Annotated in this window: 60 protein-coding genes and 4 tRNA genes (2 of these 64 cut by a window edge); 36 read left to right on the forward strand and 28 right to left on the reverse strand. The window is 68.0% G+C overall.

What is annotated here, in order from left to right:
• Nucleotides 1–4: the end of a CocE/NonD family hydrolase gene (locus tag AC5Y2S_RS01160; protein WP_499953283.1), read on the forward strand. It extends 1,709 nt beyond the left edge of the window; 4 of the gene's 1,713 nt are visible here — the last part of the coding sequence; its start codon lies off the left edge, out of view; it ends in the stop codon at nt 2–4.
• Nucleotides 5–115: 111 nt separating this feature from the next.
• Complete coding sequence (locus tag AC5Y2S_RS01165) at nt 116–1,801, forward strand: PE family protein (protein ID WP_499953284.1); 1,686 nt, start codon at nt 116–118, stop codon at nt 1,799–1,801.
• Between the two features lie 11 nt (nt 1,802–1,812).
• On the opposite strand, the gene AC5Y2S_RS01170 is transcribed toward AC5Y2S_RS01165, so the two are convergent.
• The 3 genes from AC5Y2S_RS01170 to AC5Y2S_RS01180 all read right to left on the reverse strand — a co-directional run bounded on the left by AC5Y2S_RS01170 (nt 1,813) and on the right by AC5Y2S_RS01180 (nt 2,094).
• Nucleotides 1,813–1,889, reverse strand: a tRNA-Phe gene (locus tag AC5Y2S_RS01170).
• 26 nt (nt 1,890–1,915) lie between these two features.
• A tRNA-Asp gene (locus tag AC5Y2S_RS01175) sits at nt 1,916–1,992 on the reverse strand.
• A 29-nt stretch (nt 1,993–2,021) separates the two neighbouring features.
• Nucleotides 2,022–2,094 (reverse strand) — tRNA-Glu (locus AC5Y2S_RS01180).
• 135 nt (nt 2,095–2,229) lie between these two features.
• On the opposite strand from AC5Y2S_RS01180, the gene AC5Y2S_RS01185 reads away from it, so the two are divergent.
• Nucleotides 2,230–2,302 (forward strand) — tRNA-Lys (locus AC5Y2S_RS01185).
• 125 nt (nt 2,303–2,427) lie between these two features.
• Nucleotides 2,428–3,225, forward strand: a complete 798-nt coding sequence (locus tag AC5Y2S_RS01190; RefSeq protein WP_499903642.1) for a TIGR04255 family protein — start codon at nt 2,428–2,430, stop codon at nt 3,223–3,225.
• On the opposite strand, the gene AC5Y2S_RS01195 is transcribed toward AC5Y2S_RS01190, so the two are convergent.
• Nucleotides 3,215–4,114 carry an SAM-dependent methyltransferase gene (locus tag AC5Y2S_RS01195; protein WP_499953285.1) on the reverse strand — a complete coding sequence of 300 codons (900 nt, stop codon included), beginning with the start codon at nt 4,112–4,114 and terminating at the stop codon, nt 3,215–3,217. The genes AC5Y2S_RS01190 and AC5Y2S_RS01195 overlap by 11 nt on opposite strands.
• 90 nt (nt 4,115–4,204) lie before the next feature.
• On the opposite strand from AC5Y2S_RS01195, the gene AC5Y2S_RS01200 reads away from it, so the two are divergent.
• The 3 genes from AC5Y2S_RS01200 to AC5Y2S_RS01210 are packed head-to-tail and all read left to right on the forward strand — an operon-like array spanning nt 4,205 to nt 5,334.
• Nucleotides 4,205–4,705: a nucleoside deaminase gene (locus AC5Y2S_RS01200; RefSeq protein WP_499953286.1), complete on the forward strand. Its 501-nt coding sequence runs from the start codon at nt 4,205–4,207 to the stop codon at nt 4,703–4,705.
• Nucleotides 4,706–4,723: 18 nt separating this feature from the next.
• A complete protein-coding gene (locus AC5Y2S_RS01205) occupies nt 4,724–5,134 on the forward strand; it encodes an ArsR/SmtB family transcription factor (RefSeq protein ID WP_499903645.1) in 411 nt (136 codons plus the stop codon).
• Nucleotides 5,131–5,334 (forward strand): zinc transporter Slc39a7, encoded by a 204-nt coding sequence (locus AC5Y2S_RS01210; protein WP_499953288.1) that lies wholly within the window; start codon nt 5,131–5,133, stop codon nt 5,332–5,334. Before AC5Y2S_RS01205 ends, AC5Y2S_RS01210 begins: the two co-directional genes overlap by 4 nt.
• Before the next feature lie 6 nt (nt 5,335–5,340).
• Here the strand turns inward: AC5Y2S_RS01210 and AC5Y2S_RS01215 are convergent, their stop codons facing one another.
• A complete protein-coding gene (locus AC5Y2S_RS01215) occupies nt 5,341–6,354 on the reverse strand; it encodes an oxygenase MpaB family protein (protein ID WP_499953289.1) in 1,014 nt (337 codons plus the stop codon).
• 68 nt (nt 6,355–6,422) lie between these two features.
• On the opposite strand from AC5Y2S_RS01215, the gene AC5Y2S_RS01220 reads away from it, so the two are divergent.
• From AC5Y2S_RS01220 to phoU, 5 genes are all read left to right on the forward strand, one after another.
• Nucleotides 6,423–7,037 (forward strand): TetR/AcrR family transcriptional regulator, encoded by a 615-nt coding sequence (locus tag AC5Y2S_RS01220; RefSeq protein WP_499953291.1) that lies wholly within the window; start codon nt 6,423–6,425, stop codon nt 7,035–7,037.
• Between the two features lie 167 nt (nt 7,038–7,204).
• Nucleotides 7,205–8,227: an acyl-ACP desaturase gene (locus tag AC5Y2S_RS01225; RefSeq protein ID WP_499953292.1), complete on the forward strand. Its 1,023-nt coding sequence runs from the start codon at nt 7,205–7,207 to the stop codon at nt 8,225–8,227.
• 3 nt (nt 8,228–8,230) lie between these two features.
• On the forward strand, nt 8,231–9,364 hold the full coding sequence (gene dusB / locus AC5Y2S_RS01230) for a tRNA dihydrouridine synthase DusB (protein ID WP_499953293.1): 1,134 nt from the start codon (nt 8,231–8,233) through the stop codon (nt 9,362–9,364).
• 204 nt (nt 9,365–9,568) lie between these two features.
• Nucleotides 9,569–11,674, forward strand: coding sequence for an LCP family protein (locus tag AC5Y2S_RS01235; protein ID WP_499953295.1), 2,106 nt, complete (start codon nt 9,569–9,571; stop codon nt 11,672–11,674).
• A 58-nt stretch (nt 11,675–11,732) separates the two neighbouring features.
• A complete protein-coding gene (gene phoU, locus AC5Y2S_RS01240) occupies nt 11,733–12,401 on the forward strand; it encodes a phosphate signaling complex protein PhoU (protein WP_499903652.1) in 669 nt (222 codons plus the stop codon).
• Between the two features lie 6 nt (nt 12,402–12,407).
• On the opposite strand, the gene pstB is transcribed toward phoU, so the two are convergent.
• From pstB to AC5Y2S_RS01270, 6 genes are all read right to left on the reverse strand, one after another.
• The gene (gene pstB, locus AC5Y2S_RS01245) at nt 12,408–13,184 is read right to left on the reverse strand and encodes a phosphate ABC transporter ATP-binding protein PstB (RefSeq protein WP_499903653.1); all 777 of its coding nucleotides are present in this window, start codon (nt 13,182–13,184) and stop codon (nt 12,408–12,410) included.
• A gap of 12 nt (nt 13,185–13,196) precedes the next feature.
• The gene (gene pstA / locus AC5Y2S_RS01250; RefSeq protein WP_499953297.1) at nt 13,197–14,111 is read right to left on the reverse strand and encodes a phosphate ABC transporter permease PstA; all 915 of its coding nucleotides are present in this window, start codon (nt 14,109–14,111) and stop codon (nt 13,197–13,199) included.
• Nucleotides 14,108–15,145 (reverse strand): phosphate ABC transporter permease subunit PstC, encoded by a 1,038-nt coding sequence (gene pstC / locus AC5Y2S_RS01255; protein WP_499953298.1) that lies wholly within the window; start codon nt 15,143–15,145, stop codon nt 14,108–14,110. Before pstC ends, pstA begins: the two co-directional genes overlap by 4 nt.
• Nucleotides 15,146–15,189: 44 nt before the next feature.
• Nucleotides 15,190–16,314: a phosphate ABC transporter substrate-binding protein PstS gene (pstS, locus tag AC5Y2S_RS01260; protein ID WP_499903656.1), complete on the reverse strand. Its 1,125-nt coding sequence runs from the start codon at nt 16,312–16,314 to the stop codon at nt 15,190–15,192.
• A gap of 159 nt (nt 16,315–16,473) precedes the next feature.
• A complete protein-coding gene (mshD, locus tag AC5Y2S_RS01265) occupies nt 16,474–17,397 on the reverse strand; it encodes a mycothiol synthase (protein ID WP_499953300.1) in 924 nt (307 codons plus the stop codon).
• The gene (locus AC5Y2S_RS01270; protein ID WP_499953301.1) at nt 17,394–18,173 is read right to left on the reverse strand and encodes a winged helix-turn-helix transcriptional regulator; all 780 of its coding nucleotides are present in this window, start codon (nt 18,171–18,173) and stop codon (nt 17,394–17,396) included. Before AC5Y2S_RS01270 ends, mshD begins: the two co-directional genes overlap by 4 nt.
• 174 nt (nt 18,174–18,347) lie before the next feature.
• On the opposite strand from AC5Y2S_RS01270, the gene lmeA reads away from it, so the two are divergent.
• The 7 genes from lmeA (at nt 18,348) to AC5Y2S_RS01305 (ending at nt 22,329) form a co-directional block, all read left to right on the forward strand.
• Nucleotides 18,348–19,160 carry a mannan chain length control protein LmeA gene (lmeA, locus tag AC5Y2S_RS01275; RefSeq protein ID WP_499954308.1) on the forward strand — a complete coding sequence of 271 codons (813 nt, stop codon included), beginning with the start codon at nt 18,348–18,350 and terminating at the stop codon, nt 19,158–19,160.
• 73 nt (nt 19,161–19,233) lie between these two features.
• Nucleotides 19,234–19,650 (forward strand): thioredoxin family protein, encoded by a 417-nt coding sequence (locus AC5Y2S_RS01280; RefSeq protein WP_499953303.1) that lies wholly within the window; start codon nt 19,234–19,236, stop codon nt 19,648–19,650.
• 29 nt (nt 19,651–19,679) lie between these two features.
• The gene (locus AC5Y2S_RS01285) at nt 19,680–19,769 is read left to right on the forward strand and encodes an Ms5788A family Cys-rich leader peptide (protein WP_499953304.1); all 90 of its coding nucleotides are present in this window, start codon (nt 19,680–19,682) and stop codon (nt 19,767–19,769) included.
• Between the two features lie 107 nt (nt 19,770–19,876).
• Nucleotides 19,877–20,341: a DUF4395 domain-containing protein gene (locus AC5Y2S_RS01290; protein WP_499953306.1), complete on the forward strand. Its 465-nt coding sequence runs from the start codon at nt 19,877–19,879 to the stop codon at nt 20,339–20,341.
• Between the two features lie 38 nt (nt 20,342–20,379).
• A complete protein-coding gene (locus AC5Y2S_RS01295) occupies nt 20,380–21,213 on the forward strand; it encodes a sulfurtransferase (protein WP_499953307.1) in 834 nt (277 codons plus the stop codon).
• A gap of 1 nt (nt 21,214) precedes the next feature.
• Entirely contained in the window at nt 21,215–21,517 is a 303-nt protein-coding gene (locus AC5Y2S_RS01300) for a DUF1416 domain-containing protein (protein ID WP_499881751.1), read from the forward strand.
• Between the two features lie 143 nt (nt 21,518–21,660).
• Nucleotides 21,661–22,329 carry a heme-binding beta-barrel domain-containing protein gene (locus AC5Y2S_RS01305; RefSeq protein WP_499903662.1) on the forward strand — a complete coding sequence of 223 codons (669 nt, stop codon included), beginning with the start codon at nt 21,661–21,663 and terminating at the stop codon, nt 22,327–22,329.
• Nucleotides 22,330–22,579: 250 nt separating this feature from the next.
• Here AC5Y2S_RS01305 and AC5Y2S_RS01310 read toward each other — a convergent pair whose 3' ends face one another.
• Nucleotides 22,580–23,446, reverse strand: coding sequence for an aminodeoxychorismate lyase (locus AC5Y2S_RS01310; RefSeq protein WP_499954310.1), 867 nt, complete (start codon nt 23,444–23,446; stop codon nt 22,580–22,582).
• 110 nt (nt 23,447–23,556) lie between these two features.
• Here AC5Y2S_RS01310 and ygfZ point away from each other — a divergent pair, with 110 nt between their 5' ends.
• Nucleotides 23,557–24,651: a CAF17-like 4Fe-4S cluster assembly/insertion protein YgfZ gene (gene ygfZ / locus AC5Y2S_RS01315; protein WP_499953309.1), complete on the forward strand. Its 1,095-nt coding sequence runs from the start codon at nt 23,557–23,559 to the stop codon at nt 24,649–24,651.
• 147 nt (nt 24,652–24,798) lie between these two features.
• Entirely contained in the window at nt 24,799–24,975 is a 177-nt protein-coding gene (locus AC5Y2S_RS01320) for a DUF3073 domain-containing protein (RefSeq protein ID WP_499881748.1), read from the forward strand.
• A gap of 49 nt (nt 24,976–25,024) precedes the next feature.
• Here AC5Y2S_RS01320 and purM read toward each other — a convergent pair whose 3' ends face one another.
• The 6 genes from purM to AC5Y2S_RS01350 all read right to left on the reverse strand — a co-directional run bounded on the left by purM (nt 25,025) and on the right by AC5Y2S_RS01350 (nt 31,951).
• Nucleotides 25,025–26,119, reverse strand: a complete 1,095-nt coding sequence (purM, locus tag AC5Y2S_RS01325) for a phosphoribosylformylglycinamidine cyclo-ligase (RefSeq protein ID WP_499953310.1) — start codon at nt 26,117–26,119, stop codon at nt 25,025–25,027.
• Nucleotides 26,120–26,190: 71 nt separating this feature from the next.
• Nucleotides 26,191–27,726: an amidophosphoribosyltransferase gene (purF, locus tag AC5Y2S_RS01330; RefSeq protein ID WP_499903665.1), complete on the reverse strand. Its 1,536-nt coding sequence runs from the start codon at nt 27,724–27,726 to the stop codon at nt 26,191–26,193.
• A 138-nt stretch (nt 27,727–27,864) separates the two neighbouring features.
• Nucleotides 27,865–28,254 carry a sterol carrier family protein gene (locus AC5Y2S_RS01335; protein WP_499953311.1) on the reverse strand — a complete coding sequence of 130 codons (390 nt, stop codon included), beginning with the start codon at nt 28,252–28,254 and terminating at the stop codon, nt 27,865–27,867.
• A gap of 3 nt (nt 28,255–28,257) precedes the next feature.
• Nucleotides 28,258–28,872, reverse strand: coding sequence for an Rv0804 family intramembrane glutamic endopeptidase (locus AC5Y2S_RS01340; RefSeq protein ID WP_499954312.1), 615 nt, complete (start codon nt 28,870–28,872; stop codon nt 28,258–28,260).
• A complete protein-coding gene (gene purL, locus AC5Y2S_RS01345; protein ID WP_499953313.1) occupies nt 28,860–31,145 on the reverse strand; it encodes a phosphoribosylformylglycinamidine synthase subunit PurL in 2,286 nt (761 codons plus the stop codon). Before purL ends, AC5Y2S_RS01340 begins: the two co-directional genes overlap by 13 nt.
• 17 nt (nt 31,146–31,162) lie before the next feature.
• Nucleotides 31,163–31,951 carry a helix-turn-helix domain-containing protein gene (locus tag AC5Y2S_RS01350; protein ID WP_499953314.1) on the reverse strand — a complete coding sequence of 263 codons (789 nt, stop codon included), beginning with the start codon at nt 31,949–31,951 and terminating at the stop codon, nt 31,163–31,165.
• 125 nt (nt 31,952–32,076) lie between these two features.
• Here AC5Y2S_RS01350 and AC5Y2S_RS01355 point away from each other — a divergent pair, with 125 nt between their 5' ends.
• Nucleotides 32,077–32,472, forward strand: coding sequence for a nuclear transport factor 2 family protein (locus AC5Y2S_RS01355; protein ID WP_499953316.1), 396 nt, complete (start codon nt 32,077–32,079; stop codon nt 32,470–32,472).
• A gap of 103 nt (nt 32,473–32,575) precedes the next feature.
• Here the strand turns inward: AC5Y2S_RS01355 and AC5Y2S_RS01360 are convergent, their stop codons facing one another.
• Both AC5Y2S_RS01360 and AC5Y2S_RS01365 read right to left on the reverse strand, forming a co-directional pair.
• Nucleotides 32,576–32,923 (reverse strand): VOC family protein, encoded by a 348-nt coding sequence (locus AC5Y2S_RS01360; protein WP_499953317.1) that lies wholly within the window; start codon nt 32,921–32,923, stop codon nt 32,576–32,578.
• Nucleotides 32,924–32,937: 14 nt separating this feature from the next.
• Nucleotides 32,938–34,194: a M18 family aminopeptidase gene (locus AC5Y2S_RS01365; RefSeq protein WP_499953318.1), complete on the reverse strand. Its 1,257-nt coding sequence runs from the start codon at nt 34,192–34,194 to the stop codon at nt 32,938–32,940.
• A 51-nt stretch (nt 34,195–34,245) separates the two neighbouring features.
• Between AC5Y2S_RS01365 and AC5Y2S_RS01370 the strand changes: the two genes are divergently transcribed.
• From AC5Y2S_RS01370 to AC5Y2S_RS01380, 3 genes are all read left to right on the forward strand, one after another.
• Nucleotides 34,246–35,265: a Dyp-type peroxidase gene (locus tag AC5Y2S_RS01370; protein ID WP_499953320.1), complete on the forward strand. Its 1,020-nt coding sequence runs from the start codon at nt 34,246–34,248 to the stop codon at nt 35,263–35,265.
• Nucleotides 35,262–36,059: a family 1 encapsulin nanocompartment shell protein gene (locus AC5Y2S_RS01375; RefSeq protein ID WP_499903673.1), complete on the forward strand. Its 798-nt coding sequence runs from the start codon at nt 35,262–35,264 to the stop codon at nt 36,057–36,059. Before AC5Y2S_RS01370 ends, AC5Y2S_RS01375 begins: the two co-directional genes overlap by 4 nt.
• A 69-nt stretch (nt 36,060–36,128) precedes the next feature.
• Nucleotides 36,129–36,869: an SDR family NAD(P)-dependent oxidoreductase gene (locus AC5Y2S_RS01380; protein ID WP_499953321.1), complete on the forward strand. Its 741-nt coding sequence runs from the start codon at nt 36,129–36,131 to the stop codon at nt 36,867–36,869.
• A 3-nt stretch (nt 36,870–36,872) separates the two neighbouring features.
• On the opposite strand, the gene AC5Y2S_RS01385 is transcribed toward AC5Y2S_RS01380, so the two are convergent.
• Both AC5Y2S_RS01385 and AC5Y2S_RS01390 read right to left on the reverse strand, forming a co-directional pair.
• Nucleotides 36,873–38,573: an MOSC domain-containing protein gene (locus tag AC5Y2S_RS01385; RefSeq protein ID WP_499953323.1), complete on the reverse strand. Its 1,701-nt coding sequence runs from the start codon at nt 38,571–38,573 to the stop codon at nt 36,873–36,875.
• A gap of 24 nt (nt 38,574–38,597) precedes the next feature.
• Nucleotides 38,598–39,314 (reverse strand): SDR family oxidoreductase, encoded by a 717-nt coding sequence (locus AC5Y2S_RS01390; RefSeq protein WP_499953324.1) that lies wholly within the window; start codon nt 39,312–39,314, stop codon nt 38,598–38,600.
• Nucleotides 39,315–39,467: 153 nt separating this feature from the next.
• On the opposite strand from AC5Y2S_RS01390, the gene AC5Y2S_RS01395 reads away from it, so the two are divergent.
• The 7 genes from AC5Y2S_RS01395 (at nt 39,468) to AC5Y2S_RS01425 (ending at nt 46,528) form a co-directional block, all read left to right on the forward strand.
• Entirely contained in the window at nt 39,468–40,340 is an 873-nt protein-coding gene (locus tag AC5Y2S_RS01395) for an alpha/beta fold hydrolase (protein ID WP_499953326.1), read from the forward strand.
• A gap of 77 nt (nt 40,341–40,417) precedes the next feature.
• Nucleotides 40,418–41,749 carry a TetR/AcrR family transcriptional regulator gene (locus AC5Y2S_RS01400; protein ID WP_499953327.1) on the forward strand — a complete coding sequence of 444 codons (1,332 nt, stop codon included), beginning with the start codon at nt 40,418–40,420 and terminating at the stop codon, nt 41,747–41,749.
• A gap of 159 nt (nt 41,750–41,908) precedes the next feature.
• Entirely contained in the window at nt 41,909–42,955 is a 1,047-nt protein-coding gene (locus AC5Y2S_RS01405; protein ID WP_499953328.1) for a zinc-binding dehydrogenase, read from the forward strand.
• A gap of 55 nt (nt 42,956–43,010) precedes the next feature.
• Complete coding sequence (locus tag AC5Y2S_RS01410) at nt 43,011–43,907, forward strand: DUF427 domain-containing protein (protein WP_499953330.1); 897 nt, start codon at nt 43,011–43,013, stop codon at nt 43,905–43,907.
• Entirely contained in the window at nt 43,904–44,599 is a 696-nt protein-coding gene (locus tag AC5Y2S_RS01415) for a haloacid dehalogenase type II (protein ID WP_499953331.1), read from the forward strand. The genes AC5Y2S_RS01410 and AC5Y2S_RS01415 overlap by 4 nt, the downstream gene beginning before the upstream one ends.
• A gap of 3 nt (nt 44,600–44,602) precedes the next feature.
• On the forward strand, nt 44,603–46,057 hold the full coding sequence (locus AC5Y2S_RS01420; RefSeq protein ID WP_499953332.1) for a dihydrolipoyl dehydrogenase family protein: 1,455 nt from the start codon (nt 44,603–44,605) through the stop codon (nt 46,055–46,057).
• 3 nt (nt 46,058–46,060) lie between these two features.
• On the forward strand, nt 46,061–46,528 hold the full coding sequence (locus AC5Y2S_RS01425) for a cupin domain-containing protein (protein WP_499953334.1): 468 nt from the start codon (nt 46,061–46,063) through the stop codon (nt 46,526–46,528).
• On the opposite strand, the gene AC5Y2S_RS01430 is transcribed toward AC5Y2S_RS01425, so the two are convergent.
• A complete protein-coding gene (locus tag AC5Y2S_RS01430) occupies nt 46,522–46,923 on the reverse strand; it encodes a VOC family protein (RefSeq protein WP_499953336.1) in 402 nt (133 codons plus the stop codon). The two genes, AC5Y2S_RS01425 and AC5Y2S_RS01430, sit on opposite strands and share 7 nt — an antisense overlap.
• A gap of 107 nt (nt 46,924–47,030) precedes the next feature.
• Between AC5Y2S_RS01430 and AC5Y2S_RS01435 the strand changes: the two genes are divergently transcribed.
• Entirely contained in the window at nt 47,031–47,498 is a 468-nt protein-coding gene (locus AC5Y2S_RS01435; RefSeq protein ID WP_499953337.1) for a YbjN domain-containing protein, read from the forward strand.
• A gap of 110 nt (nt 47,499–47,608) precedes the next feature.
• The gene (locus AC5Y2S_RS01440; protein ID WP_499953338.1) at nt 47,609–48,424 is read left to right on the forward strand and encodes a lysophospholipid acyltransferase family protein; all 816 of its coding nucleotides are present in this window, start codon (nt 47,609–47,611) and stop codon (nt 48,422–48,424) included.
• 27 nt (nt 48,425–48,451) lie between these two features.
• Here AC5Y2S_RS01440 and purQ read toward each other — a convergent pair whose 3' ends face one another.
• The 3 genes from purQ to AC5Y2S_RS01455 are packed head-to-tail and all read right to left on the reverse strand — an operon-like array spanning nt 48,452 to nt 50,142.
• Nucleotides 48,452–49,126, reverse strand: a complete 675-nt coding sequence (gene purQ, locus AC5Y2S_RS01445; protein WP_499903689.1) for a phosphoribosylformylglycinamidine synthase subunit PurQ — start codon at nt 49,124–49,126, stop codon at nt 48,452–48,454.
• Nucleotides 49,123–49,362 (reverse strand): phosphoribosylformylglycinamidine synthase subunit PurS, encoded by a 240-nt coding sequence (gene purS, locus AC5Y2S_RS01450; RefSeq protein ID WP_499903690.1) that lies wholly within the window; start codon nt 49,360–49,362, stop codon nt 49,123–49,125. Before purS ends, purQ begins: the two co-directional genes overlap by 4 nt.
• A 48-nt stretch (nt 49,363–49,410) precedes the next feature.
• Complete coding sequence (locus AC5Y2S_RS01455; protein WP_499953340.1) at nt 49,411–50,142, reverse strand: ATPase; 732 nt, start codon at nt 50,140–50,142, stop codon at nt 49,411–49,413.
• On the opposite strand from AC5Y2S_RS01455, the gene AC5Y2S_RS01460 reads away from it, so the two are divergent.
• Nucleotides 50,119–50,757 carry an MBL fold metallo-hydrolase gene (locus AC5Y2S_RS01460; protein WP_499953341.1) on the forward strand — a complete coding sequence of 213 codons (639 nt, stop codon included), beginning with the start codon at nt 50,119–50,121 and terminating at the stop codon, nt 50,755–50,757. The two genes, AC5Y2S_RS01455 and AC5Y2S_RS01460, sit on opposite strands and share 24 nt — an antisense overlap.
• Before the next feature lie 92 nt (nt 50,758–50,849).
• Here the strand turns inward: AC5Y2S_RS01460 and AC5Y2S_RS01465 are convergent, their stop codons facing one another.
• A complete protein-coding gene (locus AC5Y2S_RS01465) occupies nt 50,850–52,514 on the reverse strand; it encodes an FAD-binding dehydrogenase (protein WP_499953343.1) in 1,665 nt (554 codons plus the stop codon).
• A 48-nt stretch (nt 52,515–52,562) separates the two neighbouring features.
• Entirely contained in the window at nt 52,563–53,267 is a 705-nt protein-coding gene (locus tag AC5Y2S_RS01470) for a DUF2334 domain-containing protein (RefSeq protein ID WP_499953345.1), read from the reverse strand.
• Between the two features lie 183 nt (nt 53,268–53,450).
• Between AC5Y2S_RS01470 and AC5Y2S_RS01475 the strand changes: the two genes are divergently transcribed.
• On the forward strand, nt 53,451–54,882 hold the 5' portion of the coding sequence (locus AC5Y2S_RS01475; protein ID WP_499903695.1) for a DHA2 family efflux MFS transporter permease subunit. It continues 161 nt past the right edge of the window; the window shows 1,432 of its 1,593 coding nt (coding positions 1–1,432); the start codon lies at nt 53,451–53,453; the stop codon falls past the right edge of the window.

The raw sequence follows: 54,882 nt of genomic DNA on the forward strand, positions 1-54,882 counted from the left end.
CTAGCGACCAGCGGACGAAAGGCTCTGTGGCCGAGGGTATGCCCGACGAATTGGTCTGCTGATCGCCCGCCCGGCCCGCCGGACCGCTTTATGCTGGCGTGCGAGGGAGGGACCGATGGCGTACGTGCTGACGCAGCCGCAGGTCTTGGCGACGGCGGCGGCCGACGTGGCGGTGATTCGGACAACGCTCGATGGCGCCTCGGCGGCCGTCGCGGGCAGGACGACCGGCGTGGCGGCGGCGGCCGCCGATGAGGTGTCCGAGGCGGTTGCGGGCCTGTTCAACACGTACGGCCAGGAGTGGCAGGCGCTGATCGGGCGGGCGGCGGCGTTCCACAGTGAGTTCGCCCGGGCGCTGTCTGCGGCGGGCAGCGCGTACGCCAGCGCCGAGACCGCCGGCGCGGCCGCGCTCGCCGCACCCGGCGCCTCCGCGCCCACCGCGTTGGCGGACCCGCCGGTCACTTTCGTGCTGGGCGGCAGCGGAATGCCATTCCCGCCGCCGGATTTCGTGGCCAACGTGGTGAGCAAGTACGTCGCGCCCAATTTTCCCGTGGGCCTGGTGCAGGCACTGTTCATGCCGGCAGGCGAATATCCGGATAGCGGCATCAAGGACTTGATGCAGAACATTTCGATAGCCCGGGGCGTCACGGCCCTGAACAACGCGATCCAACAGCAACTCGCCGCCGGAAACACCGTGAACGTTCTGGGCTATTCGCAGGGCGCCAACATCGCCGCGCTGGAAATGCAATCGTTGGACCCCGCCGGCACGCCGAGCAATCTACCGATAAACTTTGTGCTGCTTGGCAATTCGATGAATCCCAACGGTGGCTGGGACGCGCGCTTCCCGGGTTTGAGCTTACCGACGTTGGGCTTTTCTACCCTTGGCTCAATGCCGACGAATGACTTCGTGACCAAGGTCTACACGCTCGAATACGACGGCTGGGCCGACTTCCCCCAATACCCGATCGACATCTTCGCCGACCTGAATGCCGTGGCGGGAATGGTGGCCGTGCATGGGGGCTATGAGAACCTCACTCCCACGCAGATCAATTCGGCGGTCGTATTGCCGACCCAGGGTCCGACGACCACCACCTTCTACATGATTCCGACCCAGAACCTGCCGCTGCTGGATCCGGTGCGTTACATCCCGTATGTCGGCAACCCGATCGCGGATTTGGTCCAGCCGGTGTTGAGGCCGCTGGTCAACTGGGGCTACGGCGATCCAAATTTCGGCTGGTCCACCGGGCCGGCCGACGTGCCGACCCCGTTCGGATTCTTACCGCCGCTCAGCGACACGGCGGCGCTGGGGCCGGCCCTCGTCAGTGGGCTTCATCAGGGCATCGGCGCCGCGATCGGCGACCTTTCTGCCGAAGGTCCCCCGCAGCTGCCGTCGCTGCAAGACCTATCGCAGGCGCTCACGTCATTCTCATCGGCGCCCGGCACACCGGCCCTGCCCACCGGGCCGCCCTCGATAACCGACCTCATCTCCGGCCTCGAAGCGGCGAACACCCAGATCGTCGGCGGCGCGACGACGGCGTTCTCGACGGCCTACTCGACGCTGCTTCCGACGGCGGATATCGGGACCGCCGTCGTCGTCTCGTTGCCGTCCTATGACTTGAACCTGTTCCTGAACGGGGTAACCGAGATGGTAAACGGTCAGCCCCTCACCGGGCTCGTCAACGCGATCGGCTACCCGATCGCCGCCGATGTCGGATTGTTGCCGATGCTAGGCGGTTTGGAAGTTGCGGTCCTCGGGGAGGCCGCGTATTCGATCGTCACCGGGGCGCCGTACGGAAGCTTCTGATCGAAGCCGCTTGGTGGCCAGGGGCGGGATCGAACCGCCGACCTTCCGCTTTTCAGGCGGACGCTCGTACCGACTGAGCTACCTGGCCGGAAGGCATTGAGTGCCTCGCCGTGTTGGCGACCCTGACGGGACTCGAACCCGCGACCTCCGCCGTGACAGGGCGGCGCGCTAACCAACTGCGCCACAGGGCCTCGCTGTTGCTCCGCGTCTCCGCGTCGCGTACCCCCAACGGGATTCGAACCCGTGCTACCGCCGTGAAAGGGCGGCGTCCTAGGCCACTAGACGATGGGGGCCAGAACCGAATCACTTCGGGGGCACTCGCAACGCAGTTACCGTTGGGAGCCACGTCAGCTTAGGTCACCGCAGGCCCAATCCTCAAACGAGCGGCGTCCGAGCCCCGTCGGCAACCCAGTATCCTGAACGTTCGCGCCCCTATAGCTCAGTTGGTAGAGCTACGGACTTTTAATCCGCAGGTCCTAGGTTCGAGTCCTAGTGGGGGCACTGACCAGCGCTTATTGCCCGACAGATGCCCGACGGCGCCACGGCCGAGTCTGCGAGCTCCTGGCCCCACGGGCGCGCGGCAGGCCCCGGTTTCACCGTCGGACGCCTTGACTATGCTCGGCAAGATGAGTGTCGATGCGGCCTACCCAAACGCGCCAGTAGCCCTGGTAACCATGGAAATCCGTCACCCCGCAACGGATTCCCTCACCGAATCATCGAGCGCGGAGCTGAGGCGCCTGCTCGCGGACCTTTTGCCCATCGAACGCCAGGCGCAAGACGTCGCCTGGGCGATGGGCGCCGGCGGGCAACCGCAACCGGCCGCCGAGCGCTTCGTCCGTTACGTCAACCGCGACAACACGCTCGCCGCCTCGATGAAGACCCAGGCGGTCGTGATCGAAACCACCGCCTACAGCAACTTCGAGACGCTGGTCGACCTGGTGATGCGGGTCATCGACGCCCGCGCGCAGTTCTCGCCGATCGTCGGGGTGGAACGCCTCGGCCTGCGCTACGTCCTCGAGATCCGCGTCCCGCAGGGCGTGGACGGCCGCATCGAATGGAGCAACTGGATCGCCGAGCCGCTGCTCGGACCGCAGCGCATCGCGCCCGCCGGGCTGACCCTGACGGAATGGCAGGGTGCGGCGGTCTACCGGGAGGCGCAGCCAGGCAAGTCCATGATCGTGCGCTACGGCCCGGGAGTGGGTCAGGCGCTGGACGCGAGCTACCACCTGCGCCGGACCATGCCGGCCCAACAGGGACCGTTCTTCCTGATGGACATCGACAGCTTCTGGACTCCGCTCGGCTCGATCCCCGAGTACGACCGCAACACCGTGCTGGCGACCTTCCAGGACCTGTACGACCCGGCCCGCACCGTGTTCCAGGAGATGCTCACCGACCGCCTGAAGGACGACCTGCTCAGCCGGTAAGCGTCGCGCTGGTGTACGTCACGTCGGCGAAGGCTTCGGCGAGCTCGTCGTCGGGATAGACGAAGCCGTTGGCGGCGTGCAACTCCCTGACGGTTTGCGACGACGTCCGCCAGCCGCGCTGCTGCAGATGGTCGAGTATGTGGCTGCGGTGACCGTGATAGACGAGATCGTTGAAGTCGATCTCGAACCCGAGTTCGCTCATCCGGTCGTGGTGTGCGCGCCACCGCTCGTCGGCGAAAATGGCTGTGTCGGGCACGAATTCGAAAGCCAGGCGGCTGTCGGGGGCGCTCAACGCGGTGACGTGGTCGAACAGCGCGTCCTGGGCCTCGTCGGGCAGGTACACCAATAGGCCCTCGGCGCTCCAGGCCGCGGGAGCCTTCGGGTCAAAGCCGGTGTCCCGCAGCGCCGCGGCCCAGTCGTCGCGCAGGTCGATCGCGACGGTGCGCCGCTCGGCGGTCGGCTCGGCGCCGAGGTCGCGCAGCGTCAGCGTCTTGAACTCGATCACCTCCGGCATGTCGACCTCATAGACCACGGTGCCCGCAGGCCACGGCAGTCGGTACGCGCGCGCGTCGAGCCCCGACGCCAGGATGACGACCTGGTTGATGCCGCTTTGCGCGGCGTCGAGGAAGAACCGGTCGTAGAACCTGGTGCGGCAGGCCATCCCGCGCGCCATGCGCTGTGGGTCGAACTCGGATTCGGTGCCGACCGGGATCTCGCCGTTGACCAACCGGACATAGACGTCGATGCCGACCGCGCGCACCAACGGCGCCGCGTACGGGTCGTCGATCAATTTCTGGTCGGTCGACAACGCCCGCTGGGCAGCGACCATGGTCGCCGTGGCCCCGACGCTCGTCGCAAGGTCCCAACGATCACGATCGGTGCGCGCCATGGTGTTTCCTCATCCCGGCCGAAAAACATAGACAATCTAGTTACTATCACAGCGCCGCTCACCCATCCCAGCGGGACTACCCTGCGACCTGTGACGGACTTCGCCCAGCGGACGATCGACCTGGCCCGCCAGAACGTCGCCGAGGGCGGCCGCCCGTTCGCGACGGTGATCGTCAACGACGGCGAGATCCTGGCCGAGAGCGCCAACAGGGTCGCCCAGACCAACGATCCGACCGCGCACGCGGAGATACTGGCCATCCGCGAGGCGTGCATGCGACTCGGCACCGAGCACCTCGTCGACAGCACCATTTATGTGCTGGCCCACCCGTGCCCGATGTGCCTGGGCTCGCTGTATTACTGCTCGCCCAGGGAAGTCGTGTTCCTCACCACGCGCGAGGCTTACAGGCAGTACTACCTGGACGACCGCAAGTACTTCGAGCTCGCCACGTTCTACGACGAGTTCGCCAAGGCCTGGGACCACCGTCGGCTGCCGATGCGCTACCAACCCGAGGAAGCGGCGGTGGACGTCTACCGGTTCTGGAACGAACGCAACGGCGGCCGGAGCCAAGCCACGGTCGTCCCGCCGGGATGAGGCGGCTATTATCTGCGTATGCATGCAGATAGTAGCGAAGGCCGCCTACCCGACGACCAGGCCGGCCTCGTCGTCGAGGTGTTCCGGATGCTCGCCGACGCCACCCGCGTACAAGTGCTGTGGTCGCTGACCAATCGCGAGATGTCGGTCAACGAACTCGCCGAGCACGTGGGCAAGCCCGCGCCGTCGGTGTCCCAGCACCTGGCCAAGCTGCGGATGGCGCGGCTGGTCCAGACGCGCCGCGAGGGAACCACCATCTTTTACAGCCTGGAGAACGACCACGTTCGCCAGCTCGTCATCGACGCGGTGCGCAACGCGGAGCACGCCGGCCCCGGTGTTCCCCTCCATCACCGAGCCGAGGGCGGGCTGAAGGCGGTGTCCAACGGCCCTAAACGACAACCTATTTCACACCCGAAAGGTAAACGATGACCGAACAGCACACCCATGATGCACCGCACGCGCACGAGCACCGCCATGCCGACGGCGCTCACTCACATGCGCACACCACCCACGAACACGACCACGTCACCCACGAGCACGCGCACACCCACGACGACGGAACCGAGCACACTCACGTGCACGTGCACCAGTCCGACCTCGAAGGCGCGCACAGCCACGCGCACGACTAGCGGAAGCTAGGAGACCCTCGGGCAGTAGTGCTTTGGGTTGTCGCGTTCGTCCACCGGCGGCAGGTTGCGCGCCGGCGTCTGCACCAGCGGTGTGTCGTGCGGGATCCGCCCGGTCACGCGATCCCAGCCCGCGCGCGCCCGTGGGTGTTTGCGGTATCGCATTGGCACGCAGGCAAAGACGAGGCGGACGAGATCGCCGAACCGGCGGTGCAGCCATTCGTCGCGGCGCGACCACCGGTAGCCCATCAGCTCGCGCACGGGCGGATCGTAGAGGCCGACGGTGAGCCACACGAAGAACGGGGCCATCAGTTTGCGCTGTGCGGCCCACAGCGCGTCCGGAAGCCATTGGGCGAACGGTGGTTTGGCCAGATCGGTCAGGTCGAGGACCGCGCGCGCGGCGTAGTTGTTCTCTAACACGTTGCGGCACATGTGCTCCCAGTACTCCTGGAACTCTTCCCAGGATGCCGGCACCGGCCGCATGCTCATGCCGTACATGCGATACCACTCGACATGCTCGTCGAAGAGCTGGCGCCGCTGCGCTTCGGTCAGCCCGCCGCAAAACCGCTCTGCCACATGGATGGTGCCGACGAAGAAGGTGGCGTGCGCCCAGTAGAAGACATCCGGGTTCAGCGCGTGGTAGCGCCGGCCCTGTTCGTCGACCCCCTTGATGTCGGTGTGATAGTCGCGCACCTCGGCGCCGGTGCCCGGGGCACGGTCGCCGTCGAACACGACGCCACCAATCGGATACAGCGAGCGCAGCAACCGCGGCCAGCGCTCCCGGAAGAACGTCGAATGGTCGATGACCGCCGCGCCGAGCTGCGGGTGCATGTTCTGCATGGATCCCGCCCACGGACCCTGCAGCATGCCGCGCCAGTCGCCGAAGTACCGCCAGGTCAACGAATCGGGCCCGAGGGGGCTCGGCGGCGTGGCGTAGCCCAGCGGTGACACCGGGCACCCACCGGCGACACCATCGGAGGCGCCGCTGTTCAGCGGGCGGGCCGCGGACGTATGTTGAGTCACTATTGGATCCCCGTAAGTATGTGGCAATTCTGACTACGTGCGTTGTCACTTTAGAGCTTAGGAGCGATGTGCAGACGGGTCAACGACGGGGGCGTTGGACCGGCGTGCCCCTCGAGAGCCGCCTCGCCCTCCGCCGCGACAACCTCATCACCGCGGGCGTGCAGTTGCTCGGCAGCGACCGCGGCCCCGCGCTGACGGTGCGTGCCGTATGCCGGAAGGCCGCGCTCACCGAACGCTACTTCTACGAAAGCTTCGCCGACCGCGACGAATTCGTGCGCGCCGTGTACGACGACGTCTGCACGCGCGCGATGAACACCCTCACCTCGGCGAAGACGCCGCGCGAGGCCGTCGAACAATTCGTCGAGCTCATGGTCGACGACCCCGTGCGGGGCCGGGTGCTGCTCCTGGCGCCCGCGGTGGAGCCGGTGTTGACGCGGTCGGGCGCGGAATGGATGCCCAACTTCATCGACCTGCTGCAGCGCAAGCTGTCGCGCATCGGCGATCCGGTGCTGCAGAAGTTGATCGCCACCAGCCTGGTCGGCGGGCTGACGAGCCTGTTCACCGCCTACCTCAACGGCCGGCTCGGGGCCACCCGCAAGCAGTTCATCGACTACTGCGTCAACATGCTCTTCAACGCCGCGGCGCCCTACGTACCGCCCGCCGAGCAGGAGAAGTCCGAGTAGCGGTTTCGCGCACACCCCGCACTGGCTAGCCGTAAGGAGCCGGGTTCTCCGCGATGCCCGTCCACCGCCGAAAACTCGACCGCGCGGCGCGCTGCGAGGAACTTGATGCTACCGGGGGACACAGATATATTGACTGCTACCCGCAGACACAGATAACTGGAGGGGCCATGTCAGCGGAGCTGACTGATTTACAGCTTTTGCATGAACTCGAACCGGTCGTGGAGAAGTACCTGAACCGGCATCTGAGCGTGCACAAGCCCTGGAACCCGCACGACTACATCCCGTGGTCGGACGGCAAGAACTACTACGCCCTCGGCGGCCAGGACTGGCACCCCGAGGAGAGCAAGCTCTCCGACCTCGCCCAGGTGGCGATGGTGCAGAACCTGATGACAGAAGACAATCTGCCCTCGTATCACCGCGAGATCGCGATGAACTTCGGTATGGACGGCGCGTGGGGGCAGTGGGTCAACCGCTGGACCGCCGAGGAGAACCGGCACGGGATCGCGCTGCGCGACTACCTGGTGGTGACCCGCGCGGTCGACCCGGTCGAACTGGAGAAGCTGCGCATCGAGGTGGTGAACCGCGGCTTCAGCCCGGGCCAGAATCACCAGGTTCGGGAAGACCTGTTCGCCGAGAGCCTGTTCGATTCGGTCATCTATGTCACGTTCCAGGAGCTGGCGACCCGGATTTCGCACCGCAACACCGGTAAGGCCTGCAACGAGCCGATCGCGGACCAGATGCTGGCAAAGATCTCGGCCGACGAGAACCTGCACATGATCTTCTACCGCGACGTCAGTGAGGCCGGGTTCGAGATCGATCCCAACCAGGCTACGAAGTCGCTGCACAAGATCCTGCGTAACTTCCAGATGCCCGGCTTCCAGGTACCCGAATTCCGGCGCAAAGCCGTTTTGATCGCCGTCGGGGGCGTGTACGACCCCCGCATCCACCTCGACGACGTCGTCATGCCGGTGCTGAAGAAATGGCGCTTCTTCGAGCGTGACGACATCACCGGTGAGGCGGCCGAGTTGCGCGAAGACCTCGCCCTGCTGATCAAGGAACTCGAGGCGTCCTGCGACAAGTTCGAGGTTTCCAAGCAGCGTCAACTCGATCGGGAGGCCCGCACGGGCAAGAGGACCACGGCATTCGAGCTGCATGAAACGGCCGGCAAGCTGACGATGAGCCGCCGGTAGTCCGTGCGCATCGGTCCGATCACGCTGGCCAGCCCGGTGGTGCTGGCCCCGATGGCGGGCGTGACCAATGTCGCGTTCCGGACGCTGTGCCGGGAGCTGGAACTTTCCAAGGTCGGCACTGTCAGCGGGCTGTACGTCTGCGAGATGGTGACCGCGCGCGCCCTGGTCGAGCGGCATCCGGTCACGATGCACATGACGACGTTCGCGCCCGACGAGTCGCCCCGCTCGCTGCAGCTCTACACCGTCGACCCGGCGACCACCTATGCCGCGGCCCGGATGATCGCGGACGAGAACCTGGCCGACCACATCGACATGAACTTCGGCTGCCCCGTGCCCAAGGTCACAAAGCGTGGCGGCGGGGCGGCGCTGCCGTTCAAGCGGCGGCTGTTCGGCCAGATCGTCGCCGCGGCCGTGCGGGCCACCGAGGGCACCGACATCCCGGTGACCGTGAAGTTCCGGATCGGCATCGACGACGAGCACCACACCCACCTGGACGCCGGCCGCATCGCCGAGGCCGAGGGCGCGGCCGCGGTCGCGCTGCACGCCCGCACGGCGGCGCAACGCTACTCGGGCACCGCCGACTGGGACCAGATCGCCCTGCTCAAGCAACAGGTGCGGACCATCCCGGTGCTCGGCAACGGCGACATCTACGACGCCAGCGACGCGTTGGCGATGATGGCCAGCACGGGATGCGACGGCGTCGTCATCGGTCGCGGCTGCCTGGGCCGGCCCTGGCTATTCGCCGAGTTGTCGGCCGCGTTCACCGGCAGCCCGGCCCCGAGCCCGCCCACGCTGGGCGAGGTCGCCGACATCGTGCGCCGGCACGGCCGGCTGCTGGCCGCGCATTTCGGCGAGGACAAGGGCATGCGTGACATCCGCAAGCACGTCGCCTGGTACCTGCACGGATTTCCAGCCGGATCCGAGCTGCGGCGAGCGCTGGCAATGGTCACGACGCTGGATGAGCTCGACATTCTGCTCGACAGGCTGGACCGCAGCGTCCCGTTTCCGGACGCGGCGAGCGGCCCTCGTGGCCGGCAGGGCTCACCGGCCCGCGTGGCCCTTCCCGACGGCTGGCTGGCCGACCCGGACGACTGCACGGTGCCCGCGGGCGCGGACGTCATGCACTCTGGTGGCTAAGCGTTAACACGCGCGAAATCGCGTCCGCGCCGATAACTCAGTACGATGTGGACCTTGCTGCATTGCGCTTCGGTGGGGGTCGGTTGCGTGCCGCCTCGGGAGCGCGGGAACACCGTGCGGCCCACGGGTGGCACGGCCCGCGGCGCTGATGGCTAGTCCGGCGTCGCATCGGAATTGCACCAGAGTTTTGGAGGCCGATCGGACATGGGTAATGGCGGCACCGACGCCACTCGTGGCCCTCGGCGCACCCCGCCACCGGCGCTGGGCGCCGCCCCGTGGGAGCGGTTCGCGCAACCGCCGTCCGAGCACGGCGTCCACCGCTGGCTGGCCGAGCCGGCCCCGGACGAGGGTGTCGAGAGCGTCGAGGCCGCCGAGCCGCCGGCCGTCGAGGCCGAAAAGGCGGGGTGCCACACCGACGGCGGGCTCACGGTCGCCGATCTGATCGCCAAAGTCGGGGCCCCCAGCACCGCCCGGCCCAGTCACCACCGTGCCGCGCCGGACGCCGAAATTCCCGAAACCAGGTCCGACCTGCCCGTCTACCTGCAGGAAACGCAGGTGATCGATACCCCGGCCTATCTGTTCGAGCCCGCGCCGGAGCTGCCCGACCCCGAGGCCGCCGACTACGCGGTTTACGCGGATTACGACGTGTTCGAACCCGACGAGACCGAGGCCGGCCCCGCCCCCGAGCGGGAGTCCGAGAACCGCGAGCCGAAGGCCAAGCGACGGCGGCGACGCCCGATCTTGGTGGCGGTGCGTTCCATGGCGGCATTCTCCGCGGTGCTGGCGCTGGCCCTGACCGGCGGGGCGTGGCAGTGGAGCGCGTCGAAGAACAACCGCCTCAACATCGTCAACGCGCTCGACCCGAACTCGAGCGACATCCGCGATCCCGGCGGCCAGTACGGCGACGAAGACTTCCTGATCGTCGGGATGGACTCCCGGTCCGGGGACAACGCCAACATGGGCGCCGGGGACGCCGACGACGCCGGCGGGGCGCGGTCGGACACAGTGATGCTGGTCAACATTCCCGCCAACCGCAAACGCGTGGTGGCGGTGTCGTTCCCCCGCGACCTCGCGATCACTCCGATCCAATGCGAGGCGTGGAACCCCGACACCGGCAAGTACGGACCCCTCTACGACCAGAAGACCAAGACCTGGGGTCCCAAGACGGTCTACACCGAGACGAAGCTGAACTCGACCTTCGCGTTCGGCGGCCCGAAATGTCTGGTCAAGGAAATCCAGAAGCTGTCCGGGTTGAGCATCAACCGATTCATCGCCGTCGACTTCGCCGGCTTCGCGAAGATGGTCGACGCCCTCGGCGGAATCGAAGTCTGCAGCCGCACACCGATACACGACTACGAACTGGGCACCGTCCTCGAACACGGAGGGCGCCAGGTGCTCGACGGGCCGACCGCGCTCAACTACGTGCGGGCCCGCCAGGTCACCACCGAGACCAACGGTGACTACGGCCGCATCAAGCGCCAACAGTTGTTCCTGTCTTCGCTGTTGCGGTCGCTGATCTCCGAGGACACCCTGCTCGACCTCAACAAGCTCAACAACGTCGTCAACATGGTCATCAACGACACCTCCGTCGACAACGTCAAGACCAAGGACCTCGTCCAGCTCGGTCAGTCGCTGCAGGGGATGGCGGCCGGACACATGACGTTTGTCACCGTGCCCACCGGCGTGACGGACCAGAACGGCGACGAGCCCCCACGGATGGCCGACATGCGGGCGCTTTTCGACGCGATCATCAACGACGACCCGCTGCCCGAGGAAAACGACCAGAACGCGCTGAATTTGGGGAACTCGTCCACCCCGACGCCAGGTTCGGGCCCGAGCAAGGCGCCCACCACCAAGAAGGCGCCGAGCCCCACCGCGACCCCGGAGGCCCAGCAGCAGCAGGTGACGACGACGGCGCCGCAGGATGTAACGGTGCGGGTATCCAACGCGACAACGCAGAGCGGGTTGGCGGCCACCGCGACCAGCCAGCTCAAGCGCAACGGCTTCAACGTGATGTCGCCGGATGACTATCCCAGCTCGGTGAGCACGACGACGGTATTGTTCTCGCCCGGCAACGAGCAGGCCGCCGCCACGGTGGCCTCGTCGTTCGCCAACGCGAAGGTCCAGCGGGTGTCTGGCTACGGCCAAGTCATCCAGGTGGTGCTGGGGCCCGACTTCAACTCGGTCGCCACTCCCGCGCCCACCGGCTCGTCGATCAGCATGCAGATCGAACGCGGGTCGGGCAACACTCCGACGAAGCTGCCCGACGACCTGACGGTCACCAACGCGGCCGACACCACCTGCGAGTAAAGATTTTTGGCGCTAGCGCGCCATCCTTTTCCGGCGTCGAGAACGTAGGCTTGGCGGCATGCGGACGGCCTACCATGAGCAGCTCTCGGAATTATCCGAGCGCCTGGGCGAGATGTGCGGGCTGGCGGGGATCGCCATGGAGCGGGCCACCCAGGCCCTGCTGCAGGCGGATCTGGTGCTGGCCGAACAAGTGATCTCCGACCACGAGAAAATCGCGACGCTGAGCGCCGAAGCGGAAGAAAGCGCGTTCGTGCTGCTGGCGCTGCAGGCACCGGTCGCCGGCGACCTGCGGTCCATCGTCAGCGCCATCCAGATGGTGGCAGACATCGACCGGATGGGCGCGCTTGCCTTGCACGTCGCAAAGATCGCACGCCGGCGCCATCCCCAGCACGCGCTGCCCGAGGAGGTCAACGGGTATTTCGCCGAAATGGGCAGGGTCGCAGTCGAATTGGGCAACAACGCGCAAGAGGTGGTGTTGTCGCGCGACCCGGAGAAAGCCGCCCGGATCCGCGAGGAAGACGACGCCATGGACGATCTGCACCGGCACCTGTTCTCGGTGCTGATGGACCGGGAGTGGAAGCACGGTGTGGCGGCGGCCGTCGACGTGACGTTGCTGGGCCGCTTCTACGAGCGCTTCGCCGACCACGCGGTGGAAGTGGCGAGGCGAGTCATTTTCCAGGCGACCGGCAGCCTGCCGGAGGACGAGACCAAACCGCCTGCGCGCTAGCGTTCGCTAGCCGAAGCGGCCCGAGATGTAGTCCTCCGTCGCCTTCTGGGTCGGGTTGGAGAAGATCTTCTCGGTGTCGTCGACTTCGATTAGCCGTCCGGGCTTTCCGGTGGCCTCCAGGTTGAAGAACGCCGTCTGATCGCTCACCCGGGCGGCCTGCTGCATGTTGTGCGTGACGATGACGATGGTGTAGTCCTGCTTCAACTCGCTGATCAGTTCTTCGATGGCCAGCGTCGAAATCGGGTCCAGCGCCGAGCACGGCTCGTCCATCAGCAGCACGTCGGGCTGCACGGCGATCGCGCGCGCGATGCACAGGCGCTGCTGCTGGCCACCGGACAATCCACCGCCGGGCCGGTCCAACCGATCCTTGACCTCTTCCCACAAGTTCGCGCCGCGCAGCGAGTGCTCGGCCGTCTCGTCGAGCAGCTTGCGGTTGCGCACGCCCTGGAGCTTGAGGCCGGCGACCACGTTGTCCCGAATCGACATGGCGGGGAACGGGTTCGGCCGTTGAAACACCATGCCGATCGCCCGGCGCACACCGACCGGGTCGATACCGGGAGCGTAGATGTCTTGGTCGTCCAGCAGCACGCTGCCCTCGACCCGGGCGCCGGGGATCACCTCGTGCATCCGGTTCAGCGTCCGCAGCACGGTCGTCTTGCCGCAGCCCGACGAACCGATGAACGCGGTCACGCTGCGGGGCAGGATTGACATCGTCACATCTGCGACCGCCTTGAACGACCCGTAGTAGATGTTGATGGATTTGAGGTCCAACCGCTTGGCCACTAGTGCTCCTGCCTACGACTTCCTGGGGGCATAGAATTTCGCGATCACCCTGGCCCCGACATTGATGACCGCGATGACCAGAATGAGGGTTAGCGCCGCACCCCACAACCGATCCGTGGGCACCGGGTTGACGCCCGCGCCGGCCGACGTCTGGTCGTACATCATGCCGGGCAGCGATCCCATGAACCCGTGTGCGATGTCGAAGTTTATCGACTGCGAATATCCGACGAGGATGAGCAGGGGCGCCGTCTCACCCAGCACCCTGGCCACCGCCAGCATGATCCCGGTGATGATGCCGGACATCCCGGTGGGAATCACGACGCGGGCAATGGTTTTCCACTTCGGGATGCCCAGCGCGTAACTGGCCTCGCGCAGGTCCACCGGAACGATCCGCAGCATCTCCTCGGTGGCCCGCACGATCACCGGCAACATCAACAGGACCAACGCCAGCGACACCGCGAACTGGGACCGGGGCAGCCCCAGCGTCGCCACCCACAGCGCGTAGATGAACAACGCCGCCACGATCGAGGGCACGCCGGACAACATGTCGACCATGAAGGTGGCCAGCCGGCCCAGTGGTGTGCCGCCTCCGTATTCGACCAAGTAGATCGCCACCATGATGCCGATCGGCACCGAGATGAGGGCGCACACCACTCCCTGCAGCAGGGTTCCGACGATCGCGTGGTAGGCGCCGCCGCCGGCCACGAACGCCGTCATACCGGCTTGGGAATGCGTCCACCACGTGGTGGACCCGACCGCCTTGAGCCCCTTGGCGATTACCGAGTACAGCACCAACAGCAACGGGATGACGGCGATCACCATCGAGATGGTCACCAACGCGGTCGCGGCGTTGTTCGCGACCCGGCGGCGGCGGCCGAGGTCGGACAGGGCCCGCGCCTTGAGCGGGCGGTCGAGCATCGAGGTCATCGACCGCCCCCGCGGTTGCCGGCGCCGGCCACGGCTCCGCGGGCCAGCGTGTCGACGAGGAACGTGAGCAGAAACAGGACCAACCCCGCCGCGATGTAGGCGCCGGCCTTGAACCGGTCGTCGAATTCCCCTGCCGCGCCCGCGATCTTGGTCGCGAAGGTCGAGCCGCCGTCGAACAGCGACCACCCGAACGCGGCCTGGGTACCCCGCAAGATGATCAGCAGCGCGACCGTCTCGCCCAGGGCGCGGCCGAGGCCCAGCATCGCGCCACTGACGTAACCGGATCGCCCGAACGGCAGCACGGTGGTCCTGACCACTTCCCAGCGCGTGGCGCCGAGCGCCAGCGCCGCCTCGATCTCCTCGTGCGGCGTCTGGACGAACACTTCCCGGGTCACGGCGGTGATGATCGGCAAAATCATGACCGCCAACACGATCCCGCCGGTGAAGATGGTGCCGCCGCCCGCCACCGACGCGTTGCCGGTGGCGAACAGGAAACACCAGCCGAGGCTGTGATTCAGCCAGTTGGCGACCGGCCGCAGCTGCGGCGCCAGGACGTACAGGCCCCACACGCCGTAGACGATCGAGGGCACCGCGGCGAGCAGGTCGACCGCGTAGGCCAGCGGCCCGGCGACCCGCCGCGGCGCGTACTGCGTGATGAACAGGGCGACGCCCAGGGCGACCGGCATGGCCAGGACCAAGGCGAACACCGAGACGAACACGGTCACCTGCAGCAGCTCGGGGATTCCGAAGTGCATGGCCGACGTGTCGGTGGTGACCCAGCTATCCCCGTAGCTGAAGAAGTTCTCGCGGTTGCGCCTCAGCGCCGGAATCGCGCGCAACAGCAAGAACCCGCCGATGGCCGCGATCAGGACAACGACGAGAACGCCCGAACCCCTGGCGAGCCAACGGAATATCCTGTCGCCCATCCGCGGCTGGGCACGTCCCCAGGGGCTGATCGGCACCACCGGCGATTCCGGAAAGGGCGCAGCGACAACCGCACCCGAACCCGCTGCGGATGGGTCTGGTGTTGTCACTGTGATCCCGTCACAGTTCTGCTGTCGCTCCTCGCGCCCACCGGTCACTGCATGGCATTGATCGCGGTAACCAATCGCCCCTTGACCTTATCGGTCAGCGGAACGTAACCGGCGGACGCGAGGCCGGCCTGCCCGTTGGTCGCGGCCACGCCGAGGAACGACTTGATCGCCGCGGAGGTATCTGCGTCGTAACCCTTCGAGCACACGATCTCGTAGGTGGCCAGCACCAGCGGATACGAGCCCTCCTGCTGGCCGGCGTACACCGGGTTCAGGTCGAGCACCAGGTCGTTGCCGTCGGCCACGAAGCTGGCCGCCTGGATGGCCTTGTTGGCGGTGTCGGCGGTGAGCGGAACCACGCCGTTGCCGGTGCCGATCAGGGCATACGGCAACCGGGCCTGGTCGGCGAACCCCTTCTCGACGTACCCGATGGCACCCGGTGTGGCCCGCACGGCCTGGATCACGCCGGCCGACTTCGCGGCCCCTTCGCCGACGCCGCCCTGGAACTCCGTGCCCACGCCCCGGGTCCAGCTCTGCGGCGCGGCGGCCGTCAGATATTTCTGGACGTTGTCGGTGGTTCCCGACGAGTCCGCCCGGTAGATCGGCACCACCTTGGTGGCGGGCAGCGCCACCCCGGGATTGAGCGCCGCCAGGATCGGGTCGTTCCAGACCGTGATCCTGCCGCTGAAGACCTTGGCCAGGGCGTCGCTGCTGACGACCAGCTGCTGGACGCCGGGCAGGTTGTACACCAGCGCGACCGGGCCGAAAACCAGCGGCAGATCCCACGCCGGGTTTCCGTCGCAGCGTTTGGCGGCCGGGCCGATCTGGTCGGCGACGAGCGGCGAGTCCGCCCCCGCGAAGTCGACGTGGCCCGCGATGAACTGCTCGCGGCCGGCGCCCGACCCGGTCGGGTTGTACGACACGCCCTTGCCCGGGCAGTACTGCCCCCACACCTGGTTGAACAGCGACATCGCGTTCAGTTGGGCGGTCGAACCCTCCGCCGTCAACCCATTCTTGCCCCCGCAGCCCGCCGTGCCGGTGGGTCCCGAGATCGCGGCCGGCGACGCGCCGCGGCGGTTGTCGTCGCTGCCGCAGGCGGTCAGGGTTGCACCGCAGATGGCCAGCGCCAGCGCGACGACCGTCAGCGCCCTGCCGTGCCTGTCGAGCCTCACCGATCTCGCTTTCTGACGCATTTCGGGACGCATCCGGGCGCCGCTGGCCACTCCCCAAAAGAAGGTTGCCAAGTCACCGCGAAAATATGCGCCGATAGGACCCAGAGAAGTCGGTCGAGGTGAATGCAATGTGAACACTTCGCATCCACACGACGAGGGTCAGCCGGGCGCCGGCGCGAAAGCGGTATCGACGCTGTAGATGGTGAATCCCAGGCGCTCGTAGGTCCGCACCGCGGCGACGTTGTCGGACTCCACGTAGAGCATCACAGTCGGTTCGGCCGAACCGGACAGCCGCCGTGCCAGGTACTGAATCCCGGTGGCCGTCAACGCCTGCCCCAGGCGCCGGCCCTGGGCCGCGGGATCAACGCCGACGACGTAGACCTCGCCCATACCCGGTCGGTCGAGGTGCACCTTGGTCCAGTGGAACCCCAGCAGCCTGCCCGCCTCGTCGCTGTTGCGGGCGCCGAAGGCCAGGAACAAGCCGGCCGGGTCGAACCAGGGTTCACTGCGCCGCTCCGCCAAGTCGGCCTCGGTCCATCCGCCCTGTTCGGGGTGGTAGGCGAATGCCGCGTTGTTCACCCGCAACAGCTCGGCGTCGTCGGACGTGCCGTGGTAGGTGCGGATCTGCACCCCGGGGACCGGCGGCACCGGGTCGCCGGCGTCGCGCAGCGACCGCCGCATTTGGACCAGCTCGCGCACGGCGACGAGGCCGAGCGCGGACGCGGTCGCCCGGGCCGGCTCGAGGGTGCCGTGCGCCCAGAATCGGTTGCGCCCGCCGGTCCTGGTCACCGCCGCGCGTCCCAGCGCGGCGCCGATACCGCGCCGGCGGGCCCGCGGGTGCACCACCAGTTCGGCCATCCCGGCGCCGCCGTCGCGTGGCGGGCTCAGATTGAGATAGCCGGTGACCGACCCCGGTTGGCCGCCGGTGACCAACAGGTGCTCGGTGCGATCGTGCCCCAGTTCGCGCAGCACCTGTTCGCCCACCGGCGCTACCCCATCGAATTCGGTTGCCGCCGAGACGAGTTCGCGCACCCCCTGCTGCTCATCGGCGGTCAGTGTGGAGCGCCACTCGGGCGGGCTCACTGACTGCGTAGCGGGTCGCCCAGCGGGTTGTGCAGATCCTCGGAGTCGGCCTCGGCGTCGTCGACGGCATCGACATCATCGGGTTCGGCGAGCGGCGCGCGGCCGCGCGCCGGGCGGACGGCCTTGTAACCCACGTTGCGCACCGTGCCGATCAACGCCTCGTACTCGGGGCCGAGCTTGGCCCGAAGCCGCCGCACGTGCACGTCGACCGTGCGGGTGCCGCCGAAGAAGTCGTAGCCCCACACTTCGTGCAGCAGTTGCGCGCGGGTGAACACCCGGCCGGCGTGCTGGGCCAGGTACTTCAGCAGCTCGAACTCTTTGTAGGTGAGATCGAGCGGGCGGCCCCGCAGCCGCGCGGTGTAGGTGCCCTCGTCGATCACGAGCTCGCCGAGGCTCACCTTGCCGGCACTCTCCTGGTCCGCCAGCCCGCCGCGGCGACCGACCACCAGCCGCAGCCTCGCGTCGATCTCGGCGGGCCCGGTGCTGGGCAGCAGGATCTCGTCGAGACCCCAATCGGCGCTGACGGCGACCAGGCCGCCTTCGCTCACCACCGCCAGGACGGGGACGGACCGGCCCGCCGTGCTCAGCAGCCGGCAAAGGCCGCGCGCGGACGACAGGTCGGTGCGCGCGTCGACGAGCACGGCGTCCGCGGTTCCGGCCTCCAGCAACGAGGATGGTTCTGGCGGCGCCGTCCGAATGGTGTGGGGAAGCAACGACAACGACGGCAGCACCGGGTCGGGGTGCAGCTCCGAGGTCAGCAGTAAAAGCTCCAACAAGCCCCTCCAAATCGTGGGAAAGGCGTCTCCCAATTTCGATAACGCCACGACGCGTTGGTTGCCAGGTCATCTAACGATAACGTGCCACCTGCCTTTTCGGGGCAGGGTATCTGCCAGTGTGAGGCCCGCCACCGGACGGTGCATGACGCGGCGGCAATGCGATTACGCGACAATGTGCGCATGCGCAAGGTGCTGATCGGGGTCGCGGCGGCGGGTGTTGCCGTGGCCGTGATCGTCATCGGCGCCGTCGGCGTCGACTACGGAACCAGCATCTATGCCGAATACCGGCTATCGACCAGCGTGCGAAAGGTGGCGAACTTGGGGTCCGACCCGTTCGTCGCGATCGTGGCTTTCCCCTTCATCCCGCAGGCGATGCGGCACCGCTACAGCCAGGTGGAGATCAAGGCCAACGCGGTCGATCACACGATGGTCGGCACCGCCACCCTCGAGGCCACCATGTACTCGGTCGATCTGACCCAGGCGTCCTGGCTGATCAGGCCCGAGGCGAAATTGCCGGTGGGCCGGCTGGAGAGCCGCATCATCGTCGATTCGATTCACCTGGGCCGGTATATGGGCATCACCGACCTGATGGTCGAGGCGCCCCCGGCGGTCACCAACACCGCCACCGGCGGCGTCACCGCCTCGGGCATCTCCGACAGCCACGGCCTGGTGTTCAGCGGCACGCCCAAATCGGCCGACTTCGACCACCGGGTCAGCGTCTCGGTCGACCTGTCCATCGCCCCCGACGACCCGACGACGCTGGTGTTCACCCCGACCGGCGTCCTCACCGGCCCCGACACCGCCGACCAACCCGTTCCGGACGCCAAGCGGGACGCGGTGCTGCGCGCCTTCAGCACCAGGCTGCCCAACCAGCGGCTTCCGTTCGGCGTGGCGCCGACCTCCGAGGGCGCCCGTGGGTCCGACATCATCATTGAGGGCGTCACGCAGGGAGTAACCGTCGCCCTCGAGGGGTTCAAGCAGTCATGACCCGCGCCATCGACGATGCAGAGCGCAGCGATGAGGTGGGGGCACCTCCCGCTCGCGGGGGAGAGTGGCGCGCATGACCACAGTCGTCTGCGCGACCGTAGCGGCCGTCTTGGTGGCAACCCTTGCCGGATGGCTGCTGACGCGCCGCTCGGGACACGTCCGCGAGATCGCCGCCGATCGGGGCGCCGACACCGACACCGCGGACCTGGGCCTGTCTCGTACCGGCCCGACCATCGTGCATTTCAGCGCCCCGTGGTGCGGGCCGTGTGATCGGGTCCGTCGGGTGGTGGACCAGGTTTGCGAGGACATGGGCGACGTCGCCCACCTCGAGATCGACCTGGACGCCGATCCGGCGACGGCCCGACGGTTTTCGGTGCTCTCCCTGCCCACCACGCTGATCTTCGACGTCGACGGGCGACAGCGGTACCGCGCGTCCGGCGTGCCGAAGGCCGCCGACCTGCGCTCGGTGCTGCAGCCGCTGTTGGCTTGACGACGGCGTCATTGGGTAAGCTTGCCGACGTGTCAGCCCGCCTCGAGCCCATGCTCACCAAGCGTCGCGCAGTCGAACTGTGCCGCATCGCGGGTTGTTGTTGTTGCTGTAGCTGCTGAGTAGCGGCGCCGCCGCGCGCACTCGGAGCAGCTTCGGAGCCCCCACCGAGGCTTTCCAAGTCGTGCCTCCCCCATTTCCGCGCAACAAGATTTCTAGGAGCAACACCGTGCCGAGCAGCAACACCGCCGTCGAGCCGGACCGCGTCGACGTCCGCGGCCCCAGGTTCGCCGCCTGGGTCACGACCGCGGTGCTGGTCGCCGCGCTTGTCGTTTCGGCCCTCAGCCCGCCGGTCGCCGCAATCATTCTCGGGGCGCAGGCCGTCGTCTTTGCGATCGGCGCCGTCGGCGGTCCGCGCCGGCATCCCTATGGGCGCATCTTCGCCACCGCCGTGGCGCCCCGGCTGGGGCCGGTCACGGAGCGCGAGCCGGTCGCGCCGCTGAAGTTCGCCCAACTCGTCGGCTTGATCTTCGCGGTCGTCGGCGCGGCGGGATTCGCCGCCGGCGCCTTCCTGGTCGGCGTCATCGCCACCGCATTCGCGCTGGTCGCCGCCTTCCTGAACGCGGCCTTCGGCATCTGCCTGGGCTGCCAGATCTACCCGCTGGTCGCACGCTTGCGCCCCTCTCCCTCCTAGCCCCCTGTTCATCAGCAGCAATCGAAAGGAACCCATCCATGGCACGCTCCGACGTCCTGGTCTCCGCGGACTGGGCCCAGAGCAATCTCGACGCCGAGAACGTCGTCTTCGTGGAAGTTGACGAGGACACCAGCGCTTACGACACCGGTCACATCCCCGGCGCGGTCAGGCTGGACTGGCGCACCGATTTGCAGGACCCGGTCAAGCGCGACTTCGTCGACGCACAGCAATTCTCCAAGCTGCTGTCCGACCGCGGCATCGCCAACGACGACACCGTGATCCTCTACGGCGGCAACAACAACTGGTTCGCCGCCTACGCCTACTGGTACTTCAAGCTGTACGGCCACGAGAAGGTCAAGCTGCTCGACGGCGGCCGCAAGAAGTGGGAGCTCGACAGGCGCCCGCTTTCCACCGACACGGTCAGCAGGCCCGCCACGTCCTACACCGCGGCCGCGCCCGACAACAGCATCCGGGCCTTCCGCGACGAGGTCATCGCGGCCATCAACGTCAAAAACCTGGTCGACGTGCGCTCCCCCGACGAGTTCTCGGGCAAGATCCTCGCCCCGGCCCACCTGCCGCAGGAACAAAGCCAGCGGCCGGGCCACGTCCCGGGCGCGATCAACGTCCCGTGGAGCAAGGCCGCCAACGAGGACGGCACCTTCAAGTCCGACGAGGAGCTGGCCAAGCTGTACGCCGACGCCGGCCTGGACGGCACCAAGGAGACCATCGCGTACTGCCGAATCGGCGAGCGCTCGTCGCACACCTGGTTCGTGCTGCAGGAATTACTCGGCCATCGGAATGTCAAGAACTACGACGGCAGTTGGACGGAATACGGCTCCCTGGTGGGTGCCCCGATCGAGTTGGGAAGCTGATATGTGCTCTGGACCGAAGCAAGGACTGACGTTGCCCGCCAGCGTCGATCTGGAGAAGGAAACGGTCATCACCGGACGGGTTGTGGACGGCGACGGTCAGGCGGTGGGTGGCGCGTTCGTCCGCCTGCTGGACTCGTCGGACGAATTCACCGCCGAGGTGGTCGCGTCGGCCACCGGTGACTTCCGGTTCTTCGCCGCACCGGGATCCTGGACGCTGCGCGCGCTGTCCCCCGTCGGCAACGGCGACGCCGTGGTGGCCCCGTCCGGTGCCGGCGTTCACGAGGTCGACGTCAAGATCGCCTGACGGGCCGGCCGGTCCCCGGGGACTCCCGGGACGAATAGACTCGTTCCCGTGGTGCTCTTCTTCGAGATCATGCTGGTCGTCGCGGTCGTGGTCATCTCATGGTTCGCGCTGTACACCCTCTACCGGCTCATCACTGACGAGTCGTGACTTCCGAGGATCCTGACGGCCCGGTCGTTTCCGGCGGCTCGGGCGACCGCGCGGTCGCTGCCGCCGCCGAGCGCGCGAAGGTTACGGCGGCCCGCAACATCCCCGGCTTCGACGATCTGCCGGTGCCCGCCGACACCGCGAATCTGCGCGAAGGGGCGAACCTCAACGACGCACTGCTGGCGCTGCTGCCGCTGGTCGGGGTGTGGCGCGGCGAGGGCGAGGGCCGCGGAGCCGACGGGGACTACCGGTTCGGCCAGCAGATCGTGGTCTCGCATGACGGCGGCGACTATCTGAATTGGGAAGCGCGGTCCTGGCGGCTCGACGACGCGGGCGGGTACTCCGAACCCGGCCTGCGCGAGACGGGCTTCTGGCGCTTCGTCAGCGATCCCGACGACGATCCCACCGAGTCGCAGGCGATCGAGTTGTTGTTGGCCCATTCGGCCGGGTACATCGAGTTGTTCTACGGGCGGCCCCGCACGCAGTCGTCGTGGGAGCTGGTGACCGACGCGCTGGCCCGCAGCCGGTCGGGTCTGCTGGTCGGCGGCGCCAAGCGGCTCTACGGCATCGTCGAAGGCGGCGACCTGGCCTACGTCGAGGAGCGGGTGGACGCCGACGGCGGTCTGGTGCCCCATCTTTCGGCGCGGCTGTCGCGGTTCGCGGGGTAACGGCCTACCGGCGTCCTGACATGGAGCGGCCCCCGAGCAAAGCTCCTGGTTGGACTGACCGGAAGCTCGGGGGCCGGGTGGCTACGGGGAATTCGCCAGCGCGCGTTGATCGCCGACTCTTCCGAGCCAATGCAGCTAGCGGGTAGCCACCTCACATGTCCATGAACCTATCAATTTCGCGGACCACCTCCTTCCCTGTGTACGGCCGACCGTACCCGGCATTTCGCGAGCCGACAACAGAATTCAGCGCTCAGCGATCGCTGACGATGGCCGCGTCGACCAGTTCGGCGAATTCGGTGGCGATCGGGGATCGGAGCAGTCGGCGTCCGTCGAGCGTGTGCACCCGTGCCGCCAGGGTCATGCTCGATATCAGCCAGATCCCTTGGGCCGCAAGCAGGTCCGCGACCCGAAGCGCGCGGTAGTCGCAGTCGTAGCCCTTGGCGCGGGCCACCTCGAAGAGCGCTTGTTGCGTGGTGCCCCGCAGGATGGGATACCAGGGCGGCGGTGTCAGCAGGCACGGATTCCCGTCCGCGCCCGGTTCGGCGGCGATCACCACCGTCGAGCGTGGGCCTTCCAGAATGTAGCCGTCGGCGCTGACGAAGATGACGTCGCCGGCGCCCTGCCGGGCGGCGTGCCGCAGCGCGGCCATGTTGACCGCGTACGACAGCGTCTTGGCGCCGGCCAGCAGCCACGGCATGGCGTCGGCGCCCCGGGCCGGCAGGCCACGATCCAGCGTCATCGCGGAGAGCCCGTCGCGGCGAACCGCGGTCACCCGTTCCGGGACGGCGTTGACCATCACGTAGGCGGTCGGCGTCGAACCGCCCTCGCGGCCGCGGGTGTAGATCAGGCGCATCGCGCCCTCGTCGGACGTGCCCGCGGCCCACCGCCGCGCCGCCTCCTCGATAGCAGTTCGCCAAGTCGCGAGGTCCGGCGCGGGCAGGTCCATCATCTTGGCGGACTGCGTCAGGCGCTGCAGATGGGAGCCGACCAGGCAGGCACGCCCGTCGCGCACCAGCAGCGTCTCGAAGATGCCGTCGCCGCGAACGGCCGCCAGGTCGTCGGCGTGCAACAGCGGCGTCCCCGGCGGGTGCACCTCGCCATCCAGCGTGACGATCACACCCGTCTGGTCGGCCATGGAGGGTAAGCCTAACCGCGAGGGTGCGGCCAGCCGCACGGTCGCAGTCGAGCGTGCGGCTGCCCGCACAACGGGTCCGTAAAGTTGATTGCGTGAATCCCGTCCCCGCACCCGATCCCGGACCAGACGCCGGCGCGGTCTGGCATTACGGCGATCCGCTGGGCGAGCAGCGGGCGGCCGAGACCGACGCGGTGTTGGTCGACCGCTCGCACCGCGCGGTCCTCACCCTTACCGGCAAAGACCGGCAGACCTGGCTGCACAGCATCTCCACCCAGCACGTCGCCGAACTGCCCGACGGCGCGAGCACCCAAAATCTCAGCCTCGACGGCCAGGGCCGCGTCGAGGACCACTGGATCCAGACGGAGCTGGGCGGCACCACTTACCTGGACACCGAGCCGTGGCGGGGCGAGCCGCTGCTGCAATACCTGCGCAAGATGGTGTTCTGGTCCGAGGTCACCCCTAGCGGCGCGGACCTGGCGGTGCTGTCGCTGCTGGGTCCGCGGCTGGCCGACCCGGCGGTGCTCGACGCGCTGGGCATCGACGCTCTGCCGGCCGAGCTGACCGCGGTTCCGGTCGCCGGTGGCGGGTTTGCGCGACGGATGCCCGGCGCCCCCGCCGGCCCGATCGAACTGGACGTGCTGGTTCCGCGCGGCGAGGCCGCCGGCTGGCGGGACCGCTTGACGCGTGCGGGCGTGCGCGCGGCCGGGGTATGGGCGTACGAGGCCCACCGGGTGGCGGCGCTTCGGCCGCGTCTCGGCGTCGACACCGACGAGCGCACGATCCCCCACGAGGTGGGGTGGATCGGTGGCCCCGGCGAGGGCGCCGTGCACCTGGACAAGGGCTGCTATCGCGGGCAGGAGACCGTCGCTCGGGTGCACAACCTGGGTAAACCGCCACGGATGCTGGTGTTGTTGCACCTGGACGGATCGGTGGAGCGGCCCGCCACGGGAGACGCGGTGCTTGCCGGCGGCCGCGCCGTCGGACGCCTCGGAACCGTGGTCGAGCACGTAGATCTCGGGCCGGTGGCGCTGGCGCTCGTCAAGCGCGGCCTGCCCGCGGACACCGAGCTGACGACCGGCCCACAGGGCGACGTCGCCGCGGCGATCGACGCCGATTCGCTGCCCGCCACCGAACACGTCGGCGCGGGACGGCGAGCCGTTGAACGGTTGCGGGGCGGTGCTGGATAATCGTCGATGACGTCCGCCACAGCGGACAGGGGTCACCGACACCGGACCGCGAGGCACGGTAAACTGTCGGCAGGACAATAACGACACCAAGAGATCGGAGCCGCCTACTTGTTAGGCCGCTCCGTTATTGCGCGAGGGGGTTCCCCCATGGGCCGCGGCCGGGCTAAGGCAAAGCAGACCAAGGTTGCACGAGAACTCAAATACAGTTCCCCGCAGACCGATTTCCAGCGGCTTCAGCAGGAGCTGTCGGGCACGTCCGCCGACGAACCCAGCGACGACGGCCAAGACGAATCTTGGGCCGACGCCGACGACTGGCGTCGCTGAACCTCTTACCGCCACTGTGCCGATGCGCTGAGCATCGGCACAGTTTGTGTCAGAACCTCGGGTGCTGCCCCACCAGCTTGGCCCGCGGGCCGTCTTTTCCGCCTTTGCCGACCGTGCCCAGCACCCAGCAGTTGAGGTGCCGCGCGGTCAACATGGCCAGCGCGCGGTCCTCGTCTTCGGGGGCGACGACGGCGATCATGCCGACGCCCATGTTGAAGGTCTTCTCCATTTCCTCGCGCGCGACGCGGCCACGCTGGGCGATCATGGCGAACACCGGTGCGGGCGTCCAGGTGCCGCGGTCGACCTCGGCGACCAGGCCGGGCGGGATGACGCGTTGCAGGTTGCCGGCCAGCCCGCCGCCGGTGACGTGGCAGAACGTCCGGACATGGGTTTCGGCCATCAGCGCCAGGCAGTCTTTGGCGTAGATGCGGGTCGGTTCCAGCAGTTCTTCACCCAGGGTGCGGCCGAACTCCTCGACATAACCGGCCAGGTTCATCCGGTCGATCTCGAGCAAGACGCTGCGGGCCAGCGAATACCCGTTGGAATGCAGCCCGGACGAGCCCATCGCGATGATGACGTCGCCGGGTTTGACGCGGTCGGCGCCCAGCACGTCGTCGGCCTCGACGACACCGACGCCGGTGGCTGAGATGTCGTAGTGGTCGGGTTCCATCAGGCCGGGGTGTTCGGCGGTTTCTCCGCCCAGCAGCGCACACCCGGCGCGCACACAGCCCTCCGCGATGCCGCTGACGATCGCGCTCAGCCGTTCCGGGACCGTCCGGCCGACCGCGATGTAGTCCTGCAGGAACAGCGGCTCGGCGCCGCAGACCACGAGATCGTCGACCACCATGGCGACCAGGTCGAGGCCGACGGTGTCGTGCTTGTCCATCGCCTGGGCGACCGCCAGCTTGGTGCCGACGCCGTCGGTGGAGGCCGCCAGGACCGGCTCGCGGTAGCCGCCGCGCAGAGCGAACAGTCCGGCGAAGCCGCCCAGCCCGCCGCGCACCTCGGGTCTGGTGGCCTTGGTCGCCAGCGGCTTGAACAAAGCGACGGCACGCTCACCGGCTTCAATGTCCACCCCAGCGGACGCGTAGGTGATGCCCTGACCGCCCGGGTCTCGTCCGGGGCTTTTTCCGGGATCCGTCATCGCGATAAAGGCTACCGGGCGGCGCTTCGCGCCGGTATCACGCGTCTTTGAAGCACCGGGAGCGGCTTCGGTCAGCGGACGATCGGCACTTCATCGGGTGCCAGATCGTCGAGGCCGGATCCGCGCGCGGCGTTGGCGAGCATGTGCTCGATGACGTTCTTGCCCAGCGCGGACTCCTCGGGCAGTTCGATCGGGTATTTGCCGTCGAAGCAGGCGGTGCACAGCCGCGACGCCGGCTGCTCGGAGGCCGCCACCAGGCCGCGCAGCGAGATGTAGCCCAGCGTGTCGGCGCCGATGGCCTGGCGGACCGCCTCGAGCGATTCCTCTTTGTCCGCGACGGCGTTGGCGATCAACTCGGCCGGCGATGGGAAGTCGATGCCGTAGAAGCACGGCCACTTCACCGGCGGTGAGGCGATGCGCACGTGTACCTCGAGGGCGCCGGCCTCGCGCAGCATGCGCAACAGCGCCCGCTGGGTGTTCCCCCGCACGATCGAATCGTCGACGACAATGAGCCGCTTGCCGCGGATCACCTCTTTGAGCGGGTTGAGCTTCAGCCGGATGCCGAGCTGGCGGATGGTCTGCGACGGCTGGATGAACGTGCGCCCGACGTAGGCGTTCTTCATCAGGCCCTGCCCGTACGGGATGCCTGACTCCTGGGCGTATCCGACGGCGGCCGGTGTGCCCGACTCCGGCACGCCGATCACCAGGTCGGCCTCGACTGGGCATTCGCGCGCCAGCCGGCGACCGATGTCGACCCGGGTGGCGTGCACCGACCGGCCGGCGATCGTGCTGTCGGGCCGCGCGAGGTAGACGTATTCGAAGACGCAGCCCTTGGGCTCCGGATTGGCGAACCGCGTGGAGCGCACGCCGTCGGCGTCGATGGCCAGCAACTCGCCGGGCTCGATGTCGCGGACGAACGAGGCGCCGACGATGTCCAGCGCGGCCGTTTCGGACGCCACCACCCAGCCGCGGTCGAGCCGTCCGAGCGAAAGCGGCCGCACCCCATAGGGATCGCGGCACGCGTACAACGTGTTTTCGTCCATGAACGTCAGGCAGAACGCCCCGCGCACGGTCGGCAGCAGCTCCAGCGCCGCGCGTTCCAGGGTGGAGTCGGCCGCGCCGTGGGCGAGCAGCGCACCCAGGATGTCGGAGTCGGTCGTCGCCGGGGCGGGGCATCGGGTGCCCATCAGCCCCTCATCGCGGGCGCGCGCGGCGAGTTCCGCCGTGTTGACCAGATTCCCGTTGTGCCCCAACGCGACCCCGGTGCCGGCCGCGGTGTTGCGGAACACGGGCTGGGCGTTTTCCCACGTGGTGTCGCCCGTGGTGGAGTAGCGGCAGTGCCCGATCGCGACGTGACCCTGCATCGCGGCCAGTGTCTGCTCATCGAACACCTGGCTGACCAAGCCGAGGTCCTTGAAGACCAACACCTGGGATCCGTCGGCGACGGCGATGCCCGCGGCTTCCTGCCCGCGATGCTGCAGCGCGTACAGGCCGTAGTAGGTGAGTTTGGCGACGTCCTCACCCGGGGCCCAGACCCCGAACACGCCGCATTCTTCACGGGGGGAGTTCAAGTCCTGCTCGGGTGCTTCTACTCCAGCGACGGTCACGGTTCGGCGGCTCCCTGGCGAACGATTGGTGACGTACCGGAGTCTACGGGCAGCACGGGCCCGGCGCCGAATCCGACGGGCGTGTTGAGCACCGAAAATCCCGATTCATAACTCTAAACCTGCAGTTCAGGGTTGTATTCAGCTGACACCGAACAGGGGCAACCAGTGGCCAATTTCACCCGCCCGGGAGCCGGACAGCCGCACCGCCCCGACCGCTTTTGCCTCGTCGAGCGGCAAAAGCCCGGTGGCCAGCCGCAGCCAGGTCCGCGGATCGGTCTCCACCACGTTCGGGGGCGTGCCGCGGGTGTGCCGGGGCCCGGAGATGCACTGGACCGCAGCGAACGGCGGGATCCGGACCTCGACGCTGGCACCCGGCGCCACCGCGGCCAGCGTCCGCGCCGTGAGCCGCACGGCGGTCGCGAGGGCGTTCCGGTCGGGCGCCGGGTGGGAATCGTCGCGCAGCCAGTCCAGCACGACCAGCACCGCCTGCCGGGCCTGGGCCGGGTCGGCGCGTTGACGGGCGGGCATACCTCAGCGTTGCACGGCCACCGCGGCGACCGCACCGGCCTCATTGATGGCCAGGTGCGTCAGCATCGGCGCGGCGAGGCTGCCGGAACGGTCGGCCAGCCAACCGAACAGCCAGCCCGCGACACCGGTGACCAGCACGGTGCCCGCTACCGGTGCACCCGTCGCCCGCGCGTCCGGGATGTGCGAAAGCCCAAAAGCACTGGCCTGCAACAATCTTCCGCCGCGCGGGCCGAAGGCGCGCGAGCCCACGGCGGCCAGCGCGGCGCGGAAGGTGGCCTCCTCGGCCCAGACGGTGCCGACGGGTATGCGCAGCAGCAGCCAACCCGGCAGGGAACCCGGCGGCTCGTGGGCCGCCATCGAGGCACGCACCAAAGGCACCGTCGTCGTCGCGGCGATCGCGCCCGCCGCGGCTGCCCCGGCCGCCGACCCCAGCCGCATCCCCGTCCACAGCCGCGGCAGCCGTAGGCCCAGCGGCGCGCGGGTCACCAACACCAGCAGCGCGCCCGCACCGGCCTGCAGCGTCACCCGCCACACCGGCGGCAGCCGCGGGCTGACGAAGCTCCACCCGACCAGCGCGGCCGCCAGGGCCAGCGCGCGCAGCCGAGCTACCCGAAGAATCGCGGCAGCACCGCCTCGGACGTCTCGCGCAATTCCGCCAGCGAGACGGTGAACAGGCCCTGGACCTCGACGGCGTCCGAGGCCTGGTCGACGACGCCGACGCGGGTCGCGGGCAGCCCCCGCGCCTCGCACATCGACCGGAACCGGCTCTCCTCGGTGCGCGGGACCGCCACCAACACCCGGCCGGCCGACTCGGAGAACAACATCACGAACGGATCCGCGCCCTCGGGAAGCACGATGCGGCAACCGGTTTCACCCGCCAGCGCTGATTCGACGATGGCCTGGGCGAGGCCGCCCTCGGACAGGTCGTGCGCCGCGGACACCAACCCGTCGCGCGACGCCGAGGCCAGTACCTCGGCCAGGAGCCTTTCTCGCGCCAGGTCCACCTTGGGCGGCAGCCCGCCCAGGTGGTCGGCCGTCACCTGCGCCCATACCGAACCGTCGAACTCGTCGCGGGTATCGCCCAGCAGCAGCAGGGTCTCCCCGGGTTCGGTGCCCAGGCCGGTGGGGATGCGCCGCGCCACATCGTCGATCACGCCGAGCACGCCGACCACCGGCGTGGGCAGGATCGCGGCCGACCCGGTCTGGTTGTAGAAGCTCACGTTGCCGCCGGTCACCGGAATCCCAAGGGCCGCACAGCCATCGGCCAGCCCGCGGACCGCCTGCGAGAACTGCCACATCACCCCGGGGTCTTCGGGCGAACCGAAGTTGAGGCAGTTGGTCACCGCGACCGGGGTAGCGCCGGTGACCGCGACGTTGCGGTACGCCTCGGCCAGCGCGAGTTGGGCACCGGCGTAGGGATCCAGCAGCGTGTAGCGGCCCGACGCGTCGGTCGACACCGCGATGCCGCGGCCGGTCGATTCGTCGACGCGCAGCACGCCGCCGTCGGCATGCTCGGCCAGCACGGTGTTGCCGCGCACGTAGCGGTCGTACTGCTCGGTGATGAACGCGCGGCTGCACAGGTGCGGGCTGCCCAGCAGCGCAAGCAAAGTCGCGCGCAGCTCGTCGCCGGTGGCCGGCCGGGGCAGGCCCGTCGAGCGGTCGGCGTTCAGGGCGTCCTGGGATTCGGGGCGCACGACGGGACGCTGATACACCGGGCCTTCGTGGGCCACGGTGCGCGGCGGCACGTCGACGACGGTCTCGCCGCGCCAGGTGATCCGCAGCCGGTCGCCGTCGGTGACCTCGCCGACGACCGTGGCCAGCACCTCCCACTTGCGGCACACCGCCATGAAGGCGTCCACGTTCTCCGGCGCCACCACGGCGCACATGCGCTCCTGCGACTCGCTGCAGAGCACCTCGGCGGGCGTCATCTCTTTGGCTCGCAGCGGGACGGTGTCGAGTTGGACCGCCATCCCACCGTCCCCGGCCGACGCCAATTCGGAAGTGGCGCAGGCCAATCCGGCCCCACCGAGGTCCTGGATGCCGATCACCAGGCCGCCCGCGTAGAGCTCGAGGCAGCACTCGATGAGCACCTTCTCCATGAACGGGTCGCCCACCTGAACCGACGGCAGCTTCTTGCGTGAATTCTCGGCATCGAACGTGTCCGACGCGAGCACCGACACCCCACCGATGCCGTCGAGCCCGGTCCGCGCGCCGAACAGGATGATCTTGTTGCCCGCACCCGACGCGAACGCCAAATGTAGGTCCTCCTGGCGCAATACGCCGATGCACATGGCGTTGACCAACGGGTTGCCGGCGTAGCACGCGTCGAACACGGTCTCGCCACCGATGTTGGGCAGCCCCAGCGAGTTGCCGTAGCCGCCGATGCCGCGGACGACACCGTCGACGACACGGCGGGTGTCCGGCGCGTCGGCGGCGCCGAACCGGAGCTGGTCCAGCACGGCGACCGGGCGCGCGCCCATGGCCATGATGTCGCGGACGATGCCGCCCACGCCCGTCGCCGCGCCCTGGTAGGGCTCGACGTAGGACGGGTGGTTGTGCGATTCCACCTTGAAGGTGACGGCCCAGCCGTCGCCGATGTCGACGACGCCGGCGTTCTCGCCGATGCCGGCCAGCATGCCGGCGCGCATCTCGTCGGTCGTGGTCTCACCGAAGTAGCGCAGGTGCACCTTCGACGATTTGTACGAGCAGTGCTCGCTCCACATCACCGAGTACATCGCCAGCTCGGTGTCGGTGGGACGGCGGCCCAGGATCTCGCGGATCCGCTGGTATTCGTCGTCCTTGAGGCCGAGTTCGTGAAACGGTTGCGGTTGGTCGGGGGTGGTCGCGGCGTGTTCGACGGTGTCGATGACCTGGGTGCGCGCGGTTGTCACGGGAACAGTCTAGAGCGCTAGTCGCCGCGCAGCAGGCGGGCGCTTTCGTCATCGGCCGGATAGAACAGCTCGACGGCGAGCTCGGCGAGGGTGACGTCGAGCGGCGTCCCGAAGGTGGTGAGCGTCGTGAACATCGACAGCCGTTGCCCGGCACCGGCATCGAGCTCGAACGGCACGAGCAGCGCGGCGTTGTCCGGCGGCGAGCTCCACGCCCTGGCGGCGGCCGCGACGCCCGGGTATCCGCGCACCTCCTCGTCCAACGCCCGCAACGCCGGGTCGCCGGTGAGCGCGATGGTGCGCCGCAGCTGGTGCAGCAGGTAGCCCGCCCACTCGGGGAAGTTCAGGGTCCGGGCGGCCAGCCCGTCGGGGTGCAGGGACAACCGGTAGACGTTGGGCGGCGGCCCGAGCAGGTCTTGGGGCAGGCCCGTGGTCAGGGCGGACGCCGCGGCGTTGGCCCCGACGATGTTCCAGCAGCGGTCGATGACGATGCCCGGGTAGGGGTCGTGGGCGTCCAGGAGGCGCTGCACCGCGTCGCGCGCCGGCGACAGGGCGCCGTCCTCGAGCGGGCGCGACTGGTAGCGCGGGGCGAACCCGGCGGCCAGCAGCAGCGCGTTGCGTTCGCGCAGCGGAACGTCGAGGCCCTCGGCGAGCGCGAGCACCATCTCGGGGCTGGGCCGGGCGCGCCCGGTCTCGATGAAGCTCAGGTGCCGCGCCGACACCCCCACGCTCAGCGACAGGTCGAGCTGGCTGACCCGTCGACGCGTGCGCCAGTCGCGCAGCAGGACACCGACCGTCGCGTGGCTCACGAAGCCACGGTAACCACGCGCGCCTACCCGTCGCGATGACCTCGGAGGTAATTGTGCCGCCGCACGCGTCCCGCCCAGGCTTGAGATGACGCGCTCGATCGGAGCGCCCGAGTCAAGGAGGAACCATGACCGACGTCCAGTCCGCCCCGAAGTTCAGCGCCGAGATGTTCGCCGCGTACTGGGCCGCGCCCACCATGTCGCGCGGTTTCGACATCCTGGCCGACGACATCGTCGGCTACTGGCCGGGCGACCCCGAGCCGGTCCGGGGCATCGAGCCCTACACGGCAAAGATCGCCGAATTGCTGGATGCCGCACCGGATTTGAAGCTCGAAGTCATCGACAGCGCCACCGTTCCCGGCGCGGCCGAGGGCGAGGAGCTGGTGTTCTTGCACTATGCGGGCCGCGGCACCGGCCCCGACGGCCCGTTCCAGATCCGGGGGATCGACCGGGTGCGCACCCGCGACGGGATCGTGGTGGAGAACGTCATCCGCTACGACCCGCCGATCCTCAACCAGGGCTGAGCCTTGAGTGTGCGCTAACGGCTTTCGGTGTGCACGCAGGGCGGGAACCCGGCGATTTTCCCGCCCAGGCCTCACAATCAACGCCCTGGGCGCACCCTCAGCGCTATTGCTTGACGACGCAGAAGACGTTGCCCTCGGGGTCGGCCAGCACCACCCAGCGAAAGGTGTCGCCGAACTGGTGCCGGCCGACCTCGGTCGCCCCGGCGGCCGTCAGCCGCGCCACCTCGCCGTCGACGTCGGCCGCGCCGAGGTCCAGGTGCACCCGGTTCTTCCCCGGGGTGGGATCGGGCACCTTCTGGAACCCGAGCCGCAGCCCCTCCGGGAAGGTCACCGCGGTGAACTCGTCGGCGAGGATGACGTGTGTCTTGCCGCCGAACTGCTCGGCCCACCAGCCGGCTAGCCCGTCCGGATCGCCGCAGTCGAACGTGAGCATTTCTACGTTTAGCGCCATGGCCGGATCGTAGGTCAGCGGGGCGACAGAAAGGCTTGCAGCGCGGCCGAATAGGCGGCGACGTCGTGCGCGCCCATCAACTCGCGCGCGGAGTGCATCGCGAGCTGCGGGGCGCCGACGTCGACGGTCGGGATGCCGGTCCGTGCCGAGGCCAGCGGCCCGATCGTCGAACCGCACGGCAGGTCGGCGCGGTGCTCGTAACGCTGCAACCCGACCCCGGCCTGCCGGCAGGCCAGCTCGAAGGCCGCCGCGGTGCGGCCGTCGGTGGCGTACCGCAGGTTCGGATGCACCTTGAGCACCGGCCCGGAGTTGACCTCGATCAGGTGGCCGGGCTCGTGCCGCTCGGGGTAGTTGGGGTGGGTGGCGTGGGCCATGTCGGCCGAGGCCAGCAGCGACGCCGGCAGCCGGCGCAGGAAGTCCTCCCGGGTGCCGCCGGCGGCGAGCACGATCCGCTCCAGGACGGTGCTCAGCAGGTTGGACTGCGCGCCGCGGTCGGAGGTCGATCCGACCTCCTCGTGGTCGAAGAGGACTAGCACCGGCAGGAAGTCCCCGGGTGCAGCGGCCACCAACGCCTCCGTGCCGGCGTAGCAGCTGGCCTGGTTGTCCAATCGGGGCGCGCTCAGCAGGCCGGCGTCGGCGCCGACCACCGCCGACGGCGTGAGGTCGTGCGTCATCAGGTCGGCGGACAGCACATCGGTCGCCGCGACCCCGGCCCGCTCGGCGACGTGGTCGATGAACGAACCCCGTTGTTCCCCAACGCCCCAGACCGCGTTGACGTGTCGCTGCGGGTCCAGGGTCAGCGACTTGCGATCCTCGGCCAGGTGGATCGCCAGCTGCGGCACCCGCAGGATCGGGTCGTCGATGCGGACGAGCCGCTCGCCGACCCCGCCGCCCTCCCTGATCGACAGCCGACCGCTGATGCCGAGGTCGCGGTCCAGCCAGGAGTTCAGCCAGGCACCCCCGTACGGCTCGAGGGCCACCACCCGCCAGCCCGCGACCGACCGGTCCGGGTGCTGTTTGACCCGCAGGTTGGGGCTGTCGGTGTGCGCGCCGACGATCCGGAACGGCCCGTCGGGGCCGTCCGAATTCCAGGCGACCAGCGATCCGGCCCGCACGACGTAGTAGCGCCCCGGTCGGTCCGGCCAGCGGTCGGTCTCGGCGACTTCGGCGTATCCCGCTCCGGCCAGCCGGGCGGCCACCGTCGCGCAGGCGTGAAACGGCGACGGTGAGGTGTCGATGAATTCGCAGAGGCCTGCGGCGCTGGCCGGCATGGTGACCATCATGGCTGTCGGCGTCGCCGTCGCCACGATAGGGTCGGCAGAGTGCCTCCGGTTCAGCCCCAACCCATCCTCCAGCCGCTGACACCTGCCGCGATCTTCATCGTGGTCACCATCGATGACGGTGGGGAGGCGGCGGTGCACGACGCGCTAGCCGGAATCTCCGGGCTGGTGCGCGCGATCGGATTCCGCGAGCCGCCGAAACGGTTGTCGGCGATCGCCTCGATCGGCTCGGACGCCTGGGACCGCCTGTTTTCCGGGCCGCGGCCCGCCGAACTGCATCCGTTCGTAGCGCTGAAGGGCCCGCGGCACACCGCCCCGGCCACACCCGGGGACCTGTTGTTCCACATCCGGGCCGAGAGCCTGGACGTCTGTTTCGAATTGGCCGACCGCATCCTGCGCTCGATGGCCGGCGCGGTCACCGTGGTCGACGAGGTGCACGGGTTCCGGTACTTCGACAACCGCGACCTGCTGGGCTTCGTGGACGGCACCGAAAACCCCGACGGCCCAATCGCGGTCAGCGCCACCGCCGTCGGCGACGAGGACCCCGACTTCGCCGGCTCGTGCTACGTGCACGTGCAGAAGTACCTGCACGACATGTCGTCGTGGAATTCGCTGTCGGTCACCGAGCAGGAACTGGTGATCGGCCGAACCAAGCTCGAAGACATCGAACTCGACGACTCCGACAAGCCCGACAACGCCCACATCGCCCTCAACGTCATCACCGACGACGACGGCACCGAGTTGAAGATCGTGCGGCACAACATGCCTTTCGGCGAGTTGGGCAAGGCCGAGTACGGCACATACTTCATCGGGTATTCGCGGACGCCGACCGTCACCGAACAGATGCTGGCGAACATGTTCCTCGGCGACCCGCCCGGCAACACCGACCGCATCCTGGACTTCTCCACCGCGGTCACGGGCGGACTGTTCTTCTCCCCCACCGTCGATTTCCTCGACGACCCACCGCCTTTGCCGGCCCCGCTAGTGACAGCGCGACCGGCCGCACCGGCATCTGATGACGGCTCACTCGCGATTGGCAGCCTGAAAGGAACCACTCGATGAACAACCTCTACCGCGACCTGGCACCCGTCACCGAAGTCGCCTGGGCGGAAATCGAATTGGAGGCCACCCGGACGTTCAAGCGGCATATCGCGGGACGGCGCGTCGTCGACGTGAGCGAGCCCGGCGGGCCGGTCACCGCGGCGGTCAGCACCGGGCGACTCCTGGACGTCGACGCGCCCACCGACGGCGTGGTGGCGCACCTTCGCGCCAGCAAACCCCTTGTCCGCCTGCGTGTTCCGTTCACCCTATCGCGCTACGAGATCGACAACGTCGAGCGCGGCGCGAACGACTCGGACTGGGACCCGGTCAAGGAGGCGGCCAAGAAGCTCGCGTTTGTCGAGGACCGTGCCATCTTCGAGGGCTATGCCGCCGGATCCATCGAGGGCATCCGCAGTTGCAGCTCCAATCCGCCGTTGAAGCTGCCCGAGGATCCCCGCGACATGCCCGACGCGATTTCGCAGGCGTTGACCGGGCTGCGGCTGGCCGGTGTCGACGGCCCGTACTCGGTGCTGCTGGCCGCCGAGGTCTACACCAAGGTCAGTGAGACGACCGAGCACGGCTATCCCATCCGCGAGCACCTGAACCGGTTGGTCGACGGGGACATCATCTGGGCGCCCGCCATCGACGGCGCATTCGTGCTGACCACCCGCGGCGGCGACTTCGATCTGCAGCTGGGCACCGACGTCGCGATCGGGTACCTGGGCCACGACGCCGACACCGTGCAGCTGTATCTGCAGGAGACCCTGACGTTCCTGTGCTACACCGCCGAAGCGTCGGTCTGCCTCGCGCCATAGGAATAAATTTCGCTGGGCCAATGCTGCGGGAGAAGCAAGTGAACGTCTCCCCGCGAAGGCAGGTTTTTCATGGGTGCAGCTTTGGCCGGCTCGACCGCCCTGGTCACCGGCGCCACATCCGGTATCGGTCGCGCAATTGCCCTGCAACTCGCGGATCGCGGCGCCGAGGTCTTGGTACACGGGCGCAGTGCGGAGCGCGGCGCCGAGGTGGTGCGTGAAATCGAAAGTTCCGGCGGCAAGGCCCGTTTCATCGCCGCGGACCTCGGTGACGCCGACGACGTGCGACGGTTGGCCGCCGAGGCGGGCGACGTGGACATCCTGGTCAACAACGGCGGCATCTATAAATTCGGCGTAACCGCCGACACCGACGACGCGACCTTCGACGAGCATGTGAACGTCAACATCCGCGCGCCGTTCATCCTGGTCCAACAACTTGCGCCGGCGATGGCTCGACGCGGCGGCGGCGCCGTGGTCAACGTCAGCACCCTCGCCGCCTCGGTGGCGGCGCGCGGCGCCGGCATCTACGGCGCGAGCAAGGCCGCGCTCGAACAGCTGACGCGCGTGTGGGCCGACGAGTTCGGCAAGTCGGGAGTGCGGGTGAACGCGGTGGCCGCGGGCCCGACCGACACACCCGGTACCAACGTGCTGCCGGGCTTGGTCGAGGGGCTGGGCGCGACCACGGCACTGGGCCGGCCGGCCGATCCTCGCGAGATCGCCAGCGCGGTCGTCTTTCTCGGCTCTCCGGAGGCGAGCTACGTCAACGGTGCCGTCCTGCACGCGACGGGCGGACAACTCGCGATCGCGCCGTAACCCTCAGAGGTCCAGCACCAGGTCGCTGCGCGGCACGGCCGAGCAGATCAGCACTTCCCCGTCGCCGGGCTCTTCCAACGGTGCTTGCACGTATGTTGTGGTCCCGGCCACCACGCCAGTCACACAGACGTGACACACGCCGCTTCGGCACGAGAAGCGGGTTGGCACATCACAAGCTTCGGCGAACTCGAGGATGCTTGGGTAATCCGGCGACCAGTTGACGGTCAGGCCGCTGCGCGCGAAGGTGATTGGCGGTCCGCTGCCCGAAGTTCCGGGCGGCGGGTGGGGCGCCCTGCGCTCCCCGGTCTTGACGACGCCCGGGTTGATCGCCTGTAGTGCGCCGAATAGTTCGCTGTGGATGTGTGCCGGGTCGAGGCCGAGGGCGGTAAGGTGGTCGCGGATGTCGGACATGAATTGCGTTGGTCCGCAGAGGTAAACGGTGGCATCGGTGGGCAGGCCCAGGGCGGCGATCGACTGTTGGTTGAGGCGGCCCTGCGATTCGGTGTAGAAGACGCGCTGCCGAGCGTGGGGTAAGGAGCTGATGAGGGCCGCGACTTCCTCTGCGAACACTTGGGTTTGGGGACTGCGGGTGGTGTGCAGCCACCAGATGTCGCGGGTACTGCGGGCGGCCGAGAGGGCGTGCAACATCGCCAGGACCGGCGTCGCGCCGATCCCTGCCGAAAAAAAGACGACCGGAATGGCCTCCTCGGTGAGGCAGAAGTCGCCGCGTGGGGCGGCCGCGTCTATCACCGCCCCCGGCTGGATGTGGGTGTGAAGCCAGGCGCTCACCAGACCGTGTTCTTCGCGTTTGACGCTGATTCGATAAACGCCCGCGGCGGGATCACCGGACAGCGAGTAGCTGCGCAGGGGCGCCGGCTCGCCGGCCCCGGCGATCCGCACGGGCAGGTATTGGCCGGGAAGCGGTGGGGGCAACGCGGAGTGGTCTTCGGACTCGAGGCGAATCGACAGCACCTCGGGGCTTTCCCGGCGGATCTGGCTGACCCGCAACGGACGAAATCCGTCCCATGCTGGTTCGACACCGATCGGTGGCGCGGCGCTCCCGGGCTCGGTCAGCATGTCGCGGAAAGATTGCTGCCAGCCCGGGCTGAGCGCCGGAACGTCGACGACCTTACGGAGCAGCTCGGTATCGCGGTTCGGCAGGTACAACAGCGCGTCGACGTCGGCGACGCGCAGCTCATGACGGCCGCGTCGGGTCCGCACGATGTCGTCGCCGGCGCGAACAGTGCCCTCGCTGATCACCCGGAAATAGAAACCCGGACGATGCTGGGAGACGAGAAGGTTGGGCATCTCGGGTTCGTTGAGCCGCATGCCGATCCGGAAGCAGGTGACGCGCGGTTGGGTCACCTCGAATTCAGCTTCGCCGATGCGGTAACGGTCCCCGATGCAGACCTCGTCGTCGGCGAGACCGTCGATGGTGAAGTTTTCACCGAAGTGGCCGGGTCCCAGGTCGTCGCGACCCAGGTAGGTCCGCCAAAAGTCATACGACTCAACCTGATAAACCATGACCGCGCGTTGCTCACCGCCGTGGCCGCCAAGATCGCCCTGGCCGTCACCGTCGACGTTGAGGCGGCGCACCATGACCGGCCCGTCGACCGGGGCCTTCCAGATCCCGGTGTGGACGGTTTTACCCCGCCACTGCACGTCCTTGGGCATGCCCACATTTACCGAAACAAGCCTGGCCACCGCGTCACCTCTAACTGCCTCGACCTAGACCAGCGGCTCGCCGCCGTCCACCTTCAGCGTCATGCCAGTCATGAACGTGTTCGTCATCGCAAACAGCACGGCCTTGGCGACGTCATCCGGCGTGCCTATCCTTCCCACGGGGTTGCCGTCGGCGATGTGCTGAAAGTACTCCCGCTTGCCGTCGTTGCCCATCGCGTCCCAGGCTCCGGTATCGATCACTCCTGGAGAAATCGCGTTGACCCTGATGGGCGCGAGTTCGACGGCCAGCCAGCGGGCGAGGAAATCGACGGCGCCGTTGGTGACGCCGACCCCGAGATAGCCGACGTTGTGCTTGAACGCGTGCACACCCGAGAACAGCACGAATGATCCGCCCGGTTTAACCTGGGGTGCAAAGTATTTGGCCAGCATCACGGGCCCGATGACCTTGGTGTCGAACGACAGCTGCAGGCTCTCACGGTCCAGGTCGCCCAGCTTTCCCCGGGCGCGCGCCGACGCGGTCGACACTACGTGGTCGACGCCGCCCACCCGGTCGGCGAGGGCGGCGATCGACACATCGTCGGTGACGTCGACGACCTCGGCGGCAACGCCGCCGTCGCGGTAGGCGCTGGCAAGTTTGGCGTGGTCTCGCCCGGCCGCGATGACCCGTGCGCCCTCCGCCTGCGCGAGCAGGGTGACGGCGCGCGCGATCCCGCTGCCGCGTCCGACAACCAGGACCGTTTGCTCCCGCAACGCGTTACCCACCGTACGCCCGCTCCTCCGATACAAATGGGATGAACAACCCAGAATATCCGAGCACAGGCGCCGATGACAACCTGTCCGGTCGCCCCGAGGCCGTTGCGCGGCGCCGATTTCGGTGCATACTGGGTCGTATAACCCAAAAAACGGGAGGAAATCATGCCGGCTGTTCATCATCGCTATGCCACCGTCGACGGTCATCGGCTGTTCTTCCGCGAGGCCGGCGATCCGGCAGCGCCGCCGCTGGTGCTGTTGCACGGCTTTCCCACCAGCTCCTACATGTTCCGCAACCTGATCCCGGCGTTGGCCGACCGGTACCACGTGATCGCGCCCGACCACCTGGGCTTCGGCCTCTCGGACGCGCCGTCCGTGGACGAGTTCGACTACACCTTCGACGCGCTCACCGAGTTGACAGCCGGCCTGCTGCGCACGCTCGGCATCGACCGATACGCCATGTACGTACAGGACTATGGGGCGCCGATAGGCTGGCGCCTGGCGCTCCGCGATCCTTCCGCCATCACTGCGATCATCACCCAGAACGGCAACGGCTACGACGCAGGATTCGTCGAGAGCTTCTGGAAAGTGTTGTGGGCCTATCAAAATGAGCCGACGGCCGACACCGAGGCCGCTGTGCGTCAGTTCCTCACGCTGGACGCCACCCGGTGGCAGTACGTCACCGGCGTCCCCGACGAGAGCCTGGTCGACCCGGAATCCTGGCACCACGACTACGCGCTGATATCTCGTCCGGGCAACGACGAAGTGCAGCTGAAGCTGCTGCGCGACTACGCCACCAACGCACCGCTGTATCCGCGCCTGCACGAGTACCTCCGAACTTCACAGGTGCCCTTGCTGGCGGTGTGGGGGCGGGGCGACGAAATCTTCGGCCCGGCCGGCGCGCAAGCATTCGCCGACGACTTGCCCGATGCCGAGATCCACCTGCTCGATGGCGGACACTTCCTGCTCGAGTCCGCGCTCGACGAGGTCGCTGAGCTGATCCGCGACTTCCTCGCCAAGGTCCCCGTGGCCGCCTGACCGGTCCGCGGTCGGCACGGCCCATCAATGGGATGAATATCCCATAGTTCGCGCCGCTCGCGGGCTAGCCTGACGCGATGGCCGATGTTCAAGAGGAACAACGGTTGACCGCCAAGGGGCGCGCCACCCGCGACCGAATCGTGGAGGCGGCCGCCCAGCTGATCGTCACCGAGGGCCTGGCCGCGGCGAACATGGAGAACGTGCGCAGGGCCGCATCGGTCAGCGGCTCTCAGCTCGCGCATTATTTCGCGGACAAGAGCGCGCTGATCCGCGCGGTCATAAAACGTCAGATCGGCGTGGTTCTGGACTTTCACCGCCAGCCGCGGCTCCACGGCCTGCAGTCGTTCGACGACTACGAGCGGTGGATCGACCTCAACATGCGCTACCTCAGACGCATCGGATACTTCGGCACTCCCACCTACCACGCCCTGGCCGCGCAGTTGGCGAAGTCCGACGAAGCGACGCGCGAAACGCTTGGGGCCGGATATTGGCAGTGGGTCGACCTCCTCGAGGAGTCCATCCGACCCATGAAGGAAGGCGGTGTTCTGGTCGCGGATGCCGACCCGCGACGCATAGCGCTGGTCATCGTCAGCGCTCACCAGGGCGGCGGCACCCTGGCCTTCACCTATCGAGCGGAATGGCCGCACGCCGACGCCGTTCGTTTCGCGGTCAACTACCTACGCACGTTCGCCACCAATGCCGCCGAACGGGTTCCGCGGCCCGCTCGCCGCGCGCGCGGTCGCGATGTAGAACGAAAAGCCAACGACAACAACGCATCACCGTTCACCCGCAAGGGGCTGGCGACCCGGGAGCGGATCGTCGAGGTCGCCGCGCGGCTGATGTTCGAGCGCGGCGTCGCCAACACCAGCATCGAACAGGTGCGTCGAAGCGCCGGCGTTGGCGGCTCGCAGATCTCGCACTACTTCACCGACAAACGCGATCTGACCCGACGCGTCATCGCCGCGCGGCGCGACGACGTACGAAAATTTCACACCCGACCGGCATTGGGCGCACTCGACAGCCTCGCAGCCCTGCAATCGTGGGCCGACGCCGTCGCCGCCGACATCGAGACCGTCTACCGCGTCGGCGGCTGTGTCTACGGCTCACTGGCGGGCGAGTTGATCGACGCCGACGACGAGGTGCACGACGATCTCTCCGCCGGCTACGACCAGTGGATCGGGCTGTTTCAGGCCGGGCTTACGGCAATGCAGCGCCGCGGCGACCTGCGCCCCGACGCCGACCCGCGGCATCTCGCCGCGTCGCTGGTTCTCGCACACCAGGGCGGCGCGACGGTGACCTATGCCACCGGTGATCCGGAGCCGATGCGGGCCGCCGTCATCGCCGCCGTCGACTATGTGCGTTCCTTTGCGCCGCCGCCCCGCAAGACACGCCGCAAAGCCAAATCCTGACCGGATAAACGCAAACCCCTCTGGACAGATTGGGTCTAGTAACCCATAATATTGGGCTAGATAGCCCATTCAACGTGGTCGCGGGCGGGGATGATCGCTTCGGTTCGGCGCCGCATAGCCATATCCAAAGGGCGCCAGAAGATCTAGGAAGAGGCCGCCATGTCAGTCATCTCCTCACCCCAGCTGCCCATCGCGCCCGCCGTGGTTCGAGAACAGCCCGGGGGCGCCACCATGCGGGCGATCATCCTGACGGGATTCGGCGGCCTCGACAGGCTCGTCTACACCGACATCCCCAAGCCATTGCCCCGAGACGGCGAAGTGGTAATCGAGGTCAAGGGATTCGGCATCAACCACGCCGAGATCCACATGCGCCGGGGGGAATGGGCGGAAGCCGCAGAAGTCAGCGGCATCGAATGCGTCGGCATCGTCGATGCGTGCCCCGGAGGCGAATTCCCGGTCGGCGCCAAGGTGGCGGCCCTGATGGGCGGGTTGGGCCGAACGATCAACGGCAGCTATGCCGAGTACACCCGCGTGCGCGCGGCAAACGTCACCCTGATCGATTCGGACCTGCCGTGGTCGCAGCTCGCTGCGCTGCCGGAGACCTACGCGACCGCTTGGACGTGCTTGTTCCGTAACCTTGATTTGACGCCACGACAGACGCTGGTGATCCGCGGCGCGACGTCGGCGTTAGGCCAGGCGGCGCTGAAAATGGCCGTGGCCACCGGAGCGAACGTCATCGCCACCGCACGCAGCCGCGAGCGTTTTCCCATGCTCGAGAAGTTGGGGGCCGTCCGTGTCGAGCTCGAGCGCCGCGACCTTGCCGCCCACATCGCCGAGGCGAAGCGAATCGATGCAGTCCTCGATTTCGTCGGTAACAGCACCATCCTCGATTCACTCGACATGCTGCGCCGCGGTGGTTCCGCCTGTCTGGCCGGGTGGCTCGGCGGACTTGCACCAATCGGCGATTTCAACCCGCTCGCGCGGATGGCCAGCGGCGTGAACTTCACCTTCTTCGCCAGCCCTGTCTTCGGCAATCCCGGGTTCCCGGTGTCGGACGTGCCGCTGAGTGACATCGCACGGCAGGTGGCGGAGGGCAAACTCGACGCAACGCCGGCACGCGTTTTTTCGTTCGACCAGATTCACGAGGCCCACCGTGTGGCAGAGTCCGGGGATGCTGGCGGCAAAGTTGTCGTCGTCATAGGCTGACGGCTGCGTAAATGTTTTCTCTGAGAATCACTTTCGCCAACGACGGGATACCAGGATGGGTTTGGCATGGCAACAAGGACCGTTAGCGTCCGGGTCGGTCGGGCATTTCCTCACCGAGCGGCCGCTGCCACCGCGGCTGCTGTTCGCCGAGCCGCTGCGCCGGCGCATGCGGGTGCGCTTCGCGGACCGATGGATCGCCGACAGCGAGGACGTCGTCCTGTTACACGAACCGGGCCGCTACCCGGTTGCCTACTTTCCCCTCGGTGACATCGAAGCGGGAATATTGGTCGCCGAGGACCGGGTCACCTCGCACCAAGACCTCGGCGAAACAGCGTGGTTCACCGTCAAAGCTGCGGACCGCGAGGCCCATCGCGGCTCGTGGCGACACACCGCACCGCCCCCTCACGCGGCGGTTCTGGACGGCCGGCTGGCATTCGCCTGGCGCGCGATGGACGCCTTCTACGAAGAAGACGAGCACATAGTGGGACATGCCGCCGATGCCTATCACCGCATCGACATCCGATCCGCGTCGCGGCATCTGGTCGTCCGGGACGGCGAGCAGGTGATCGCCGACACCAAGCATCCGTTGGCGCTGTACGAATCCGGCTTTGCGCCCCGCTGGTACGTCGCGCGCGAAGACATCAACGAAGCAGCACTCAAACTGGTTGATCTACAAACGTTTTGCCCCTATAAGGGGATATGCTCCTACTACGACATCGGCGGCCGCCAGCGCGCCGGGTGGTCCTACGTCAACGCCTGGCCCGAGGTAGGCCGGGTGACGAATCTGGTGTCCTTCGAACCCGACAAGATCGACGTGTATCTCGACGGCAAACAGCTACAGCTCGAACCCGGCCAAACCGTTCTCCCCCACGGCGTCGACCGGGGACTGGACCCCGATGAGGTGCTTCGCAAGACGCCCACCGGGAGAGCGCAAAGCCGCCAACCGACATGAACCCGGAGAATCGGCCGTCCGTTCTCGTCTTCGACGTCAATGAGACGCTCGTTGATATCGAGTCGTTGACACCGATTTTCGGCGATACGTTCGGTGACGAGCGAGTGCTGCGCGAATGGTTCGCGCAACTCGTCATGTACTCGATGACGATCACCCTGGCGGGCAATTACGTGGACTTTTCCACGCTGGCCCAGGGCGTGCTGCGCATGCTCGGCGACGTCTATCACGTGAATGTCACCGATGACGACCTGCGCCGCCTCAGGACCGGCTTGCTAACGATGCCGGCGCATCCGGACGCGGCGGACGGACTCGCCGCCCTGCGCGACAACGGATTCCGTTTGGTCACCCTGACCAACTCGCCGCCCAACCCGAACGGGCCCACGGTGCTGCAGAATTCGGGCCTGGCCAGCTTTTTCGAACACCAGTTGAGCGTCGACGCCTGCCACGCATTCAAGCCCGCTCCGGCGGTGTACCGGCACGTGTGCGACACACTCGGGGTGGCGCCCGCCGAATGCATGATGGTGGCCGCCCACGTGTGGGACACCCTCGGCGCGCAACACGTCGGCTTCAGCTCCGCTCTCATCACCCGGCCCGGCAACCCGCCGCTGCCGGTTGACGGGCTGCCACAACCGGACCTCGTGGTGAGCGACATCCGCGAGCTGGCCGAGCGACTGATCGAGAGGAGGCGCTGACATATGGCAGCGGTCATCGAACAGGACTACGACGTGGTCGTGCTCGGCGCCGGGCCGATCGGTCAGAATGCCGCGGAGCGTGCGCGTGCGGCGGGTCTCAGTGTCGCGGTGGTCGAGCGCGAGCTCGTCGGCGGCGAATGTTCGTATTGGGCGTGCGTGCCCAGTAAAGCGTTGCTGCGCCCGGTGATTGCCGTTGCGGACGCCCGACGGGTCGACGGCGCGCGCGAGGCGGTCGGCGGTTCCATCAGCAGCGCGGGCGTCTTCGGCCGCCGCAACCGCTATGTCACCGATTGGGACGACACCGGCCAGGCGGATTGGGTGGGCGGAATCGGCGCGACGCTGATCCGCGGGCATGGGCGGCTGGACGGTCCGCGACGAGTCACTGTCACCGCCCAAGACGGCGAGCGGACGGAGCTGGGCGCGCGGCACGCGGTCGTGGTCTGCACCGGGAGCCGGCCCGCGCTGCCCGAATTGCCCGGCATGGCCGAGGCCAGACCGTGGACCAACCGTCAGGCCACCGACAGCAGCCACGTCCCGATGCGGCTCGCCGTCGTCGGTGCCGGCGGCGTGGGCGTCGAAATGGCCACGGCCTGGCAAGGATTGGGCTCGAAGGTTACCCTCCTCGCCCGGGGCTCTGGCCTGTTGCCCCGCATGGAGCCATTCGTGGGCGAACTCATCGCCCGCGGGCTCGTCGGGGCGGGCGTGGACGTCCGCGTAGGAACATCGGTCCGGGCGCTGCGCCGGCCCGATGGCGCCCGAGTGGTCCTCGAATTGGGCGATGGATCCGAATTGGAAGTCGACGAGGTGCTTTTCGCCACGGGCCGGGCGCCGCTCACCGACGACATCGGTCTCGACACAGTGGGGCTGACGCCGGGCGGTTGGCTCGACGTCGACGACACCTGCCGCGTGCGGGCCGTCGAGGACGGCTGGCTGTATGCGGCGGGCGACGTCAATCACCGGGCCCTGCTGACCCATCAGGGCAAATACCAAGGACGCATCGCCGGTGCGGCCATCGGGGCCCGCGCGTCGGGAAAGCCGCTGGACACCGCGCCGTGGGGCATGCACGCGACTACCGCCGACCATCACGCCGTCCCGCAGGCCTTCTTCACCGACCCGGAAGCCGCCGCGGTCGGCCTGACCGCGCGGGAGGCCCAGGAAGCCGGACACCGCGTCCGTATCGTCGACGTGGAAATCGGCGACGTGGTGATGGGGGCCAAGCTCTACGCCGACGGCTACACCGGTCGGGCGCGGATGGTGGTCAATGCGGATCGGGGCCACCTGCTCGGCGTCACGATGGTCGGACCCGGGGTCACCGAAATGCTGCATTCGGCGACCATCGCCGTCGCGGGCCAGGTGCCCGTCGACCGGCTGTGGCATGCCGTGCCGTGCTTCCCGACGATCAGCGAAGTGTGGCTGAGACTGCTCGAGGCATATCGGGACTCGACGGACGATAATTGACCCATGGCGACCGCAGACGGATTTCACCCCGACTTCGACGACGCGACCACCGAGGTGACGCGCCACCGCGTGCACCACATCAAGGCGGCGGACCTCAGTTCCGACACCGCTCAATCGGAAGGACTGCGCCGCTTCGCCGCCCTGTCCGGCAAGTCGGTCGGTGCGGAGAAGCTGTGGATGGGTGAGACACACGCCGCACCGAGTTCCGCTTCGGACAACCACCATCACGGCGAATCGGAGACCGCGATCTACGTCCGACGCGGCAACCCGGAGTTCGTCTTCCACGACGGCGTCCAAGAGGTGCGCATCGCGACCGCGCCCGGCGACTACATCTTCATCCCGCCGTATCTGCCGCACCGGGAAGAGAATCCCGATCCGAACTCCCCCGCGGAAGTCGTGATCGCGCGCAGCAGCCAAGAGGCCATCGTCATCAACCTGCCCGAGCTGTATCCGCTGAAAGACGCTCAGTAGACGGCGATTTCGATGAGGTTTCCGTCGACGTCACGGCAGTAGTGCGAGGTCATCGGCCCCAGCGCCCCGACCTTGGTTACCGGCCCCGAGACGATGTCGACCCCGCACGCGGCGAGGTGGGCACGAACGTCGTCCGGCGTCGCCCGCGTGACGAAGCACAGGTCCGCGGAGCCGGCGGCTTCGACGGATCCGGTCACCCAGTCCGGATCGTCGGCCAGCGCCCCGACCGGTCGCAGATTGAGCTTCTGGTCCCCGAACGACACGGCGATTCGTTGCGACGGTCCGAACGTCTCCCGCCTCATGCCCAGTACCCGCTCGTACCACGAAGCGGTAGCCTCAACATCGTTGCAGTTCAACACGATATGGTCGATACGTTCCACCGCGAAACCCACCATCGACCCTCCTCGGAATCCCCTCGCTCAGCCAATTCTCAACATATTCTTCGGTCCCGGCTAGCTCGGCTCAAAGGATCCGCAAAGCCAATGGCCTCACCATCGATCTCATGACTACCGAACCGGTCTGCGCGAACCTGGTCGAACGCTATCTGTGCACGCGCGGCAGCCGGTATTTCCGGGGCCGGCACGACGGCGAGTTTTTCTACGTCGCCAACACTCGTCCGCGGCGGCTGCATGTCCACCTCGAGGTCTGCCCGACGCAGGGCGACGTGCTGATCATTCGCCTGACGCCCGCGTGCTTCTTCCCCGCCGCCGACCGTCCCTGGCTGATGCACTTCGCCGACACCTGGAACGCGCAGGACCGTGAGGTCACCGCCGTCGTCCACGGCTCGTCCGACCCGGACCGCATCGGCGTGGTGGCGCGCAGGTCGCAATGGATCCGCAAGGGCGCCTCCTTCGAGGAGTTTGCCGCATTCGTCGACGCCGCCATCGCGGACGCGATCGACCTCTTCGGTCAGTTGGCCCCCGTCGTCGAGTTTCAGCCGACCTCCGCGTTGGTGTGTGACGCCGGCTGAGAGGCGGCGCCGAGCGTAGCGTCATGGCGAAATTGTGGGCGGTATTTCGCGGTGGCGTTACGTTCGGCGCCTAGGTTTAGGGCCCCTGTCACATCGGCAATCCGTAGCGAATGGCAGGTGCGCAACGGCGGGCGGTCCAGAATCGCGAAACCGCCAAATGGGACCCGGACTTCACCCGAAGGGTCGCCGAAGCCCTGGGTCCCCTCGTCAAGCGGTGGTACCGCGCCGAGGTGCGAAATCTCGAGAACGTCCCGTCGACCGGCGGGGCGCTGGTGGTGTCCAATCACTCGGGCGGCATGTTCACGCCGGACGTGTTCATTTTCTCGCCGGCGTTCTACGACAAGTTCGGCTACGACCGCCCCGTGTACACCCTTGCCCATTACGGCCTGTTCATCGGCCCCCTGGACGGTTGGCTGCGCCGCCTCGGCGTCATCGAGGCGAGCCGGGAAAACGCCGCCGCGGCGTTGCACTCAGGCGCGATCGTCCTGGTTTTCCCGGGCGGGGACTACGACGCCTACCGGCCCACCTTCAACGCGAACATCGTCGACTTCGACGGGCGCACCGGATACGTGCGGACCGCCATCGAAGCCGGGGTGCCGATCGTGCCGACCGTGTCCATCGGCGCACAGGAGACCCAGCTGTTTTTGACCCGCGGCAACTGGCTGGCGCGCACGTTGCGACTCACCAAGGCCCGGATGAACATCCTGCCGGTCAGCTTCGGCCTCCCGTTCGGCCTGAGCGTGATCTTTCCGCCCAACCTGCCGCTGCCGGCCAAGATCGTCACCGAGGTGCTCGAACCCATCGAGGTCACCGCCCTCTTCGGCGAGAATCCCGACGTCGACGAGGTCGACATGCACGTGCGCGCGGTGATGGAGGCCGCGCTCCAGCGGCTCGCGGACCAGCGCCGGCTCCCTATCCTGGGCTGAAGTAAGCTGTGCGGCAGTAGTTTTCGGCTATGCGGCGAGCACGGCGTCCAGCGCCGAATAGAACAGGCCCAGGCCGTCGTCGGACGGTCCGGTCAGCGCCTCGATGGCGTGCTCGGGATGCGGCATCAGCCCGACGACGCGACCGTTGGCCGAGCTGATCCCGGCGATGTCACGCTGCGAGCCGTTGGGGTTGTCGTGGTAGCGGAAAACCACCCGGCCCTCGCCCTCCAGCTCGTCGAGCACGTTGGCGGGGGCGACGTAGCGGCCCTCGCCCGACTTCAGGGGCACCAGCAGGTCCGCACCGGGCTCGAAGCGCGAGGTCCATGCCGTCGAGGTCGAGGCCACCCGCAGCCACACGTCGCGGCACACGAAGTGCAAACCCGCGTTGCGCGTCAGGGCGCCGGGCAGCAGCCCCGCCTCGCAGATCACCTGAAAACCGTTGCAGATTCCCAATACCGGCATGCCGCGTCCCGCGGCGTCGACCACTTCGGCCATCACCGGGGCGAACCTGGCGATCGCGCCGGCGCGCAGGTAGTCGCCGTAGGAAAAGCCGCCGGGTACCACCACGGCGTCGACCCCCTTCAGGTCGGCGTCGGCGTGCCACAGACCGACCGCCTCGGCGCCGACGCGCCGCGCCGCGCGGGCGGCGTCCACATCGTCAAGCGTCCCGGGAAAGGTGATCACGCCGATCCGCGCCGTCACTGCGCCTCCCGGCTGATCGTCCAATCCTCGATCACGGTGTTGGCCAACAGCGATTCGGCGATCTCGGCGAGCTCCGCGTCGCCGATCGTGTCATCGACCTCGAGCTCAAATCTCTTGCCCTGCCTGACATCCGAGATACCGGGGTGGCCGAGCCGGCCCAGCGCGCCGACAATCGCCTGACCCTGCGGGTCCAGAATCTCCGCTTTGGGCATCACATGAACGACCACCCGGCTCACCGGCGCTCCTCCTCAGGGGTTTATCTGGGCCCCAACTCTACCGGCCGGTCACGGGCACGAGGCGATATAGGCGTCGCACAGCGGCGCGATCATGGAATTCAGCACCGGGTCGTCGGCCATCGCCGGCCAGGGCACCTGCGGCGGCCCCTGCGACCACAGCGTGAGCTCGCTGACCGTGCTGCTCGCCACGTGGGCCACCAGGTAGGTGTGCATGATGACCGGGCCGCTGACGACCGCGGCCATCCGGTTCGGCTCGTCGCTGGTGATCGACGGCGATTGCGCCGGGGCCCGTTGCTGGCAGCCGCGCAGGGCGGCGACCGCGTTGCTGAACACCGAGGCCGCTGTCGGCCCGCCGCGGGCCGTGTCACCGCGCCAGTGCAGGATTTCGGCCTGCAACTGCCACTGGCCGTCCGGGTGGGTGATCGTCACGCGCGCCGCGACCGCCGAAGCGCGGGCGTCCTGCGGTGCCTCCGGCGCGGCACACAGGTCCTCGAACCGAAACCTCGCCGTCCCGGTGCCCGTCAACGGAACCGACGAGCCGGCCAGCGCCGGCCAGTTGTACACCGAGTCCAGCGGCACCGCGCGCTGCTGGATCCAGGCGCTGTTCGGGATCTGGTCGCAGGTGGTCGGGCAAGTCTCCGGGTCTGCATGGGCGGGTACCGCGACGATCAGGGTCACCGCGAAGCCGCCCACAGCCAGCATCGCCGCCAGGATCACCCGCATCGGCATCACCCCCGTCAGGGCACAATCGTAAATATGCAACTTACGCACTTCGGCCATTCCTGCCTACTTGCCGAGTTCGACAACACGCGTGTGCTTTTTGATCCGGGTACCTTCGCGCACGGTTTCGAGGGAATCACCGGTCTCTCCGCCATCCTGATCACCCACCAGCACCCCGACCACGTCGACGTGAGCCGGTTGCCCTCGCTGCTCGAGGGTAACCCCGATGCGGCGCTCTACGCTGATCCGCAAACCACCGAGCAGCTGGGCACGCCCTGCCGGGCGGTACACGTCGGCGACGAGCTGCAGATCGGGGAGCTGACCGTCCGCGCAGTCGGCGGCCGGCACGCCGTGATCCATCCGGAAATCCCTGTGATAGAGAATATTTCGTTTCTCGTCGGCGACGGTGGGCATGCGGCGCGATTGATGCACCCCGGCGACGCGTTGTTCGTGCCCGACGAGCCGGTGGACGTGCTGGCCGCGCCGGCGGCGGCTCCATGGATGAAGATCGCCGAGGCCGTCGACTACCTGCGCGCGGTGGCGCCCGCTCGGGCGGTGCCCATCCACCAGGGGATCATCGCCCCCGACGCGCGGGGCATCTACTACGGCCGGCTGACCGAGATGACCACCACCGACTTCCAGGTGCTGCCCGAAGAAAGCGCGGTCACCTTCTAGCGCGAGAAGACGCAGAATCGCACGATTTCAGGCGGATCAGTGCGATTCTGCGTCTGGTGGCCGGGCAGGGCCCGGCGAACACCACTGGCGGATTACGAAATGTCGTCGGCGGCGCCGCGGCCCGCGGCGCGTCCGGAGAAGATGCAGCCGCCCAGAAACGTGCCCTCCAGCGCCCGGTAGCCGTGCACGCCGCCGCCGCCGAACCCGGCCACCTCGCCAGCGGCGTACAGCCCGGTGAGCGGGGTGCCGTCGGCCGTCAGCACCCGCCCGGCCAGGTCGGTCTCGATGCCGCCCAACGTCTTTCGCGTCAGGATGTGCAGCTTGACGGCGATCAGCGGCCCGGCCTTCGGATCGGTCAGCCGGTGCGGCGCCACCACCCGGCCCAGCCGGTCGCCCAGGTAGTCGCGCGCGGCGCGGATCGCGGTGATCTGGCCGTCCTTGCTGAACCGGTTGGCCACCTCGCGGTCCCGGGCGGTCACCTCGGCCTCCACCGTGGCGTAGTCCAGGGGTTCCACATCGGGCAGCTTGTTCATCGCGGTCACCAGCTCGCGCAGCGAGACCGCGCTGACGAAGTCCACGCCCCGGTCGATGAAGGCCTGCACCGGTGCCGGCGGTCCCGAGCTGGCCCGGTTGCGCAGCAGGTCGCGCACGCTCTGCCCGGTAAGATCGGGGTTCTGCTCCTGGCCGGAAAGGGCGAACTCCTTTTCAATGATCTTGGCGTTCAACACAAACCAGGTGTAGTCGTGCCCGGAGTTGGTGATGTGCTCGAGCGTGCCGAGGGTGTCGAAGCCGGGATACAGCGGCACCGGCAACCGCTTGCCGGACGCATCCAGCCATAGCGACGAGGGGCCGGGGATGATGCGGATGCCGTGCAGCGGCCAGATCGGGTCGTAGTTGGTGATGCCCTCGGTGTAATGCCACATCCGGTCGGGGTTGATCACCCGCGCGCCGGCCTGCTGGGAGATGCCGATCATCCTGCCGTCGACGTGCGCGGGCACGCCGCTGAGCAGCTGCTCGGGGACGCGGCCCATCCGCGTCGGCCAGTTTTTGCGCACCAGCTCGTGGTTTCCGCCAATGCCGCCGCTGGTGACGATCACCGCGGACGTCCGGAATTCGAATTGCCCCACCGCTTTTCGCGACGAAGGCACGCCGCGCGCCGCGGCCGAGGGCTCCAGCACGGTGCCGCGGACGCCGGTCACCGCATCACCCTCGGCAATCAGCTCGTCGACCTGGTGTCGGTGCGCAAAGCGCACCGACGAGCGATCCCGCAGCCGGCGCGCGAAGACCTCGACCAGGGCCGGCCCGGTACCCCAGGTGATATGGAAGCGGGGCACCGAATTGCCATGCCCCAGCGCCCCGTAACCCCCACGCTCGGCCCAGCCCACCAACGGGAAAATCTTCAGCCCCCGGGCGCGCAGCCAGCTGCGTTTCTCCCCCGCGGCGAAATCGACGTAGGCGTGCGCCCATTGGCGTGGCCAGTAGTCCTCGGGCCGGTCGAACGCGGCGGTGCCGAGCCAATCCTGCAGGGCCAATTCGTGGCTGTCGCGGATGCCCAGGCGGCGCTGCTCCGGGCTGTCGACAAAGAACAGCCCTCCGAACGACCAGAACGCCTGCCCACCCAGATTGGCGCTGTTCTCCTGGTCGAGGATCAGCACCCGCAGGCCGCGCTCCACCAACTCGCAGGCGGCCACCAGACCCGAAAGACCGGCACCGACGATGATCGCGTCAGCGGCGAAGCCCGCCGAGGAATCGCTCATGTCCGAACAGGGTAATGCGCCCGTCCGAAGAGCTGATCGGACGCCGGGTCAGGCCGCGTCGAGGACGGCCCGGTCCGACCGCCACCGGTAAACCGTCGGGGCGCAGCCGTGCATCGACGCCAGGTCGACGGCGTCCAGCATGGCCTGCAGCGGGCCGGGCTTGCGCAACTGGTGCGCGGCGACCGCGACCCGCACGATGCCGCCGCGGCGTGCGATCCGCTCCGCGGACAGCACGACCATGCGGCACCACCACGGCTCGGTCAGGAAGCCCTCGCCGATGCCCAGCACCCGGGTGCGTTCGGTGCTGTGCCGGACCAGGTCGGTGATGCCGTGCAGATCGGCGAGTAGCCGAAACCCGTTCTGCGGCAACGCCTTGACCACACCGGGGGAGACCACCCAGCCCGGTGCCGCGAAGAGCCGGGTGCGCAGCCCGAGGTGCTCGAGCACCCGGTCGGCGCCCGTCAGTCGGAGGTTGGCCTCGTGCGCCCGCAGCACCGCGAATTCGCCGCGACGCTTCTTGGTTGCGGGGTCGTCATAGCCGTGCAGCACGATGGCGTCACCGCCGGCCCGACGGGCGGTCAGCCACTCCACGGTGCGGGGGTCACGGTCGAGCCGATAGTCACCCTTGAGCCGGGGAGCTACCAGCAACGAAACCGGGACCTTGCGGGCGTCCATTTGCGCGCAGAACGCCTCGACGTCGCCCAGGGTACGTTCACCGATCCCCGAGACCGAGACGATCAATTTTCCAGACACACCCGCAGTTTGACGATTCCAGGTGTCGGGATGGTGAAGGACACGCAGACGGCAGGCGTATATCGGCCCAGGCCGCCAAGCCCGTCGGGGATGGCCAAGGGCTTGAGAATATCGCGAACGAGCCGCCCTGCCGGGGCCCCGGCAGCAAACGCGTTCCGGCACCTCGCCGTGGATCGATTCGATATGCTAAGCAACGTCATGGACAGCTCGCCGCCCACCGCTCTTCCTCAGCATCCGGGCGCTCATGTCTACCCGGACAAGCTGGACGCCAGGCTGTTCCGAGTCTCCGGGGTATGCCTGCTCGCCACCGTGATGGCGATCCTGGACGTCACCGTCGTCGCGGTTGCGCAACGCACCTTCATCGACCAGTTCGGCTCTTCTCAGGCCGTCGTCGCCTGGACGATGACCGCTTACACGCTGGCGCTGGCGACCGTGATTCCGTTGACCGGCTGGGCCGCCGACCGGTTCGGCACCAAACGGCTTTTCATGGGATCGGTGGTGGCGTTTGCGCTGGGCTCGCTGCTGTGTGCGGTGGCGTCAACGATCGTGCAGCTCATCGTGTTCCGCGTGGTGCAGGGCATCGGCGGCGGCATGCTGATGCCGCTGGGATTCGTGATCATGACCCGCGAGGCGGGTCCTCGGCGCCTCGGCCGTCTGATGTCGATACTGAGCATCCCCATGCTGCTCGCGCCGATCGGTGGGCCCATCCTGGGCGGCTGGCTCATCGACACCTCCAGCTGGAGGTGGATCTTCCTGATCAACCTGCCGATCGGGCTCCTGACGCTGATTCTGGCGGCGATCGTGTTCCCCGGGGATCACCCGTCGCGCTCGGAGACGTTCGACGTCGTCGGCGCGCTGCTGCTGTCACCCGGGCTGGCGACGTTCCTGTTCGCGGTGTCGTCGGTCCCGCGGTGTGGGACGGTGGCCGATCGTCGCGTCCTGATACCGGCGACCGTCGGCCTCGTGTTGATCGCCGCGTTCGTCGTGCATGCGCGGCGCCGTCTGGACCATCCGTTGATCGACCTGCGGCTGTTCCAAAACAAGGTGATCAGCCAGGCCAATGTGACGATGCTGCTGTTCGCCGCCGCTTTTTTTGGTGCGGGCCTGCTGCTGCCGAGCTACTTCCAGCAGGTGCTGCACCAAACGCCGATGCAGGCCGGCGTGCACTTGATCCCGCAGGGGCTGGGCGCGATGCTGACCATGCGGCTGACCGGCCCGGTGGTGGACAGGCAGGGCCCGGGCAAGATCGTGCTGATCGGCATCGCGCTTATTACCGTCGGAATGGGCGCCTTCGCGTTCGGGGTGGCCCGGCAGGCGGGCTACCTGCCCACGCTGCTGGTTGCCCTGGCGATCATGGGCCTGGGCATGGGTTGCACCATGATGCCGCTCTCCGTCGCATCGGTGCAGGCGCTCTCCCCGCACCAGATCGCCCGCGGCACAACGCTGATGAGCGTCAGCAATCAGGTGGGCGGTTCCATGGGAACCGCGTTGATGTCGATGATCCTCACCAATCAGTCCAACCGCAGCGAGAACATCTCCGCGGCCAACAAACTCGCGGCCCTGCAGCAGAAGGCGGCGGCCACCGGGGTGCCGGTCGACCCGGCCGCGATACCCC

The sequence above is a fragment of the Mycobacterium sp. NGS69 genome, from assembly GCF_059812165.1.

What these genes read in the sequence shown, in the direction of transcription:
- AC5Y2S_RS01365 (WP_499953318.1), bottom strand. Translation starts at nt 34,194, where the DNA reads ATGCCGGCCAGCGCCGCAGGCCTCTGCGAATTCATCGACACCTCACCG.
- AC5Y2S_RS01465 (WP_499953343.1), bottom strand. Translation starts at nt 52,514, where the DNA reads ATGAGCGATTCCTCGGCGGGCTTCGCCGCTGACGCGATCATCGTCGGT.
- AC5Y2S_RS01205 (WP_499903645.1), top strand. Translation starts at nt 4,724, where the DNA reads ATGCATGCAGATAGTAGCGAAGGCCGCCTACCCGACGACCAGGCCGGC.
- AC5Y2S_RS01425 (WP_499953334.1), top strand. Translation starts at nt 46,061, where the DNA reads ATGGCGACCGCAGACGGATTTCACCCCGACTTCGACGACGCGACCACC.
- AC5Y2S_RS01415 (WP_499953331.1), top strand. Translation starts at nt 43,904, where the DNA reads ATGAACCCGGAGAATCGGCCGTCCGTTCTCGTCTTCGACGTCAATGAG.
- AC5Y2S_RS01335 (WP_499953311.1), bottom strand. Translation starts at nt 28,254, where the DNA reads ATGCCCGCCCGTCAACGCGCCGACCCGGCCCAGGCCCGGCAGGCGGTG.
- AC5Y2S_RS01375 (WP_499903673.1), top strand. Translation starts at nt 35,262, where the DNA reads ATGAACAACCTCTACCGCGACCTGGCACCCGTCACCGAAGTCGCCTGG.
- AC5Y2S_RS01165 (WP_499953284.1), top strand. Translation starts at nt 116, where the DNA reads ATGGCGTACGTGCTGACGCAGCCGCAGGTCTTGGCGACGGCGGCGGCC.
- AC5Y2S_RS01380 (WP_499953321.1), top strand. Translation starts at nt 36,129, where the DNA reads ATGGGTGCAGCTTTGGCCGGCTCGACCGCCCTGGTCACCGGCGCCACA.
- AC5Y2S_RS01400 (WP_499953327.1), top strand. Translation starts at nt 40,418, where the DNA reads ATGGCCGATGTTCAAGAGGAACAACGGTTGACCGCCAAGGGGCGCGCC.
- AC5Y2S_RS01225 (WP_499953292.1), top strand. Translation starts at nt 7,205, where the DNA reads ATGTCAGCGGAGCTGACTGATTTACAGCTTTTGCATGAACTCGAACCG.
- AC5Y2S_RS01410 (WP_499953330.1), top strand. Translation starts at nt 43,011, where the DNA reads ATGGGTTTGGCATGGCAACAAGGACCGTTAGCGTCCGGGTCGGTCGGG.
- AC5Y2S_RS01195 (WP_499953285.1), bottom strand. Translation starts at nt 4,114, where the DNA reads ATGGCGCGCACCGATCGTGATCGTTGGGACCTTGCGACGAGCGTCGGG.
- purM (WP_499953310.1), bottom strand. Translation starts at nt 26,119, where the DNA reads ATGACGGATCCCGGAAAAAGCCCCGGACGAGACCCGGGCGGTCAGGGC.
- AC5Y2S_RS01430 (WP_499953336.1), bottom strand. Translation starts at nt 46,923, where the DNA reads ATGGTGGGTTTCGCGGTGGAACGTATCGACCATATCGTGTTGAACTGC.
- AC5Y2S_RS01210 (WP_499953288.1), top strand. Translation starts at nt 5,131, where the DNA reads ATGACCGAACAGCACACCCATGATGCACCGCACGCGCACGAGCACCGC.
- AC5Y2S_RS01440 (WP_499953338.1), top strand. Translation starts at nt 47,609, where the DNA reads ATGGCAGGTGCGCAACGGCGGGCGGTCCAGAATCGCGAAACCGCCAAA.
- AC5Y2S_RS01420 (WP_499953332.1), top strand. Translation starts at nt 44,603, where the DNA reads ATGGCAGCGGTCATCGAACAGGACTACGACGTGGTCGTGCTCGGCGCC.
- AC5Y2S_RS01405 (WP_499953328.1), top strand. Translation starts at nt 41,909, where the DNA reads ATGTCAGTCATCTCCTCACCCCAGCTGCCCATCGCGCCCGCCGTGGTT.
- pstA (WP_499953297.1), bottom strand. Translation starts at nt 14,111, where the DNA reads ATGACCTCGATGCTCGACCGCCCGCTCAAGGCGCGGGCCCTGTCCGAC.
- phoU (WP_499903652.1), top strand. Translation starts at nt 11,733, where the DNA reads ATGCGGACGGCCTACCATGAGCAGCTCTCGGAATTATCCGAGCGCCTG.
- AC5Y2S_RS01360 (WP_499953317.1), bottom strand. Translation starts at nt 32,923, where the DNA reads ATGGCGCTAAACGTAGAAATGCTCACGTTCGACTGCGGCGATCCGGAC.
- AC5Y2S_RS01300 (WP_499881751.1), top strand. Translation starts at nt 21,215, where the DNA reads ATGTGCTCTGGACCGAAGCAAGGACTGACGTTGCCCGCCAGCGTCGAT.
- AC5Y2S_RS01280 (WP_499953303.1), top strand. Translation starts at nt 19,234, where the DNA reads ATGACCACAGTCGTCTGCGCGACCGTAGCGGCCGTCTTGGTGGCAACC.
- AC5Y2S_RS01435 (WP_499953337.1), top strand. Translation starts at nt 47,031, where the DNA reads ATGACTACCGAACCGGTCTGCGCGAACCTGGTCGAACGCTATCTGTGC.
- AC5Y2S_RS01355 (WP_499953316.1), top strand. Translation starts at nt 32,077, where the DNA reads ATGACCGACGTCCAGTCCGCCCCGAAGTTCAGCGCCGAGATGTTCGCC.
- AC5Y2S_RS01235 (WP_499953295.1), top strand. Translation starts at nt 9,569, where the DNA reads ATGGGTAATGGCGGCACCGACGCCACTCGTGGCCCTCGGCGCACCCCG.
- AC5Y2S_RS01320 (WP_499881748.1), top strand. Translation starts at nt 24,799, where the DNA reads ATGGGCCGCGGCCGGGCTAAGGCAAAGCAGACCAAGGTTGCACGAGAA.
- AC5Y2S_RS01460 (WP_499953341.1), top strand. Translation starts at nt 50,119, where the DNA reads ATGCAACTTACGCACTTCGGCCATTCCTGCCTACTTGCCGAGTTCGAC.
- AC5Y2S_RS01395 (WP_499953326.1), top strand. Translation starts at nt 39,468, where the DNA reads ATGCCGGCTGTTCATCATCGCTATGCCACCGTCGACGGTCATCGGCTG.
- AC5Y2S_RS01295 (WP_499953307.1), top strand. Translation starts at nt 20,380, where the DNA reads ATGGCACGCTCCGACGTCCTGGTCTCCGCGGACTGGGCCCAGAGCAAT.
- AC5Y2S_RS01190 (WP_499903642.1), top strand. Translation starts at nt 2,428, where the DNA reads ATGAGTGTCGATGCGGCCTACCCAAACGCGCCAGTAGCCCTGGTAACC.
- AC5Y2S_RS01455 (WP_499953340.1), bottom strand. Translation starts at nt 50,142, where the DNA reads ATGGCCGAAGTGCGTAAGTTGCATATTTACGATTGTGCCCTGACGGGG.